The organism is Magnetovibrio blakemorei (genome assembly GCF_001746755.1).
In the GTDB taxonomy this organism is placed as follows: Bacteria; Pseudomonadota; Alphaproteobacteria; order Rhodospirillales; family Magnetovibrionaceae; genus Magnetovibrio; species Magnetovibrio blakemorei.
The window spans coordinates 1-55,307 of the sequence record NZ_MCGG01000007.1 but is presented as its reverse complement, the minus strand read 5'-3'; the positions used below and the strand labels follow the sequence as shown (position 1 = coordinate 55,307).

Sequence of the window (55,307 nt, the reverse complement as noted above, 5' to 3'; positions counted from 1 at the left end):
GGGCAACACCGGGGTGCAGATGGGCGGTTGGTTCAACAAGGAAATCAACACCGTCGAAGATTACAAGGGCCTGAAAATGCGGATGCCGGGCCTGGGCGGTGAAGTGATCCGTCAGCTCGGCGGGCAATCCATCACCACGCCCGCCAGCGAAATTTTCTCCGCCCTGCAATCGGGTGCCATCGACGCCACCGAATGGGTCGGACCGTGGAACGATCTGGCCATGGGCTTTTATAAGGTCGCCAAATATTACTACTACCCAGGCTTTCACGAACCGGGCTCGACGCTGAGCTGCGGCATCAACACCACCGTGTGGAATAGCTTCAGCGCCCAAGACCAAGCCATTGTGGCGTTCGCTTGCGCCGCCGAAAACAACCGCATGCTGGCCGAGTTCAACGCCAACAACGGCGGTGCCCTGAAAACTTTGGTCGAAGAACATGGCGTGCAATTGCGCCGCCAGTCGGACGATATCCTCAAAGCCTTGGGCGAAGCGTCGGGCGTCGTGTTGGCGGAGGTCGCGTCTTCGGACCCCATGACCCGGAAAATTTACGACAGTTTCATGAGCTTCCGCAAGCAAGCCCTGGATTGGACGTCCAAGTCCGAAATGGCTTTCACCGCCGCCCGCGCACTCGATTACACGTACGGCGGATAACCGGGACCAGGGATCAATTTGGGACGGCGGCGATTGCGCCGTCCCTTTTTTAACTCAAGACCGAATTTGAATTCAGTCTCCCTCGCGGGGGGCCAAGCAAGCAGGCAATCATGAGGTTCCTCGAACAGCTGTACCTTGCCATAGACCGTTTTAACAACCGGCTTGGGCGCATCGTATCGTGGACCGCCATCATCATGGTGTTGGTGCAGTTCCTGATTGTGGTGATGCGCTATATCTTCAACTTTGGTTCTCAATCGATGCAGGATTCAGTCATCTATCTGCATTCGATCTTGTTTTTGCTGGGGGCGAGTTACACGCTGCTGCACGAAGGTCATGTACGGGTCGATATTTTTTATCGCGAACATTCCCAGTTCGCCAAAGCGATGGTCGATGCCATTGGGGCACTGGTGCTATTGCTGCCGGTGTGCATATTCATTTGGTGGTGGTCCTGGCCCTATGTCGTGCAATCCTGGGCAACTCATGAAACATCGCTCCAAACCAGTGGGCTCCCCTTTGTCTATATTCTGAAAACGCTGATTCTCGCATTCGCCTCATTGATGGCTGTGCAAGGGGTATCTATGTTTTTGCGCTCCCTGCTGACGCTGACCGGGCATAACACCCGGCAGGCTCGCGAAGACGGGGCGCACGTCTGATGGACCTGATTCCACTCAACGAAATCCTCGCCGTGGTGATGTTCTTCACCGTTTGTCTGGTGCTGCTGGGCGGTTTTCCGGTGGCTTTTTCCCTGGCGGGAACGGGCTTGGCGTTTGCCGTCATCGGTTGGTCGTTCGACGTTTTTACCTTTTCAGATTTCGGCGCCATCCCGTCGCGCATTTACGGCACCGCCATGGACAACAGCATTTTGGTCGCCGTACCGATGTTCGTGTTCATGGGCGTGATGCTGGAACGCTCCAAAGTGGCGGAAGAACTGCTTGACGCCATGGGCATGCTGTTCGGCTCGTTGCGCGGCGGGTTGGGCATCTCCGTCGCCGTCGTGGGGGCGCTGTTGGCGGCCAGCACCGGGATTGTCGGGGCCACCGTGGTCACCATGGGCTTATTGAGCCTGCCCACCATGCTCAAGCGGGGCTATTCGCCGTCTTTGTCGTGCGGGTCCATTTGTGCGGCGGGCACCTTGGGACAAATCATCCCGCCCTCCATCGTGTTGGTGCTGTTGGGCGATCAAATCTCAAACGCCTATCAAGATGCCCAACGCGCCATCGGCAACTGGTCGCCGACCCCCGTGTCGGTGGGCGATTTGTTTGCCGGCGCGCTGCTGCCGGGCCTGATGCTGGTCGGCCTGTACATCGGCTATCAAATTCTCATGGCGTGGTTGAAGCCGGAAAGCTCCCCCGCCATTCCCCAAGAAGAACTCAACGTCGACGGGCTGTTAAAGCGCATCCTTCACGCCATGGTGCCGCCGATTGTGCTGATCGTTGCCGTTCTGGGCTCGATCCTGAGTGGTGCTGCGACACCAACGGAGGCGGCCAGTGTGGGCGCAGTCGGTTCACTGATGTTGGCAGGAATACGCTTAAACGAAGGACGAGGCCGCGCCATTATCATCGGCGGCATTGCCCTGATCATCATGCTCATCCTGGCCAACGTTTTCGATCTACGCATGAACCTTGACCACATTGATCCCGTGAATATGGCGGCGATCGTCGTTGCGTTGGGCTGCTCCATTTTGCTTATGTGGGGGCTGGCAACAAGCCTAAAGCGCGTGCTGGAAACCAAGCTGGATGGCAGCAGCGATCCCATTTTGTTCGAAGTCATGCGCACGACCATGGAAATTTCCGCCATGGTGTTTGTCATTTTAATTGGTGCTGGGGTGTTCTCGTTGGTGTTTCGCGGACTGGGCGGCGACGATCTGGTTCATACTATGCTGGCCGATTTACCGGGTGGCAAGTGGGGCGCCATCTTTGTGGTGATGGTGGTGATGTTCTTTTTGGGCTTCATCCTCGATTTTATCGAAATCACCTTTGTCGTGGTGCCCATTGTCGCCCCGGTGTTGTTGCGCATGGACATCGATCCGGTGTGGCTGGGCATCATGATGGCGATGAACCTGCAAACGTCGTTCCTCACCCCGCCGTTTGGTTTTGCGCTGTTTTACCTGCGCGGCGTGGCCCCCGATTCCGTCACCACCGGCGACATCTATCGCGGCGTCATGCCGTATGTCGCCATTCAGGTGATCGGTTTGGGACTTTTGGTGCTGTTCCCGGCCTTGGCGACGTGGTTGCCATCGGTTATTTTCGGCTAAAAGCCCAGCTTAATTGGCGGTAACGCGCAAATAGCGGGTTGTGATGACTTGCGATTTTCTGGGGCCGATGATCCGCCACACCGACAGCCACATCCGCGGTTCCACCACTCGATAGACTCCGTGATAGGTATCGTCGCCGCACTGATGCTCGACCCGCACCATGCCCTTGGTCAAATCAAGGACGTGAAAAAAGCGCCCGTCTGAAAAGCGCACTTCCGCCATAGAAGGCGCGATAAATTTATAAAGATATTTGCGCTCGGTCGAGACCACGATCTCGCCCATGGTCAATTCCCCCTCTTCTTCGTAATTGAGGGTATTGCCGTTGGCGTAAAACTGGGCGACGCCGATGCAGTCACCCTCTTGACCCAACAACGTGTCGTGAACTTTACGCTCAAACTGCCACGTGCCTTCCAGGAAGCCGTAAAGATCTTCAACATTTAAAGGTGCGCCTTGTGTCGAGCGCCCCATATCGATACCGCGGTCTCCCCGGCCCTGATTGTCGCTCATGCGGATGGCCTTTTTTCACCAAGGCTATCTTGGCTGCGCTTGCCCATCACCTGCCACGCCAGCGGCAAAATCACCATGGCAAGACCAAGCTTGATGACATCGCCCAAAATAAACGGCGTAAAGCCCCATTCAAAGATCGGTTTGTCCCAGCCGAACAGTACCCCCAGCCAGATCAGGCCCGGTATATATATGAGGGCATTGCCCACCAGCATCGCCAATGCGGTGCCCAAAAACGTCCGGTCCCAACCTTGTTGCGCCAACCACCCGACCGCCATCGCCGCCAGGGTATAGCCCAACAAATAGCCGCCAGTGCTGCCCATCATATACGCAAGGCCGATGCCTTTTTCCGGCGTGCCGGCAAAAACCGGCAAACCGATGGCGCCTTCGATCATGTACAACATCAACGTCGCCCCGGCCAAGCGCCAGCCATAGGCCATGCCCAAGGTCAAAATCGCCAACGTACCAAAGGTCATAGGCACAGGGAACAAAGGGACCTGAATCTTGGCCGACAAGGCCAGCAACAAAGACCCCACCATCGCCAACGCGGCCCCGCGCAATACGCTATTGGAGCGCCCTGTGGTCGGCCACAAGGTGTCGATCAAGGTCGTGTAGGGAAGCGTTGCGTGTGTCACAGTGGGGTAACTCCAAGAAAAACCTAACGAAGACAGCGCGCAATTATGAAGCAAAGGGCCTTTGGCCTCAAGACGCCATCAAATTACGCAAACTTATTCGACGTTGGAAAACCGCGCGGTGCCAAGGCCCCCGCACCGGCCCGTTTGCCTTGCCAGCGCAACAAATCCGTTTCCGTTCGCCAACCACTTCCAAATGGGAACGAAAGCCCCTCAGTCAAGGTAAATGCCTTGGCATCGCGCAACACCGCCCCGCCGCCTTTTTTGTAACGCTGCAAAATCACCCCTTTGCCGCGGGTTATTTCGGGAAGCTCGGCAATGGGGAAAATGACGATTTTTCGGTTTGAACCGATGACCGCAATGCTGTCGGCCCCTTCGGGCACAATCGTGCACGACGTCGCCTCGGCCCCAGGACTGACGTTCAGCACCACTTTGCCGTTTTTAGTCTGCGCCAAAACGTCGTCTTCGGGCACGATAAAGCCGTGTGCACTGTCTGACGCCACCAACAACTTGCGCCCCGTCACATGGACCAGCATTTCGGTGATGTCGGCGTCATTGGGCAAGTCGATCATCAGGCGCAGGGGCTCGCCATGGCCGCGTCCGCCCGGCAACTTATCGCAGCCGAGCGTGTAAAAGCGTCCGTTGGTGGCGAAAATCAAGATTTTATCGGTGGTTTGGGCGGCAAGGGTGTAACGTTCTTTGTCGCCCTCTTTGTACTTGATGTCCTTGACTTGTTCGTCGCTCAAATGACCCTTGATGGCCCTGATCCAGCCCTTTTGCGAACACACGACCGTAATCGGTTCGCGTTCGATCATGGCTTCCAACGGCACGATCACGGCGGTCGGCGCGTCACCGACCACCGTGCGACGTTTGCCGATTTCAGTTTTCTGGCCAAATTTTTCTTTGATCTCGTTGATTTGCCCCGCAATCGACTTCCAGCGCAGCTCTTCATCGTTCAACAACGTATTCAAGGCGGTTTGCTCCACCACCAAAGCGTCGTTTTCGGTGCGAATTTCCATTTCTTCCAATTTGCGCAATTGCCGCAAGCGCATGTTCAAAATGGCTTCGGCCTGCACGTCGGAAAGCTTGAAGGTCGCCATCATCACCTGTTTGGCGTTGTCTTCTTCGCGGATGATGCGGATCACTTCGTCCAGGTTCAGATACGCAACCAGCATACCGCCGAGAATTTCCAAGCGGCGCTCAATTTGCCCCAAACGGAAATTGGACCCGCGTACCAGGACCACCATGCGGTGTTCCAAGAATGCGGCCAAGACTTCGCGCAAGTTCATCACGCGCGGCGTGTTATAGGCATCCAGCACATTCATGTTCAGCGAAAAACGACTTTCCAACTCGGTCATGCGAAACATCTGTTCCATCAACATGGCCGCTTCGACCTTGCCGGTGCGCGGTTCCAAGACGACGCGAATGTCCTCGGCACTTTCGTCGCGCACGTCGGTCAAAATCGGCAGCCGTTTGTCGTTGATGAGTTCGGCGATCTTTTCGATCAACTTGGACTTTTGCACCTGGTAGGGAATTTCGGTGATGACGATCTGATAGGTGCCGCGCCCTAAGTCTTCGACTTCCCATTTGGCGCGCACGCGAAAGCCACCGCGTCCGGTTTTGTAGGCCTCGACAATGGCGTCACGATTTTCCACCAATTCGCCACCGGTGGGAAAATCGGGGCCGGGCACGAATTCAACCAGCTTGTCGATGGTGGCGTTTGGAAACTTGATCAAGTGTTTGAGCGCATCGCACAGCTCCCCCACATTGTGGGGCGGAATGCTGGTTGCCATACCCACCGCAATCCCTGCCGCGCCATTGGCCAGCAAGTTGGGGAAGTTCGACGGCAACACGATGGGTTCACTTTCTTCGCCGTCGTAGGTGGGGCGAAAATCGACCGTATCCTGGTCGATACCGTCCAACAAAGCCATGGCGACTTCGGTCATGCGCGCTTCGGTGTAGCGCATAGCGGCGGCATTATCGCCGTCAATGTTACCGAAGTTGCCTTGTCCATCTACTAGGGGGTAACGAACCGCGAATTCCTGCGACATTCTAACCATGGCGTCGTAAATCGACGCATCGCCGTGAGGGTGATATTTACCCATAACGTCACCGACCACGCGGGCGCATTTCTTGAAACCGGACTTGGGGTCCAGCTTCAACTGCTGCATGGCAAACAGCAAGCGGCGATGCACCGGCTTCAAGCCATCGCGCACATCGGGCAGCGAGCGCGACATGATGGTCGACATGGCATAGGACAGATAACGCTCTGACAGCGCATCGGCTAAACGGGTATCGCGAATTTCCCCTTCCGGGGCGGGTTCTGACATGGATTTAGGCTCACTTTATCGAATCGGTTCTGAGAACGAATTATACCTGACAATCCCGGTGTCAGCGCACTTCGATCTGGCGTGTGGACAAAAAGGTCTGCTCGCCCCGTATGAGGCGCACATCGCCCCGATAGGTTCCGCTGGGCCAAGCCACCTGTTTGAGGCGCAACCCACTGAAGGCCCAATAATAAGCTTTTTTAGCGTCGATCTTAAGCCTCTGGTCATGAATTCTGGTGCCACTCGGATCAGTGATGGTGAACTCAAGAAGATCCCCGGCCTGGACCCGAAACAGTTCCGCCCACACCACCAGCGCGGGCGCGGTTTTGGGCAGATCAAGGCTGTTCAGCGCCCCAGCCTTGATGGCCGCACGGTCGGGTTTACCCGGCGCAAAGCCCACGTGATAGATGGCTGTAGGCTGGTAAGGCAGCGCGTCCAAGGTCTTTCGGTCCCACAAAGGGGCTTCACCAACGCCGCAGGCGGCTTTGCGTTCCAGACCTGCGAAGGGATCAAGCACGGTTTTGCCCTGCTCCACCTGAAAATGCAGATGGGGGAACTGGGTTTGACCGGACAGCCCCACCAAGCCCAGTTGTTGCCCTTGGACCACGTGCCCCCCCGCAGTCACTTGAACGCTGCCCCTGCGCAGGTGACAGTATTGGGTGGTGATGCCGCCTGCGTGCTCGATGCGCACACCGTTGCCGCATTCTTTGCTTTGAACGGAACTGGCCTGGGTGTGGTCATAAAAAACGTCAACTTCGCCATCGCGAACGCCAAGCACCCGCCCCGCTGCCGCCGCCCGCACCGCCACGCCGGCCTTGACCGCCGCCATATCACGCACCGCGAAGTCCGTACCCTTGTGATGGGCTCCCGGTTCGGCGTCGTAACTGGCATCGCCGCAGGTGTAATCCAAGACCCCTTTGCCGAGTTTTAAGTCCACATAATTGGGAATCCAGCAGCTTTCCCCCAGCACACAGTCCAGCGGCAGGGTTAAGCCCCCCACTTCAAGCGCGCGGGCGCTTTGCGCAAAGAGCACAACCACCATCACCCAAAAGACATAAAAAATGCGCATCATCTAGGCCTTTCCTTATGATTTAACAGGCGTTCTATCAGCCTCGACCGGGCTTGGGGCATTTGCCGTTGATGAGGGGCAAAAACGTGGCGGTCGAGAAAATAACCGCTCAGCTTAAGGCCCTTGAGAACCTCTTCAACGCTCTCTGCCACGCCGCCGTCGCCCTGCACAAAGGCCGGCAATGCCAGCAATTGCGCTTCATAGGGACGGCCAGCTTCGCGCGACACCGCACGGGCCGATTTGGGCGACACCCACACCAAATCGTCGCTGACGCCTGTGGCCGCGCAGTATTTCAAGTCCAAGCGAAAGCCCAGTTCTTGCAGCAAACCCAGTTCCCACTTGACGTAAAGGCTGCCCCAGCTTTTCAAGTCGGGGCCAATGTCGGCGTGCTCCAGCGCGTCCAAAAATGCCCCCAGCACTTCAAACAGCGCCGGATGCGGTTCACGTTCGGGCAACGCCGCCGCGCACATGGACAGGGCCGCCGACAAGCCCGCCAAGCGATCGGGGCTGTTCATCAGCTCTGCGGCGTGCGCGTGCACGGTTTCCAGTTGGAAATTGCCCAAGTGCTCGGTCAGTCTGGCCCGCCAGGTGGCGTGGACGCGGTTGCCGGGCTCCAAGGTGGCGCGTTTGCGTTTGGCGAAACCGCCTTTGATCAAGCCCGCATGGGCGCCGCGCTCACGGGTCAGCAGCGTCACGATGGCCGACGTTTCGCCGTGACGTTTTGCCGTTAACACTATGGCGTCATCTTGCCAATCCATGAAGCGCATTGTACGCACTGGATCGTTGACAGGAAGTCAAGATGTTGAAAAAGAATGCCAGAAGCCTTACTTAAACATTCACCCTCCCCGCCTACCTCTCTTTGGGATCTCAGACACATGACCGTTTCCTCCTTCCATCCCCCGAGCCGTGTGCTCATGGGCCCCGGCCCTTCCGACATCCATTCGCGGGTTTTGCAAGCCCTTGGCCGTCCCGTGATCGGCCACTTGGACCCCGAATTCATTATGATGATGGATGAAATCAAGGGCTTGCTGCATTACGCCTTTCAAACCACCAACCAGATGACCTTGCCCATCAGCGCGCCGGGTTCAGCGGGCATGGAATGCGCTTTTGTCAATCTTGTGGAACCGGGCGACAACGTGATTGTGTGCGTCAACGGCGTGTTCGGCGGGCGCATGGTCGAAAATGTCGAACGCTGTGGGGCGACGGCCATCAAAGTCGTTGACGACTGGGGCACGCCCATTGACTTGAACAAGCTGGAAGACGCGCTGAAAGCCAATCCGGGCGTGAAGGCCGTTGCGTTTGTGCACGCCGAAACCTCGACCGGGGTGCAATCGGACGCCGCTGCGATTTCCGCCTTGGCGCAAAAATTTGATGCACTGACGATCATGGATGCGGTGACATCGTTGGCGGGCACGCCGGTATTGGTGGATGAGTGGAAAATCGATGCCTGTTATTCGGGCACGCAAAAGTGTTTGAGCTGCGTGCCGGGCCTGTCGCCCGTGACCTTCAGCGAGCGCGCCCTGGAAACCATTCGCGGACGCAATCACAAGGTTCAAAGCTGGTTTTTGGACTTAAATCTGATCATGGGGTATTGGAGCAGCGAAGGGGCAACCCGCTCTTACCACCACACCGCGCCTGTGAACACGCTTTATGCGCTGCACGAAAGCTTGGTAATGTTGAAGGAAGAAGGCCTGGAAAACGCCTGGAAACGCCACGCCAAAAACCACTTGGCCTTAAAAGCGGGCTTGGAAGCGTTGGGGCTGACCTTGTTGGTGGAAGAAGGCTACCGCTTGCCGCAGTTGAACGCGGTCAAGATTCCCGGCGGCGTTGACGAAGCCTTGGTGCGACGGCGCATGCTGGCGGATTTCGGCATCGAAATCGGTGCCGGTCTGGGCGCCTTGGCAGGCAAAGTGTGGCGCATCGGCTTGATGGGGCAAAGTTCCAGCCCCCGCCATGTCACCTTGGTGTTGTCGGCGCTGGAAGGCACCTTGACCGACATGGGCGCGAACACCGGAAATGGCGGTGCGGCCCAAGCGGCACAGAAGGTTTTGCTGGCGTAATCTCAGTGGGCAGCCCGAGATGTTTGCATCTCGGGCTGGACCTAAAAAGACCTAACGAAAACGACGGCGAATACCCAACACGACAAGACCAATCAACAGCGCGGCAGGCAACCACCTAGCCAGCCATACGGCTGTATAGCGCACGGCGGTAATGAAGGTGTTCGCCATGTCCGAGAACAAGCCTTTCAAGGGTGCGAAGTTGACGTCCCCAGCCTTTGGCGGCTGGACCGTGTAGGAAATGAAAAAGCTAACATTATCCGTAACTTTTTCGATTCCCTTACGATCTTGGGTGAGGCGTTCAATGTCCGTTTCGACGCGCATCAGTTCGCGTTCCACCTGTAACAAATCCGCCACCTTGTCGGACTTTTGATCGGCCAAGCCGTACAGCCGTTTGCGCATGTATTCCAAACGTTCCAAACGCACTTTGACGTCTTGGTAGTTGTCTTCGCGGTTTTGCGCTGTTTCGTTAAACGACGTTATGACCCGGTTGGGCGCGCCCACCAAGTGGTCGTGAAATTTGGCGGCGTTGGCTTGGGGGACAAAAGCGTTGAGCGAACCATTGGGCGCGTCGAATTGATCAGACGTGTTCACCGCCGTCACCACACAGCCCAACTGCAAACACACATCGCGGTCTGCCTGCAAAGCCTCGCTAACCGTGCCCTCGGTGATTTCGATGGCATAATTGCGCCCAATTTCCATGCGCGGGCCGTCTTGGTAGGCTACCGCCTTATTGCGCGCCATCGGGGCGTCGGCCATCAGCGTCATTTGCGGACGAGGACCTTGGGCATAAGAAGCGGATTCTTGATTTTGCGGTGTGTCGTCACACCCGCTCAACGCCAAACCGGCTGCAAGAACAGCAATATAAACGACATGCTTCATAACCCATCCTCTTCGTGAACCGTTGATTTGAGGTATCTGAACGCATCTTTAAGGCGAAATGATGAAGGCCTTAAGCGTCGAAGTCCAAGCCCCAATCGCGATAGCGTTCGGGATCGTCGCCCCACTTTTCCCGCACTTTGACAAATAAGAACAAGTGCACACGACGATCCAGGATTTCTTCCAAGTCTTTACGTGAATCGGCACCCAGTTGTTTGATCATTTGGCCGTTTTTGCCCAAAATGATGGATTTTTGACTGTCGCGCTCGACAAAGATGACCTGTTCGATTTTGACCGAGCCATTGTCGAATTCTTCCCAGGTTTCCGTTTCCACGGTGGTCGAATACGGCAATTCCTGGCGCAGTTGCAAATAGAGCTTTTCGCGGGTGATTTCCGCCGCCAACAACCGCTCCGTCATGTCTGAGACTTGGTCTTCGGGGAAATGCCATGGGCCTTCGGGGATTTGTCCGGCCAAAAACGTCACCAAATCATCCACGCCGGAACCGTCCAGGGCGGAAATCATAAAAATTTCGTCGAACGGGCCATCTTTGAGCCGAGAGGTCAGCTCCAACAACTTGGGCTTGGCGACCTTATCGACCTTGTTCAACACCAAGTGGGCGCGTTTGTGTTCCACCTTCATGCGCTCGATGATTTTGGCGGTGTTGCTATCGATGCCTTTGTCGGCATCAACCAACAGCAAGGATATATCTGCATCCCCCGCTCCGCCCCAGGCGGCGGCGACCATGGCGCGGTCCAACCGGCGGCGCGGCTCAAAAATACCCGGCGTATCGATGAACACCAACTGGGCGCGCCCTTGAAGGGCAATCCCCATGACCCGTGCGCGGGTGGTTTGCACCTTGGGCGAAACGATCGACACCTTGGTGCCGACGATGCGGTTCACCAAAGTGGATTTGCCCGCGTTGGGCGCGCCGAGCACGGCGATGAAGCCGCAACGGTCCTCGGAACCCGTTTTTGTGGCGTCTTCGCTCATTGTGTCTTCTCCAATTGGGCCAGCAGTTCGGCTGCGGCCTCTTGTTCTGCATTGCGTCGGCTTGAGCCCTCGCCATCGGCAACGCCAAAATCCTTGACCATCACCCGGATGGTGAAGGTCGGCGCATGGTCGGGGCCGGTGCGGTTCACGATGGTGTATTGCGGCAAACCCAATGCGCGGGCCTGGGCCCATTCCTGCAAGGCTGTTTTGGCATCTTTGGGCGGTTCGATGTCTTCACCGATCAGCGCATCCCAGTGTTTTTGCACAAACGCCCCGGCAATGTCGAGCCCGCCATCCAGGTACAAGGCCCCCAAAACCGCCTCCATGGTATCAGAAGCCACCGACGCATGGCTGCGCGCCAGGGTTTCGGCATCGACCGTTTGAGTCTGGGCAAAATCGACCAAATTGATGTCATCGGCGATGCGGGTCAAGGCCTCACGGGAAGTCAGACCGGCAAAGCGACGCGCCAATTCGCCCTCTTCTTCGCTGGGAAACTGCGCATACAAAGTCTCGGCGATCACCAGCCCCAGCACCCGGTCGCCCAAAAACTCCAACCGTTCGTTGGATTTGGTGCGCTGTTCGGTGGTGGACGCGTGGCGCAAGGCCTGCTCAAGCAAATCTTCGTCGGTAAAGCTGTGGCCCAAGATGTCTTGCAAGGCCTCAAGGGTCGATTTGGCTGTGGCTGCCATTCGGTCAGTTCACCCCCGTAAAGAAACGCTCAAAGCGCACCGACCACGGCCACGTCCAAACTTTCCAAAACGATCCATCGATGGAAAAGAACAACATTTCGGCGCGACCGACCAGGTTTTCCTTCGGAATGAAGCCAACGTCCATCAAAAAGCGTGAATCCCGTGAATTGTCCCGGTTGTCGCCCATGGCGAAAAAGTGATCTTCCGGCACCGTATAAACTTGGGTGTTGTCTTGCGGGAAGCTGTCCGAAATTTCAATGACGGGATGGGTGATCCCATTGGGCAGGGTTTCGGTGTAAAGAACCGTATTGATGAAATTGCCTTGGGTGGTTTGGTAGACGTAATTGTCGACCCGTTCGCGTTTCACCGCGACGCCGTTAATGTGCAATATTCCGCCGCGCACCTGGATGGTGTCACCGGGCAGGCCAATGATGCGCTTGATGTAATCGGTTTTGCCGTCGGTGGGCAGCTTGAACACCATCACGTCGCCGCGCTTGGGCGCTTCATACAAAATTCGACCCGGAATCAATGGCAGACTGAACGGCAACGCATGTTTGGAATAGCCATACGACGACTTGGACACGAACAAATAATCGCCCACCAACAGCGTGGGGATCATGGACCCCGATGGAATGGAAAACGGCTCAAAGGCAAAGGTACGCACCAAAAGGGCAATGGCGACGGCAAAACCGATGGTTTTCATCGTGTCCCACAAGCCTTCGCCCTCAACGGGTTTGCCACTGAGCAGGTCTTCTACGTCTAAAGGGTTATCGGTCATAAAAAGTCCGTTGTTTCTTGATTAGGCCCGTTTAGGCTGGGCTGAAATGACGACCATGGCGTGGGCCATGGGATACTCATCCGTCAAAGAAATGTCAATTTTCGCCTCAAAATCATCCGGCGTAAGGGTTTGTAGCCTTTCCAGGGCCCCGTTGGAAAGGGCCATGATGGGCTGACCGCTGGGCAAATTGTCGACTTTCAAGTCGCGCCAGAACACGCCATCCCTAAATCCGGTACCCAAAGCCTTGGCGCAGGCCTCTTTTGCGGCATAAAACATAGCATAACGATTGGCAGCCGATGCCCCGCGTTTTTGCGCTTTTTGAATTTCCAAGGGCGTGTAGATGCGATCCGTAAAGCGATCGCCAAAGCGCGTCAGGGTCTGCTCAATGCGTCGAATGTCGCAAAGATCGGTGCCAACGCCCAAAATCATCCACGCCCCCTCGCCTCATCCATCAAGCGACGCATTTCCCGGATCGAGGCCTCAAAGCCGACAAAAATAGCTTCGCCGACCAAAAAATGGCCGATGTTGAGTTCTTTGATGGACGCAATGGCGGCAATCGGCTTGACCGTATCATAATTGAGGCCGTGACCCGCATGGCATTCCAGCCCCAAGTCCTGAGCGTGTTGAGCGGCACGCCGGATGCGCGCCAGCTCTACGTCTTGCGCACTCCCTAACAAGTCGCAGTACGCCCCCGTGTGAAGCTCCACCACGGGCGCCCCCAGCGCCTTGGCGGCGTCCAGGGCCGCCACGTCAGGTTCGATGAACAACGAGACCCGGACGCCCACGTTGGTGAGCTTGGTGATAAAGGGTTTGAGCTTGTCAAAGCCGCCCATCACATCCAAACCGCCTTCGGTGGTGCGTTCTTCACGTTTTTCCGGAACGATGCACGCCGCGTGCGGTTTATGACGCAGCGCAATGGCCAGCATTTCTTCGGTGGCCGCCATTTCCAGGTTCAACGGCAAATCGATTTCGTCGCACAGGCGCAAAATGTCGGTGTCGGTGATGTGGCGACGGTCTTCGCGCAAATGCGCGGTGATGCCGTCTGCCCCCGCCGCCGCCGCCATATGGGCTGCGCGCAAAGGGTCAGGATAAACGCCGCCACGGGCATTGCGAATGGTGGCGACGTGATCGATGTTAATGCCCAATCTGAGATCAGGCTGCAAATCTGGGGAGGTCATGTCAGCTTTTGTCCTGTGTCACGGGAGGAATTTTGATGTGCTTGCGTGTTCGCCTGTGGTGACGGATGGCTTGATACTTGGAAATCATGGGGCGCAACGTCACATAAAACAAGATCCACACCAAAATCGACACCGGCACCGCGCCCACCAACATCGGCACCAAAATGGGGCCAGAGGTTTCGGCTAAGAATTCAAAGTCCAAGCGGTGAAAGGCCTGCATGCTTTCGGTGAGCACGTCGAGAAAATCGACATGCTTCGCGTCTGCGTCGTCAATGCGCATAATCCAACTGCCGACGTTAAACACGCCGATCCAAATGAACGGAAACGTCCATGGATTGCCCACCGCCGTACCGATGGCGCTGGCCAACACATTGGCGCGCAGCAACAGCGCCAACAGCGCCGATAAAATAAAATGAAGGCCGATAAACGGGGTGAACGAAATCGCCGCGCCGCACGCAAAACCGGCGGCCAACGAATAGGCCGAACCGGGAATGCGCGCCACCCGGTGAAATACATAACGGGTCGAACGATGCCATCCTGCGCTCGGCCAGAAAAACTGGCGAACCCGGCTCAACACAGAAAGCTTTTGACGACGCAAGAACATTCTAGGCTTTTCCCATATCTGAACCGCACTGGAAAGCATTTTTGTGGGAAAAATAACACGTTACAGTTTGATGTCGCTCTTGGTAAACAGGCCAAATAGTATGTGGTAACTGTCGGTGAAATCCGCACCCAAGTGCGCGGACATGCGACGGAAGTCTTTTGCTCCAAGCGGCTGATGGTCCGGGCTCGGTGTGTGGGCCCCAATGTCTTTAAGCGCGCGGGCAAACGCCAAGGCATCTTCATAGCGCTTGGGCAGCATCCATTCGGTGACTTCGCCACGTCCCGTTTTGGGCCACATCCGGGCCAAATCGGTGGGCGCAACAAAACCACTGATGCCCGCACGCAGGCCCAATTCGGTATGGGTTGCCCGCCAATTGGCAAAGGTTTTGTCCCCCAAAGTGGAAAACACCAATCGGCCCCCAGGGCTTAAGTGCAAGGCGAGCCGCTCCAGGGCCGCCTGCAAATCGCCAAACCATTGTACCGCCAGACTGCTGACGATCAAATCAAACGTTTCACCTTGCAAGTCCAAATGCTCGCCATCGAGGCAGGCAAACCGAGCGCGTGGATCATCGTGGGCACTTTGACACATCGCCAGCATATCGGGGGCAATGTCGGTGATGAAAAACGTCCCGCCCTCAATTCCAGCCAGCAATCGACGCGTCAGCGCCCCTGTACCACAGCCAATTTCAAGCACCTGTATATTTTTATTAATGTTATTGTTTAGAACAATAGCGGCAACATGCGAGGCCACATGATCTTGGGTCTGGGCGCTCTGATCATACGTTTGGGCGGAGCGGGAAAAGGCCTCGGCAATGCGCGCCTTATGGGCTTTGCTCATGCGCGGTGGTCTTTCAAAAAGACATCAATGTGATCCGCACACCACTGGGTATCGGTGTGCGCCAGCACATGCCCGCCGCCCGCCTTCATCACCAACTGATGATCGGCGAACGTCTGCTGGCTCATGGGGGCGGACACCAGCGCATCCGCATCACCCGCCAAGGCCAGCACAGGGACGTCACAAGCCGCCAAGGCGGCACGCTCGTCTATGTCCATCAAATCAGCCAAGCTGGCGCCCAAGGGCTCAATTTCGAGCCCTTGGGCTTGGGGATCGGAGACACCGCACAGCGTCATAAAATCCCGATAAACGGTTTTGGGGTTCTTTTCGAAACCAACCTGCATGCGGCGCAAAATGCGCGGGTCCTGGCCAAAGGGAAAGTCTGCGGCTTTGGTAAAACGGGCAAAACCGTTGATCGACACCAATGCCGACAAGGGCCCAAGTCTACTATGGCGCAGCAACCACGCGACACCCAAGGAATGACCAATGGCAACGGTGGGACGGTCGTCTGCGGGTATATCCAAATTGGCATGGCCGAAAAAGCCCAGATCGACGCAAAAACTGTCGACATCCCCACTTAAGGCATCTTTTAGCGGCGTCCAAAAGGACGCATCAAAGCCCCAGCCGTGAACAAAGACAATGCGCAAAGTCATCCAGGTTTGGTCCGTTATCCGCGCGCACGTTCGATGGAATTGATTTCCGGCGTGGCGCGCAAAGCCGCGATGATCTCGCTCAAATGTTTGACGTCGCGGACTTCGACATCCACCAGCATGTCATAAAAATCCGTCGACCGAGATACGATCTTCAAGTTGGAAATATTGGCTTTGCCCCGCGCCACCACGGTGGACAGTGCCCCCAAGGCACCCGGCACGTTCAACAGCGTCAAATGCAAGCGGCTGACATGGTTGTCGTTCTCTTGCTCTTCCGATTGTTCCCACGACACGTCGATCCAGCGCTCGGTCTGGTCTTCGTACTGGTGCAGGCCTTCACAGTCGATGGTGTGGATGGTGACGCCCTTGCCGGTGGTGATGATTCCAACAATCCGATCACCCGGCAAAGGATGGCAACAGCCCGCGTAGTGCACAGCCATACCGGGGATGAGGCCCCGAATGGGAATGCCGGCGTAGCCGCCTTTTTTCTTGGCCCGATTGGCCCGTGCTCTGCCGATGGGCACGATTTTACTGAGCTTGTGGGCCATGCTTTCTTTTTTGGTGCCGGGGTATACGGCGCCCAAAACATCGCGCGCGGTGATATGGCCCATGCCGACCTGGGCGATCAAGTCATCCACGGTGTCCTTTTGGAAGATCTTCAAGACCCCTTTGAGGGCCTTTTCCGTCATCGGGTATTCGGCTTCCAGGAACGCGCGTTCCAGCATGGCACTGCCCAGCGCGACGTATTGATCGCGTTCTTTCGCGCGCACATAGCGCCGAATGCGGGCGCGCGCCTTGCCGGTGACCACAAAATTTTCCCACGTCGGCGACGGCGTGTGGGTCTTTGACGTCACGATATCGACTTGATCGCCGTTTTTCAGCCGCGTGCGCAACGGCATCATGCGGCCATTGATTTTGACCCCCACGGTGCGGTCGCCCACTTCGGTGTGCACGGCGTAGGCGAAATCCACCGGGGTGGCGTCTTGGGGCAAGTTGATCAGATCGCCCTTGGGCGTAAAGCAAAACACTTGGTCTTGGAACATCTCCAACTTGGTGTGTTCCAAGAACTCTTCGGGTTCCGCAGCCGTTTCCAGAATTTCCAACAATTCGCGCAGCCAACGGTATTGCTTGCCATCGGTGGGTTTGCCGCTGACACCATTTTCAGATTTATAGCGCCAATGCGCCGCGACACCGTTTTCCGCCACATCGTGCATACTGCGGGTGCGAATTTGGATTTCAATGCGGTGCTTTTCCGGGCCGATGATGCCCGTGTGCAAAGATTGATAGCCATTGGGCTTGGGCACGGAGATGTAATCTTTAAAGCGCCCCGGAACCACCCGATAGGCGTTGTGGATGACGCCCAAGGCCTTGTAACAGTCTTCGATGTTATCGACGCCAATGCGAAACGCCATGATGTCGGACATGGCTTCAAACGGCACGTCTTTGTGCTGCATCTTGCGCCAAATGGAATACGGGGTTTTTTCCCGCCCCGTAACTTCGGCGTTGAGGCCATTTTCCTGCAGGGTTTTGGACAGCTCTTCAATGATGCTGGGGACCAGGGTTTTGCCTTCGTCGCGCAAATAATCCAGGCGCTTCAACACACTGTCGCGCGCTTCTGCATTGATTTCGCCGAACGCCAAGTCGTCCAGTTCGTTTTTCATTTCCTGCATGCCGATGCGTTCGGCCAGAGGCGAAAAAATCTCCATGGTCTCGGTGGCGATGCGCTTGCGTTTCTCGGGGTTTTTGATGAAATGCAGCGTGCGCATGTTGTGCAGACGATCCGCCAGCTTGACCAGCAAAACCCGAATGTCTTCGGACATGGCCAACAACAGCTTGCGGAAGTTTTCCGCTTGCTTGGAATGATCCGATTGCAATTCGATCTGGGTCAACTTGGTGACGCCGTCCACCAGCTTGGCGATTTCCACGCCAAACATTTTTTCCAGCTCTTCGTTGGTGGCGAAGGTGTCTTCGACCACATCGTGCAAAAGCGCCGTGGCGATGGTGGCGGTATCGAGCCGGTAGCCCGTTAAGATGCCCGCAACCTCAAGGGGGTGCGAGAAATACGGGTCCCCAGAGGCCCTGAGCTGCGAGCCATGCGCTTTCATGGCATAGACGTAGGCGCGGTTGATCAAGTCCTCGTTGGCGGACGGATCGTATGATTTGATAATTTCGACAAGTTCGAACTGACGAATCACGCAAAAGCCCTCCACTCACCAAGAGCAAAGGGCTTTGCAGGTATGTCTTTTAAGGCCGTATACCCAAGAGGACGGCACGCTTTAAGGTTACGTTGAGCGTGCCGGATCATATTAATCCTCCTCGATTTCAGCCCCTTCCATCATGGCTTCAGCTTCAGCCATGGCGCTTTCGACGTCTTCGGCGGCGACGTCGTGAACGGTCAGTTCATCTTCCAGAACTTCGTCGTCTTCGTTGGCCGTAAAGATTTCACCGGACACGTCTTGCTGCAACGCGCGCATGTCCATTTCTTCTTCCATGGGCTCATCGCTTTCAACATAACGCTGCAAGCTTTTCACCAAGGTTTCTTGAAGAACGTCGTAATCAACCGTTTCATCGGCGATTTCACGCAGGGCAACGACAGGATTTTTATCGTTGTCGCGATCCATCGTCAGTTCCGCACCGGCGGAAATGTCGCGCGCACGCTGCGCGGCGGTCATCACCAGTTCAAAGCGGTTGGGAATTTTTGTAACGCAATCTTCGACCGTAACGCGGGCCATGAGGCAAGCACTCCAATGCAAGGGTGTGAATCACAAGGGTGTGAATCTGGCGATTATATATGGGGTTGGCCGGGAAATGGCAACATTTAACGAAATAATATTACCCGATTTTTCAAACTTTTTCAGGCATTGGGGCTAAACCTAGTCCCAATCCTCATCAAAATCGCTGTCTTCGGGGGTATGAGGATCTTCGAGAGGGCGGGCAATCTGTTCGCTGGACAAGGCCGCGATCAACGCGTCCAGGGACTGTAAAGTCGTCGGATGCGACCAGCCCGGCACCAAATCACGCAACGGCAACAACACAAACGCGCGTTCATGCAGGCGTGGATGAGGCACGCAAAACGGGTCAGAGTCGGTGCTGACGAAGTCGTCATAAGCCAGCAAATCCAAGTCCAGCACCCGCGGAGCATTTTTTTCACCGCGCACCCGACCGAAATCGGCTTCAATGGCATGCAACACGGCCAACAGCGCGGGCGCGTCCAGACGCGTTTCGACAATGCACGCCCCGTTGACGTACCAAGGCTGATCGCTCATCGGCACCGGGGCGCTTTCAAACCAGCGTGAACGGCGCAAAACCTTTACCTCAGGCCGCTCCGCCAGGGCCATCACAGCGGCTTCGACGGTCGCAACGGGGCTGCCAAAACGTTCCGATGGCAAGTTTGCCCCGATCCCAATCAAAATCATCCTAAAATGCCTTGCACGCTTACCTCACCAAGCCTACCTATAAGCCATCTTCCATATTTCGGATATATTTCGTTTTTTTGATACCATAAAGGATTGATTCATATGATTTTTTACCCCCAGGAACGCATTGGTTTGTTTATTGACGGCTCCAACCTTTACGCCGCCGCGCGGGCTCTTGATTTTGACATCGACTACAAACGCTTGCTGGAACATTTCGCCGCCAAGGGTCATCTGGTGCGGGCCTTTTATTACACCGCGTTGATGGACGACGCCGAATATTCCCCCTTGCGCCCGCTGGTCGATTGGTTGGATTACAACGGCTACACCATGGTCACAAAGCCGACCAAGGAATTCACCGACAGCGCCGGGCGACGCAAAATCAAAGGCAACATGGATATCGAGCTGGCCATTGACGTGATGGAAATGGCGGAAAACCTTGACCATGTGGTGCTGTTTTCCGGTGACGGCGACTTCCGCCGCTTGATCGAAGCCATTCAACGCAAAGGGCTGCGCTGCTCCGTGGTCAGCACGGTCAAATCGCAACCGCCCATGGTGGCCGATGAATTGCGCCGTCAAGCCGATCACTTTATCGAATTGGTCGATTTGCAAAAAAGCATTGGTCGCGGCGGCGACCGCCCGATGCGGGCACCGCGTGAAGACTACGTGCATCCCAACTCAGCGGTGGCTCACGAGCAGCCCGACCTGAACGGCAACATGGCCGACGATCTGGACCGAGACGACGATGCACCGAAAACCCCCGGCGACTTCTCCAAGTTGATCTGATCGCTTTGGCGATGTCCGAGCTTAACGTTCCCGCACCCGATTGTTCCCTATGCCCCCGATTGGTGGAGTTTCGCGCCGCCAATCGGGCGGCTTATGGAGATTTCCACAATGCCCCGGTGCCCAGCTTCGGCCCCCTCTCCGCCGCCTTGCTGATTGTCGGACTGGCCCCCGGACTGAAAGGGGCCAACCGCACGGCGCGGCCTTTTACGGGCGATTATGCCGGTGATCTTTTGTATCCCACGGTGCTGAAGTTCGGGCTTGGTCAAGGGACCTATGGGGCCAGCCGAGACGACGGTCTCGAATTGACAAAGTGCCGCATCACCAATGCGGTGCGCTGCGTGCCACCGCAAAACAAGGTGATCGGCGCAGAAGTCACCACGTGCAATTCTTTTTTGCGGGCCGAAATTCAGGCGATGCCCAACTTAAAGGCGCTCATTGCCTTGGGCAGTGTTGCCCATGACGCGGTGCTCAAGGCTTTGGGGCACAAACTGTCTGCCTTTAAATTCGCCCACTGCGCTCAGCATGATGTGGGCGGCGGTCTGATTTTGACCGACAGCTATCACTGTTCGCGTTACAACACCAACACCGGACGGTTGACCGAAGCCATGTTTCACGATGTGTTTCGCGCTTTATCCATTTGAACCCCATTTGAGCATTGCGCCCGCGCCCGCGTTTGCTACCATCAGCGCTTGTTTTAACCGATTCCGAGTTTTGAGGTTTTTATGCGCGTCATTTGTTTGGATATGGAGGGGGTTTTGGTCCCCGAGATTTGGCTCGGCGTTGCCGACAAAACCGGGATCGAGGATCTGCGTCTCACCACCCGCGACATCAAAGATTATGACCAGTTGATGCGTCACCGCCTCAAAATCTTGGATGAACACGGCATCAAGCTGGACCTGATCCGCGACGTCATCGCCGCCATGGGACCGATGGACGGGGCCAAGGACTTTTTGGATGAACTGCGCGCTCAAGCTCAGGTCATCATCTTGTCAGACACCTTTTACGACTTCGCCAAGCCGTTGATGGAACAATTGGGGCTGCCGACACTGTTTTGTCACTACCTGGACGTGACGGATGACGGGCGCATTTCCGGTTATCGCCTGCGCACCACAGATCACAAAACAAAATCGGTCAATGCCTTGAAAGCACTAAACTTTGTGACCGCCGCCATGGGTGACAGCTACAACGACACGGGGATGATTCAAGCCGCCCACGTCAGCGCCTTTTTCCGCAGCCCGCAAGCCGTTTTGGATGATTTCCCCGCCTACCCGCACTTCACCAATTACGCCGAAGCGGCGGTTTATTTGCTGAACACGGAACCGCGTTCTTAAGGGCTCCTAAGGACATAAATGGCCGATATCGTTAACTTAAACCGGTTTCGCAAAACCAAAGTCCGCGCCTTAAAAGACGAACGCGCACAGCAAAACCGCATCGATTACGGCACGCCAAGGGCCCTCAAGGCCTTAACGGCGGCGCAAAAGGCCCTTGAAGATAAAAAACTGGCGGGTAAAAAACGCAAAACGGATGATGAGCCGCCAAAGCAACACGACCCAGAACTACACGCCCCAGAGCAACACGACCCAGAACAACACGACAAAGAGCCCCACGAGTCATAAACTTCGTGGGGCTGCTTAAAGGGCGTTATTCGTCTTCGTGCTCGGGATCGTCGAGCATACGATGCAGGTGCACCACCACATACTTCACGTTGGCGTCGTCAACGTTGGCGTGGGATTTTGAACGCCATGCGTCCAGGGCTTCAGCATTGTTGGGGTAAATGCCAACGATATCGAGCTTGCTGAGATTGTCAAATTCGACCCCCTGGGGGTCTTTCACATGACCGCCGAAGACCAGGTGAAGAAGTTGTTTTTTAGGCGTGCTCATAAACAGGGAGGTCCTTTTTAGGTAGGGCTTTGATATACACATTTAAAAATTGTGCAACGCAGCAATTTTACGGCGACAACGCGCCCACGGCAAGAGAAACTCCGCCTTATACGAGCGTTTTTTCGCCGCCCCCCCAATTAACTTTTAAGAAATTTGAAGTTGTTCGAACGCTGCCATTAAATCTGCACAGGAAAACGGTTTGCGCAGATTCAGATCCGCGCCAATGACTTCTGCGGCTTTCAGATAATCCGTGTGTCCGACGCCGTAATGGCTGGTCATGGCGATGGTTTTGGTCTTGGGATACATCTTGGAAACTTCACGGATGATATCCAAACCATCACGAAACGGCATAAAGATATCCGTTAAGATAAGATCGAAGGACGATCTCTCACATTCGACCAGACCGCGCTCTCCGTCCAATGCGGTGACCACCTCGTATTCATCTTCATCTTCCAAACACGATTGGATGAAATCCAAGATGCTTTGATCATCGTCTATCACAAGAATTTTAGCCACGAACGGAACCTTATCTAATTATCTCAATGATATGTAATCTAGCTACTCGCTCATGAGATATCAATGGTACGACCTAATGCATAGCTCATTTTACCGTTTTGGCCTTGACCATGGGCAAGGCGCATTTTCCCCTCTAAGATAACACTCTTCATCTGATGGATCTGGCAAATAGTATACGGGACACAACCATGAAAAAAAGCCGCTCTTTATCTCTTTTCAAACTGATCGGCCTTTGTGCATTGATGAGTTTGGGATTTCTTGCAACACCTGCACAGGCGGGCAACTCGTTCCCCGTAACCTGCCCAAGCCTCAGCGCGGCACAAATGCTCGGTGACTGCCCAAGCGAGACGGATATAAAGAACCTGTACCGCGAAACGTGCTCGCCCATGTTGGAAAAACAGGGTGAATGCACCCCGTATGAAAAATTTGCCAAAGGTAAAAACAAAGCGCTGTGGGCCGCCATGAGCGCCGATAAGGAATATCTCTCCTATATCCAATGCACGCAGCCGGTCGACACCATCAAAGCGTCAAAAATCATCAACGTCGAAACCAAGTGTGACCTCAAATCAGGGCGTTGCGTCGCACGGTGCGGCTATGATAACGGCGTAACCTTCAATCTGCGCGTCAAAGGCTCCTGCGAAACCGCCGACCGACAAAAAATCGACTGCCAAAACGACCCCAAATTATGCGTGGCGACATGCGAGATCTATGAATAATTACGGCAACACGGCCTCTACAGCTTTGGCTATTTTGGGGCTGCCCGGTTTTGTGGTGGTGGAAAACCAGTCCACCAAGCGACCGTCGGGAGCGATCAGGTATTTGTGAAAGTTCCATTTGGGCGCGGCCAGCACACCCAGTTCAGCCCGCGCCCATTTATAAAATGGGTGTGCGTCTGAGCCGCTGACCACTTCTTTATCAGCCAGTGGAAACGTCACAAGGTAATTGGTGGCGCAAAAATCTTTGATTTCGCGGCTGGAACCCGGCTCTTGGCCGCCAAAATCATTCGACGGCACCCCCAACACCACCAAGCCCTTATCGCCATAGGTTTCCCACAGCGCTTGCAAGCCTTCGTACTGGGGGGTGAAGCCGCACAAGGACGCGGTATTGACCACCAACACGGCCTTGCCCCGGTATTGGGCCAGCGGTAAGTCTTCGCCCTCAATTGACGTGAAGCTGAAATCAAACGCCGTGGCCGCAACGGCCAACGACGGCGTTCCCACAAACACCGCCAATACGGCGGCGAACAACTTCGTCATGACGTTACCCATAACGCTCTTCCTTCCACGGATCGGCTTCGTTGTGATAGCCGCGCACTTCCCAAAAACCGGGTGCGTCTTTGTCCAAGAAAGTGATGTGCTTCACCCATTTGGCGCTTTTCCACAAATACAGCTTGGGAATGATGGGGCGGATGGGCCCGCCGTGCGCACGACTGATGGGCTCGCCGTTCCAGGTGTGAGCGATGATCACTTCGTCGTCGGCAAAGGCCTCTATGGGCACATTGGTGGTGTAGCCGTCATGCGAATGGAACACCATATGCTTGGCCGCCGCTTGAGGCTTAACGACGGACAAAAAGTGCTTGCCCGACACCCCCTGCCAAGTGTTGTCATAGCGCGACCAGGTGGTCACACAATGGATGTCGGTGATGAAGGTCTCATGGGGTTGGTCTTGAAAATCCTGCCACCCCCAATCGATGGGGTTGTCCACCAGCCCCGACACCGTCAATCGCCAATCTTTGGGATCAATCGGCGGCTGAATGCCGAGATCGAGCACCGGGAAATCTTGGGTCAAGCGTTGGCCGGGGGGCAAGCGGGGTTTTTCGGGTTTCGGTTTGGCATCGGACGGCTGGCTCATGCCGCGCCCGTCACGCGCCCATTGTTCTTTGGTGGCCACCAATTTTTTCTTGATGGAACCCAATAGCGTGCCGTCTCGATCGCCGGTCAGGCCTTTTGGCGGGGTGTCTTGTGTGTCGTCGGGGGTGTTGTCGGGCATGCTTTCCTCTCAGAATAAATTCGGCGCACCCCCGCTTTTGGTTACGTTTCCCGCTGGTTATGGCTCAACAAACGGGCTTTGTCGCGTTTCCAGTCCCGGTCTTTGCTGGACTGACGCTTGTCGCCTTTGTTTTTGCCTTTGCCCAGTCCCAGTTCAACCTTGGCGATGCCGCGCGGGTTGAAAAAGATACTCAAGGGCACAACGGTGTAACCATCGCGCTGAATGCTGGCCATCAAACGGTCAATCTGTCGGCGGTGCAGCAACAGCTTGCGTTCGCGCTTGGGTTCGTGACCGTTGTATTGAGCCGCAGCTGCGTACTCAGGGATATAGGCATTGACGAGGAAGAGTTCTCCCTCTTTTTCAACCGCATACGCTTCGCCGATGGAAGACGAGCCGCGACGCAACGATTTCACCTCTGAGCCCACCAGCATGATGCCGGCCTCATAGGTGTCTTCGATGAAATAATCGTGACGCGCCTTACGGTTTTGCGCGACGATTACACCGTCGATGCCCTTTTTTTTCTTTTTTGTCGCCATGGCGCCCTGCAGTCACCCCTAGTTGATCAGGCCGAGGGTGCGGATCGCATTTTCGACTTGAATCTTGGAGCTGTCGGCAATTTCACACAGCGGCAAGCGCATTTCGGCGCTGCACAGGCCCATCAGTTGAGCCGCGTACTTGACCGGACCGGGGCTGCTTTCGCAGAACATGGATTGGTGTACGGGAATCAGCATTTGCTGGATTTCCATGGCCCGCGCCACATTGCCTGCGGCCCAAGCCGCGTGCTGTTCGGCACACAGCGCGGGCGCAATGTTCGCAGTCACCGAAATGCAACCGTGACCGCCCGCCGCCAGGTACGGAATGGCGGTGGCGTCTTCGCCGGACATTTGGCAAAAATCAGGACCTAAGGCTTTGGCGTAGGCAACCGGCCGCGCCACATCACCGGTGGCATCCTTAACCCCCGCAATATTGGGCAACTCAGACAAACGCTTCATGGTCTCAAGCGACATATCCACCACGGAGCGGCCCGGAATGTTGTAGATGAAGATGGGAATGCCCACCGCATCGTTGACGGCTTTAAAGTGTGCATACAAGCCCGCCTGGGTGGGCTTGTTGTAATACGGCGTCACCACCAATACGGAATTGGCCCCAGCCTGTTCGGCATGGACTGCCAGAGCCACCGCTTCGGCGGTTGAGTTTGACCCCGCCCCCGCCATCACCGGAATCCGGCCAGCCGTGACTTCGATGCACATTTCCGTCACGCGGCGATGCTCGGCGTGCGTCAAGGTTGGCGATTCGCCCGTGGTGCCACACGGAATCACGCCATCAGTCCCCTGTTTAACCTGCCAATCGACAAACGATTGGTAAGCTTTTTCATCCACGATTCCATCTTGGAACGGGGTGAGGAGGGCAACGAAAGATCCCTTGTACATGTGAAGGACTCCTGAGGGCGCATAGGGTTGGTCAAAATAAGTCGGCGAACTTAACGCCTCTGATGATGAGGGGCAAGCGTCACTTGCAAAAGGATTTTGGTAGGTCCTCAGCGCCCCCCTTGAGCAACCTCTACATTGCGCGTACCCTGCGCCACGTTTCACGTTTGTTAAGATCATGAACGGATCAAGTGTGCACGTCCAGGGATCATCTATGAGGTCGTTCGCGTTCCCCCGCAAACTGGGGGGGTGGGCGGTGCTTTGTCTTGTGGGGCTGCTGTTCGCGGCCGCACCGCAGTCGGCATTTGCCGAGAAAGCCATCAGCGCAGACGCCAAAACCGTTCAAGCGGTCTTCACCGCCATCGATCGCAACCGTTTCAAGGACGCGCTGAAGCTCATTCGTCTGCTTAAAAACCCTGATCTGGTGCGGGCCTTGGTGTGGAGCTATTTAACGGCGGCCAATACGCCCGCGACGTTTAAGGATCTCAAACCCTTTTTGGTGCAATACCAAGGCTGGCCACAGCGCGACGCCATGCTCAAACGCGCCGAAGAAACCATGCCGTCCAGTCTGAGCGCGACAGAAACCCTGGACTGGTTCAAGACCATGGGCGGTCCGGTATCGACCTTGGGCAAATTGCGCAAGGCCGAAGCCCAGCTGAGCTTGGCGGGCAAAAATAAAGTGGCAAAGCCTCAGGCCATCAAAGACATCCGCGCCATCTGGGTTGCTGGAAACTTCACCAAAAGCGAAGAAGACCACGTTTATCGCCAGTATAGAGAATTCATCACCGACCAAGACGATTTGGACCGTCTGGATCGTCTCATTTGGGAAGAGCGCGCTTGGCCCGCCCAACGCCAAATGTGGAAGGTCGACAAAAAAACCCGAAAGTTGGCCGTCGCCCGCTTGTCGCTGCAACAAAGAAAAGGCAACGTCGACAAAGCCATCGCCGATGTGATCAAATCAGCCCCTGAATTGGCCAATGATCCGGGGTTGGTCTATGAACGATTGCGCTGGCGGCGACGCAAAGGCCGTTCCGACGAAGCGGCGGAGATGTTCAAGGATATCCACGGCGACCCTATTCGGCCCGACAAATGGTGGAAAGAGCGCGCCATCGTCGCCCGGAACATGTTGCAAGACAACCAGCCGAAAAGCGCTTACGCCATCACCAGCCAGCACGGCCTGAGCCCTGACGATGCCGCCGAGTATTCGGATGCCGAATGGATATCGGGCTGGATTGCGTTGCGTTTTTTGAAAGACCCAACCAGCGCGAAAAAGCATTTCAACAACATGCTGAACGCCGTCAGCTACCCCATCAGCGTCGCCCGTGGGGCCTATTGGTCGGCCCGTGCCGCCAGCGATCTGGGGCAAAAGCAGCAAGCCCAAACCATGTTGAACCGCGCTGCAGAGTTTTCCACCACCTATTACGGGCAGTTGGCGCGGGCGCGCCTGGGTCAGTCCATCACCGGGCCGTTGTCCCTGCCCAGCCCGACCAAAACCGATACCGCCAATTTCACCGCCCACCCCATCAGCAAAGCCGTGGTCGTGTTGTCCCAATTGGGCTTGCAAGATCGCATGCGCACCTTGGTGTTGGGGTTGGCTGACAGCAGCGACACGCCAGGGTGGAAGCATTTGGCCGCCGCGTTCGCCAGCACCCATGGACGTCCCGATCTGGCGGTAAAAATCGCCAAGGAATCGGAACAGGCCGGCGTTCCTTTGGGTGCCTTGGGCTATCCACGCCTGACGCCCCCCCAACCCAAAAGCGGGAACACCGTCGAGACCCCCTTGGTGTTGGCCGTGATTCGTCAAGAAAGCGCCTTTTATGCGGAGGCCCAAAGCCATGCCGGAGCGCGGGGATTGATGCAGGTGATGCCCGCGACCGCCCAAAAAGTCGCCAAAGACAATCGCATCCCCTATTCCCGCGACAAACTGCTCAACGATCCCCACTACAATTTGATCATTGGCCAAGTTTATTTGGCCGACATGGTTGAGCAGTTCAAGGGCTCGTACCCGATGGCGCTGGCCGCCTACAACGCCGGGCCACACCGGGTGAAGACCTGGATGCGTAGCTTTGGCGATCCTCGCAACGCCGAGGTCGATATCATCGATTGGGTGGAAATGATTCCGTATTCGGAAACGCGCAACTATGTGCAACGGGTTCTGGAAAACTTAGGCGTCTACCGCGCAACCCAGACGGCCCAGGACGCCCCTTCTCAGGATGGCGCTCAACGCTTGGCGCAACAAGACACGCGCTGACGCGCGGTCATGCTCACGCGGAAATGAGCTTTAGAACCAAAAGAGGATGATTTATCCGGCGGTTGCCGCTTTGGCTAGCGGATCTGCGGGTTTGGACTTGTCGTCGCCGTCGGCCGCCGTTGCTTCTACCTTAACAGCCTCAGTTTTCTGGACGTTCTGAGCTTGCGGCTTTTGCTGCGTTGCACTGCCGCCCTTAACCACCAAATTCACCCGGTCTTCAGCAGGTTTTGAGGCATCGATCGGGTGAACGGCTGAATCGCGAACCTGTTGCTCACTCATATGCGTGATGTGACCTTCCAAGAACGCCCCTTCCTGGATCGACAAGTTTTCATGCAAGATGTCACCAACCACGTGCGCGGACTTGGCCAAATTGACATAGGTGGCCTTAATTTGGCCGTTCACATGACCGTGCACACGTACCGTTTCTGCGCGGATTTCACCGCGCACAGACGCCGTTTCCCCGACCAGCAAGACCTTGGAACGGATGTCACCGGTCACTTCACCGTCAATTTGAATTTCACCGGTGCTGGACAGATCGCCGACGATCTTTAAATCCGCACTGATGATGGACGGAACCGAACGGGGTTGGGCATTGGAAGCCTGTTGGGTTTTTTTATTCTTTGAAAACATAACGTCCTGCCTTGATAAATTTCATGGGATCGAGGGCCTTGTCGCGGAACAAAATTTCATAATGAACGTGTTTGCCTGTGCTGCGACCGGTGTTACCGATCACGCCGACCTTATCCCCGAAATTGATCATTTGTCCCGTTTTAACTGTGACTTTGCTCATGTGACCATAACGGGTCTTAATCCCCGCCCCGTGGTCAACCTCGACCATTTTGCCGAAACTGCCCTTCCAGCCCGCATACGTGACCTTACCAGGGGCTGTCACATACACCGCCGCATGCGGCGAAGACCCAAAGTCCAAGCCATAATGCATGGACCACTTGTGGTTCACCGGGTCACGACGTTTACCAAATTTTGACGTCATGTAAAAGCCTTGAAGCGGCACCGCAAAAGGCATTTTCTTGACCACGGATTGCAAGCTATCGGAATAGGCCAAGCGGTTTTCAAGGTTCTGCAATTTCGCTTTCAAGCGACCCGCGGGACGACCATCGCCTTGCAAGGCGATAAACGGTCCGCCTTGCCCCGCCACCAAGGCATCATCACCGGCCATCAAATCGTCGACGTCCAGTCCAGCCGTTTCAATCAGAAGCTCCATACTGGTGATGAACATTTCCGCCTGGGTGGTCAAACGCTCGACGGTGGTGTTTTCCTTTTCTTCAAGGTTCACCAGTTTGTTTTCCAGAACCTTGATGTCGCGACGCATCTGCGTGCTTTCCATCAGCGCAGTGTTGCGCTGGGTCAAAGCATCCTGCAAATCCGTTTCGATGGTGGACATGTCGTCTTTAAGAGAGAAATTGCGTTGTGCCAAGGACTGCATCTGGCTTTCAACGCTATCGAGATGTTCGGTCATGGTGATGCGGGTTTGCTCGACTTCGGCACGTTCTTTACGCGACGAGCTTAAAGACTTGAGGTCTTTTTGCAGGCGCGAGTTCTGCCCTGCCAACTCCAACATCATCTCATGATTGGTTTCCAAATTGTTCACAACGCTGGAAAAACGTTTTTGATAATCCGCGACTTCGCCCAGCAAAGAGCGATAGGCCACCCGGACATTGGCGATTTGCGCGTCTTTGGCGGTCAATTCAAGATCATGGTTGAGCATGCTGCCCGATGTAAACGCAACCCAACCTGCAACAATTAACAAAACGCCTGCAATAGAACCTTGCAGGCGGGAGGTCAGATTCAGGCAAGAAGCTTTGCCGTGTGAACGATAGACGATTTGTTTGTAAGGAAAAACCAGAGCAAGGCGGTCATCGGCCCAGCGTTTGGCCGACGCGAACGCAGATGACGCAGAAAAGGAATGCGGCCCCGTCTTAAAGCTTTTCTGACGATCGTCAGTCATTCACTTTTGTTTCCCTTTGCGCACCGAATAGGCACACGCCTTTCTGTTTGACCTAAAAACACAAAAACAACCCTCTCGGCAATGACCGAGTGTTAATATTCTTGTATTCGGGAGGCACCCCCGCTGCTGCATAAATCCATTTCACAAAGCGAAAAACAGCGCTTGTGATGATCAAGTCCTATGACGCAGTAAAAACGTATCTGTCCAGACCAGGAGTGGCAAGCGAATTCGGCTTGTTCAGGTGTTTTTTTTACGCGGCCACAATCTGTGCAGAGTGCGAAAAATAACTTTCATTTCAGAGGGTTGCTCCTTCAATCTGGGCCTGCGGCAATACTTTAAAATCATTGTAAACTTACAACTCTGTCCTTGTGCCTGTCTCCCAAGAGGTTAATCTGTGCTCACGCTCAGCGCCTCCGTTGGCAACAATATTGAGAAACGGATCGAGGTTTTGCGATGATTAAGTTTACCCAAGAACCCACGCCCACGCCCGAATCCCCGTCTGGTCTTGCTCCCAGAGCTCCTCACGTGCGGCCGAGTCTGGAACACCCTGGCGTTTTGCTGGCCACCTGGTTTGGGGCGGGTTATCTGCCCAAGGCACCGGGCACGTGGGGCTCGTTGGGGGCGCTACCGTTTGCCTGGGTGTTGGTGAAAATCGGCGGACTGTACGCGCTGGGCGTTGCCACCTTAGTGATTTTTCTGGTCGGACTATGGGCCAGCAAGGTTTACATGGACAAAAGCGGGGACCACGATCCCGGCGCGATTGTTATCGACGAAGTGGTCGGGATGTGGATTGTGTTGCTGGCAGCCCCCTTGGACCCGGTCGCTTACGCCATCGGGTTTGTTTTGTTTCGCCTCTTCGACGTCTTTAAACCCTGGCCCATATCGTGGGCAGACCGGACCATTGGCGGGGCTTGGGGGGTGATGATCGACGATGTGTTGGCGGGCCTTGTGGGCTTGGCCGTTTTGGCCCTGCTGATGGTGTATGGGGAAACGTATGTTACCGGATGGGGGCTGTGACCATGTTCCCCGAAATTCTCTACGTAATGGCCGAAGACCTGTTGGAAGCCTGCAAAGAAGCCAATCTCAAGCTGACGGTGGCTGAATCGTGCACCGGTGGCCTGATCAGTGGGTGCATCACCTCGGTCGCGGGATCATCAAGTGTGTTTGAACGCGGATTTGTCACCTACACCAATGAAGCCAAAACCCAGATGCTGGGCGTTCCGGCACCTTTGTTCGACACCGTCGGTGCGGTCAGCGAAGAAGTCGCCCGTGACATGGCCGAAGGGGCCCTGGCCCATTCTAACGCTGATTTGAGCCTGTCGGTCACCGGCATCGCCGGCCCCGGCGGCGGCAGCGCGGAAAAGCCCGTCGGTCTGGTGCACATCGCGTGTGCCCGCAAAGGCTTTGCGACCCGCCATGAGCGCCATGTTTTCAAAGGCGACCGAGACCGCGTGCGTATCCAAGCGGTCGAAAGCGGGTTAAAGTTACTTCTGAATTGTTGCGCGGTAGAAGGTTGATATTAAATTAAATATATATCTTTGGCGCGGGTAACGAAGGCCGCCATCATTTTGTGTGCGGCTTCGGTGAAGATGCGCCCCATGACGCTTTCCAAAAGCGCTGATCTGAATTCAAAATCGATGCGGAAATCGATTTCACAGCCACCTTCGGTATCTCGAAACAGCCAATCCGTTTCCAAAAACTTGAACGGTCCGCCCGCGTCTTTGATGTGGATGTGATGAGGTCGGTCCCAATGGACGTGCGAGGTGTATTTTTCCCGCAGCATCTTAAAGCCCACCGCCATGTCGGCGACCATTTCGGTCTCGGACCTAGATTTCACTCGGGTAGCCACACACCAGGGCAGGAATTCCGGGTACTTGGCGACGTCCAGCACCAAATCGAACATCTGCTCGGCGCTCAAGCCCTCGAGGCGTCGTGTTTCACTATAAGACGCCATGCTTAGCCCTTTTGCTTGGCCAAGGCGGCCTCTAACTGGGCGGTTCTGGCGGCTTTAAGCGCCGTGAAGTCTTTGTCGGCGTGATAGCTCGACCGGGTCATGGGCGTGGACGCCACATGCAAAAAGCCCTTGGACAGCGCGACCCGTTTGTATTCGTCAAACTCTTCGGGCGTCACAAAGCGGTCCACGGCGACGTGCTTGGGGGTCGGCTGCAAGTATTGGCCGATGGTCAAAAAATCGATGTTGGCGGAGCGCATGTCGTCCATCACCTGCAAAACCTGTTCGCGGGTTTCGCCCAAGCCCACCATCAGGCCCGACTTGGTGAACACCAGCGGGTCGATTTCCTTGGCCCGGTCCAACAAGCGCAGGGAATGAAAATACCGGGCCCCCGGACGGATTTGCGGATACAGCCCCGGCACGGTTTCCAAATTGTGGTTAAACACGTCGGGACGCGCGGCGATGACGATTTCCAACGCACCATCTTTGTGGCGAAAGTCAGGGGTCAGCACTTCGACGGTGGTGCCCGGCGACAGTTCGTGGACCTTTTGGATCGAACGGGCGAACTGCTCCGCCCCGCCGTCCGCCAAATCATCCCGGTCGACGGACGTGATGACCATGTGCTTCAAGCCCATTTCACGAGCCGCGATGCCGGTGTTTTCCGGCTCCATCACATCCAACGCATTCGGCTTGCCCGTGGTGACGTTGCAAAAGGCGCACGCGCGGGTGCAAATTTCGCCCAAAATCATCACGGTCGCATGCTTGGCGGACCAGCATTCCCCGATGTTGGGGCACGCCGCCTCTTCACACACGGTGTGGAGGTTCTTTTCACGCATCAACCGCCGGGTTTCGCCGTATTCTTTCGACGTCGGGGCCTTCACCCGTATCCACGCTGGTTTGCGCGGGCTGGGCTTGTCCGGAAGATTGCGCTTTTCCGGATGGCGGTGTTTTTGTTTTATTTCTGGTTCCATAAGAACTGACTATAGCCTCATAAGCTTTGCGTCAACAGTCCGCACTCAACACGTTCCCCCGCCGCAGCATCCACCCGGTTTGACGCCCGTAATAATCGCCGACACCACGTAGTTTTCGACGCCTCGCCCCGGCGCCCAGTCTGCGATACCTTCGCGGCTTTCTTCCTTGATATCAATCAACACTTTTGTGAAGCCCGCAGCCTCCAGCCACGTTTGCATCTCACTCACCAGACTGGCCCCGGTGACGCAGCCCGACAGCAGATGGTCGTCATCTTTAAAATCGTCGGGGAACGGCGCGGTGGCGACCACATCGGAAATCGCCAAACGGCCGCCTGGCTTCAGCACGCGGAAGGCCTCAGAAAGCACCTGGGGCTTGTTGGGCGATAAATTGATGACGCAGTTGGAAATAATGACGTCGGCCGTATTGTCAGCTATGGGCAGGTATTCGATTTCGCCAAGGCGGAACTCAACGTTGTTATAACCACCCTTTTCGGCATTGCTGCGGGCTTTATTGAGCATTTCGTGGGTCATATCGATGCCGATAACGCGCCCGCCTGAACCCACTTTACCCGCCGCCAAAAACGCATCAAATCCGGCACCTGAACCCAAATCGATCACCACCTCGCCCGCTTTCATGGCGGCGATGGCTTGGGGGTTGCCGCAACCGAGACCCAAATTTGCGCCTTCGGGCACCAAAGCCATTTCCTGAGCGCTGTAGCCGAAAAAGGCACTCATCTGTTCGGCGCTGGGGATTTCCGCATCATCCGCCGGGCCGCAGCAACTGCTGCCGCCGCCCGTCGTCGGTCCACAACAGCCAGAATTGCCACCGCTTTCGGCGATTTTGGCGTAGTTTTCCCGCACGGTTGTGCGCACGGTATGGTCTTGAGAAGTGTGTTCGCTCATGTCAGGCCTCGTTTGAGTGAGAAGTTGGGGCGCAAGCACTGCCCGTGCAGCAATTTTCCATCAGATAACTCATCATCCCCTCCATCCGCGCGTAGTCCGCACGGTGGATCAATTTGCGCCCGTCGCGCACGCACAGCACCAGCCCCGCTTGCTTGAGCTGCGCCAGATGGTGATTGAGCGTGGCGGGCGGTACGTTCAAGGCGTCCCCGATGCGCCCGACCGCCAAACCGTCTGGTCCGGCTTTGATCAGCAAACGAAACACGTCCAAACGGGTGTCGTGCGCCAAGGCCGCGAGGGCCGCGATGGTTTCTGATTTATCCATATTTCTAGATATATAGAAATGATACGATGAGTCAAGCGCTTTAAACGGTCTGCACACCCAGTTTTCGCACATAGGTCACAAAGTCGATAACTTCGCCAACTTGATCGTACAACACCCGCGCCGGGTTGTTGGTGGCCGTGCGCCAATAAACTTGGCCCCAACCCTCTTGCTCGGCCCGCGCAACAACGCCCTCAATCAACGCCCGCCCGGCCCCCTGCCCGCGCACGTCGGGAGAAACAAACAAGTCCTCCAAATAACAAATCGGCTTATCGATCAAAGTGTTGGCGTGCACGATGCTGTTGACAATGCCAACGACCCGACCGTCCAACTCCGCCACCAAGCCAAACACATCTCCGCGCTCCCCAGCCAGCATCGCCCAGGTGTTGTCCGTGATTTTAGGATCCAAATCCGGGTTCTCATAAAAGTCCAAATACCCAGCCCACAACGCCCGCCACGCGGATTCGTCGGTGGTTTTGAGGGGGCGGATGGTTGGGGTCATTTTCGTATTCTTTTAAAGCAGCCTGGATCGTTTCGTCGCGTTGCTCCTCGCAATGACGCTCTTTTCCCTCGTCATCGCAATCCAAAAAGACGGCGTTACGCAGGATGCTCATCCAGCACTGACAGCGCCTTCTCCAGCTCTGTAAAAGCTCCGACGAAAAACATGCAACCGTGACTAAAAAACATATTCTTCTGCAATTTTTCTTTTTCCAGTTCAGTATCAGCCATAATCAGCATCGCTGTTGGATGGGCAAATTTCGAAAACAGTTTGTAAAAGACATTAAAACCATCCTCAAAACCACACTCTGACGCTGCACTACGAACCTGTTTGTATGAGCCATCTAAAGATTCAATTCCCTCTGAAGCGAACCGCGTAGAGATATCCTGCTTTACGCTTTCAATGTGCTTCAGCCAATCATCATCCTTCGAGGTGATCTTTCCCCACTTTATAAACTCATTAGGTATACCGATGATATCCCGCCCAGAATCTTCAAAAAAAATCCGAGTATTTTCTCTATTCCGGGCGCAATAAAGTGACCAAACGGATATTTCGAGAAGATTTCTGGCGCGCCACGCAAGCAGCGATGGCTCCGATCCAAAATCCTCATATGCCTTTTTGAGAGCAAGGTATTCAGAGAAGTTTCTGAAGCACAACGAGCGAAGCACTTTAATCTGCCACGTTTCATGCCCGTTATGATTATCAGCCAACTGGCAAATTTTTTGATCGAGCTCAGCCCATCTACCAGATGTTTTGATTTCAACGGCCTTGCGGATATGTTTTTTTAATTCGTCTTCCATTATGCCCCCAACAACCGCGCTTTGTCATCAGCCGTACCCTATGGTGGTCCGGCAACAGCAGTTACGGTGCGGTTACGCTGGCAGTTTACTTAACTCCACAACCAGACCTCAGCAGTTGTTGCGCGCACCCGTTTAATGCCGTGACGATCCAGCGGTGTGGACGCACTCTTTAGCCGTTAGAAATGCACCGCCCGGCCGTACGCATCCAGCACGCTTTCGTGCATCATTTCCGAAAGCGTGGGGTGGGCGAAGACCGTGTGCATCAGTTCCGCTTCGGTGGTTTCCAGCTCCATGGCGATGCCGTAGCCTTGGATCAGTTCGGTGACCTCGGCGCCGATCATGTGGGCGCCCAGCAGTTCGCCGGTTTTGTCGTCGAACAGCACTTTGATCAGGCCATCGGGTTCGCCCAAGGCGATGGCTTTGCCGTTGCCTTGGAAGGGGAAGCGGCCGACTTTGACTTTGAGGCCGCGCTCTTTGGCTTGGGCTTCGGTCAGGCCGACCGAGGCGATTTGCGGACGGCAGTAGGTGCAGCCCGGAATGCGGTCCGGGTTGATGGGGTGCAGGCCTTTGGTGCCTGCGATCTTTTCCACGCACAGCACGCCTTCGTGAGAGGCCTTGTGGGCCAGCCACGGTGCGCCCGCGACGTCGCCAATGGCGTAGACGCCGGGCTCACCCGTTTCCAACCATTCATTAACGACGATGTGGGTGCGGTCCACTTTGACCTTGGTGCCTTCCAGGCCCAATTTTTCGACGTTGCCGACGATGCCCGCCGCCACGATGACGCGGTCAAATTCGCGGGTCTCCGTTTTACCGCCAAATTCCAAGGTCGCGGTGACGCTGTCTTTGCCCTTTTTCAGCGCTTTTACGCCCGCAGAGGTCAAAATCTCCATGCCGTCTTTGACCAAGGACTTTTGCAAAAACGCCGAGATTTCCGCGTCTTCCGCCGGAACCACCCGGTCAACCATTTCCACCACCGTGGTTTTTGAGCCCATGGTGTGAAAGAAGCTGGCGAATTCGATGCCGATGGCGCCGGAGCCGATCACCAACAAACGTTTGGGCACAACGTTGGGCACCAAAGCGTCTTTGTAATACCAGATCAACTGGCCGTCCGGTTCCATGCCCGGCAAGATGCGCGCCCGCGCTCCGGTGGCGAGGATGATGTGTTTAGACGTTAAATCGGCAACCGTTTTGCCGTCTTTTTCCACGTGCAGTTTGCCCGCACCGTTCAGCGTGCCATAGCCGTCAAACACGGTGACTTTGTTTTTTTTGAGCAAATGGCCGACGCCGTTGTTGAGTTGCTTGGAGATTTTGCGCGACCGCTGCACGATGGCGTCCAGATCAAAACCGATGCCGTCCGCACTCAGGCCATAGTTTTTGGCGTGCTGCATGTTGTGATAAATTTCACTTGAGCGCAGCAGCGCCTTGGTCGGAATACAGCCCCAGTTCAGGCAAATGCCGCCCAAATGGTTGGCTTCCACCAGCGCCACCTTCATCTTCAATTGCGCGGCGCGAATGGCGGCCACGTAGCCGCCCGGTCCGCCACCGACGACGATGATGTCGAAGTTTGTATCGGCCATGCTCTTGATCCCTACACCATCATCGTGATCGGATCTTCGATCAGCGATTTGAGTTCTTTGATAAACGCCGCCCCGGTTGCGCCGTCGATGCAGCGATGATCGACCGCCAAGGTCAGCGTCACCACCGTGGCGATGGCCAGCTCGCCGTTTTTCACCACGGCCCGCTGTTCGCCCGCGCCCACCGACAAAATGCCGCCTTGGGGGGGATTGATGATGGAATTAAACGCCTTCACCCCGAACATGCCCAAGTTGGACACCGTAAAGGTGCCGCCCTGGAATTCTTCGGGGGCCAGCTTGCCGTCGCGCGCTTTGCCCGCCAGCACTTTGACTTCGTTTGAGAGTGCTGCCAAGCCTTTGGATGCGGCATCCTTAACGATGGGTGTGATCAGCCCGCCGTCGATGGCCACCGCGATGGCGATGTCGACCTTTTTAAAGTGCAAAATGGCATCGTCGGTGAAGGCGACGTTGCAGTCGGGCACATGCACCAAGGCCACCGCACAGGCCTTAACGATAAAGTCGTTAACGGAGATTTTATAAGGCGAGCCTTCGCGACCGTTGATGTCTTTACGAATAGCCAGCAATTTATCGATTTCCACATCCACCGTCAGATTGAAGTGCGGAATGTCGCGGGCCGACGCAGTCAGACGCTTGGCGATGATTTTGCGCATGTTGGAATTGGGCACAGCTTCGAATTCCGGCATGTTGGCAAACACCGGATCATTGACGCTGATGGCCGGAGACGTGGCAGGTGTCGAGGCCGCCGCTGGTGCGGACTTAGCACCGGGTTTCGCTTGGTCGACGTCACGTTTGACGATGCGCCCATGGGGGCCGGAGCCCGCAACTTGGGCCATGTCCAAACCTTTGTCAGCCGCAATGCGCCGCGCCAACGGTGAGGCAAACACCCGCGTTCCTGCTGGTGCCTGGGCCACTGGAGCTGGTGCAACCGAAGCCGCAGGTGCCTGAGCCGGAGCCGGTGCCGCCGCCGGAGCCGCTGCAGCAGGTGCCGCCGCAGACGGGCTAAAGCCCTCCAACGCCGAGGCGTCTTCGCCCTCTTCCAACAACAGCGCAATGGGCGCGTTCACGGCCACCGCTTCGGTGCCGCCGGGGACCAGGATTTTGCCGATAACGCCTTCGTCAACCGCTTCCACTTCCATGGTCGCTTTGTCGGTTTCGATTTCGCAAAGGACGTCGCCCGCAGCGACTTTGTCGCCCTCAGCAACGGTCCATTTCGCCAAATTGCCTTCCGTCATGGTCGGTGACAAGGCAGGCATCAAGATTTCGATGGGCATGCTCTTTCTCCCGCTCAGGCGTAGCAAACCGCTTTCGCGGCCGCTTTGATTTTTTCAGGGGTCGGCAAGGTCAACGCTTCAAGATTGGCGGCATAGGGCATCGGCACGTCTTCGCCATGCACGCGCACGACTGGCGCGTCCAAATAATCGAACGCGTTTTCCATCACCTGGGCGACGATTTCCGCACCCACGCCCGATTGCGGCCAGCCTTCTTCGACCGACACGATGCGGTTGGTCTTTTTCACCGAATTGATGATGGTCCCTGTATCCAACGGGCGAATGGTGCGCAGGTTGATGACTTCGGCGGAAATGCCCTCGGCAGCCAACAGCTCAGCGGCTTCCAGGGCCAAGCCGACCATGCGCGAAAATGCCGTAATGGTGACGTCGGTGCCAGTCCGTTCAATCTTGGCCTTGCCGATGGGCAAAACAAAGTCTTCGCTTGCGGGGACTTCGAAAGAGGTGCCGTAAAGCAGTTCATTTTCCAAAAACACCACCGGGTTGGGGTCGCGAATCGCGGCTTTCAGCAAGCCCTTTGCGTCCGCACCCGACCAAGGGGCCACAACTTTCAAGCCCGGCACTTGGCTGTACCACGCGGCAAAACACTGGGAATGCTGCGCACCGACGCGGGACGCCGCACCGTTGGCACCACGAAACACGATGGAGCTGCCCATCTGGCCGCCCGACATATAGAGCGTCTTGGCCGCCGAGTTGACAATGTGGTCGATGGCCTGCATGGAAAAGTTAAAGGTCATGAACTCCACAATCGGTTTCAAGCCCGCAAACGATGCGCCCACCGCAAGACCTGAAAAACCGTATTCGGTGATCGGCGTGTCGATGATGCGGTCTTCGCCAAATTCATCCAGCAAGCCCTGAGACACCTTGTATGCGCCTTGATACTGGGCGACCTCTTCGCCCATCAAAAACACGCTGTCGTCGCGGCGCATTTCTTCGGCCATGGCGTCACGCAAGGATTCCCGCAAGGTCTGGGTGATCATTGGGCCGTCGTATTCGGGCTCCAGAATTTCCGCTGCGGCGGCTGGAGCCGACACAGGTGCCGGGTCCGCATGGGCGGCCATGGCGGGTGAATCGGTGGCAACGGGTGCCGGGTTGGATTTTGGCGTTTGTCCGGCCATCTCCACCATGTCCAGGGCGCTTTTGTCTTCGCCCTCTTCCAGCAACAAAGCGATGACCGCATTCACGGCCACGGCCTCGGTCCCGCCGGGAATGAGGATTTTGCCCATCACACCTTCGTCGACGGCTTCCACTTCCATGGTGGCCTTGTCGGTTTCGATTTCGCAGATCACGTCACCTGCGGAAATGGTATCGCCTTCCGCAACGTTCCACTTGGCGAGATTGCCCTCGGTCATGGTTGGCGACAGGGCGGGCATCAAAATTTGAATGGGCATGTGTAAGTCCTCCCTGCGCTCAAGCTTCGACCAAGATGTCGGTGTAGAGTTCCGACAACTGGGGCTCGGGGCTGGCTTTGGCAAAATCGGCGGCGTGGGTGACGATGGCTTTGATGTCCCCGTCGATGGCCTTCAAGGTGGCTTCATCGGCGGCGTTGGTGGACAAAATCATCTGCCGTAGATTGTCGATGGGATCTTGTTCGGAGCGGACCTTGGACACCTCGTCTTTGGATCTGTATTTCGCCGGATCGGACATGGAATGGCCGCGATAACGGTACGTCAGCATTTCCAATATGTACGGGCCTTTTCCGCCGCGCACGTGTTCCAAGGCTTCGGCGGTGGCGTCGCGCACTTTGATGACGTCCATGCCATCGACCTGGGTGCCGGGAATGCCGTGGGCGGAGCCGCGCTGATACAATTCCGTCGTCGAAGAAGAACGCTGAATAGACGTGCCCATGCCGTATTTGTTGTTTTCAATGATGTACAACACCGGCAGCTTCCACAGCTGCGCCATGTTGAAGCTTTCATAAACCTGGCCCTGGTTGACGGAGCCGTCACCGAAGTAGGTGTAACAAACCCCGCCGTCCTTTTTGTACTTGTGCGCGAACGCCAAGCCGGTGCCCAGCGGCACCTGCGCGCCGACGATGCCGTGGCCGCCATAAAAATTCTTTTCCCGGCTGAACATGTGCATGGAGCCGCCTTTGCCCTTGGACAGCCCACCTTCGCGCCCCGTCAGTTCCGCCATCACACCATCCGGCGGCATGCCGCACGCCAGCATGTGGCCGTGATCGCGGTACGAGGTGATGACACTGTCTTGGGGCAACGCGTTGGCGTGCACGCCAGCGACGACAGCCTCTTGGCCGATGTACAAATGGCAGAACCCGCCGATCAAACCCATACCGTACAATTGCCCGGCTTTTTCTTCAAAGCGCCGGATCAACAGCATGTCCCGATAAAAGCCCAGCAAGTCTTCGGCAGAAGCTGGGGGTTGGGCCTTGCCGGGACGACGACGGGCCGTTTTTTTGGCCGAACCATCGGTCGATTTATTTTGCTTTGCCGTGGAATTCGCCGGGGCGGCTTTCGCCTGAGTTGCTTTCGCCATATGAGGTCACCTCCATAACCAAAAAGAACGCCACTACACATCAAGGGTATGCAGTCTGGGTTCTTTAAGAGGCACTGGCGTTTGAACACCAGCCTCGGAACCTTCTTATGTGGCGAAGTGATGTAACCTTACCCGTGCCCAGGCTGACATGCAAGGGATATTAACAAAGCTAAAATATTGATTTAAAAGGATTATTAGCGATTAACTTGAAATTGATTAACGGCGCAATTTGTATTGCACAAAACACCCAAAAAAGTGACATTCATTACGATTTCATCACCCTTCATGAAATAATAATGCGCAGCCCTCATTACAAGCTCAAGTTTGAAGGGCTATGGCTTGGGAGGCTCAGGTTTGCGAGAACGAATGACTGTGTTCGATCTTGGCAATGTGCAGATCGTAATGAGCATACCATTTGTTGCGCCCATCCGCCTGGGCCTGCATGTGCTCGGGGTGATGACGCCAGGCTTTAATGGCTTCCAAGCTTTCCCAATACGAAACCGTAATGCCGAAACCGCGGGCATCGCGGGCGCTGTCAAAGCCCAAACAGCCCGGCTGTTGGGCCACCAACTCGACCATGCGATCCGCCATCTTGGCGTATCCCTTGGGATCGGTTTTGGTGCGTTGGTTGGCGAAGATCACGCTGTAGGTGGCTTTGGCGGGAATGGTGGATTGGGTCATGACGGCTCCGTTTACTTAAACGATCAGTGGGCAGGAGCCTACGGTGCCTGATGGCACGCGAATGAACAACAGATGATTAGCGTTTGTATGCGGCCAGCGCAGTGGCAGAGGTGTCATTGGGGCGCAAGATCACGACCAACTCGTCGTCATGGCCGTACCCCAGCAACAAGCGGGCGCGTTCTTCCAAGAGATCCGGGTCTAAGGTGGCCACCCGCAGCATGGTGACTTTGGCGTCCAGCTCAAAACGCGCATTGCGCACATCGAGAACTTCGGCCTGCAAGGTGTCAACTTCGCCGCGCAATTTTCCAAGCGCCAACAAGCCGCGATCACCTTGAACGGCGTGATAGGCGAAATACACGACCACCGACATGCCGATAACCGGCCATGCGATCTGGCCTGCGCGGACTTTGACTTCTCGAAAAATCCCCATGACCAAGCCTTCTTCTGGTCGATTGGTGAAAAAACTGCGACGCTTCTCGCCGATTCGCTTCACTATGAGTCACAACAAGTTAAAAAATGATGAAGTTTTTGACCTTTCTTCCATCTGCCTGAATCAACACAGTCATCAAACCGAAACAGGTCTGTGGTGGGATGGGGGGATAATGGATAACCTGACCTCACCCTCCCCCTTCTCAACACCCAGCGGCACTGTCGAGGCCGTCGCGTTGGACCCTGGTCACGCGTTCTCCAAGGTCGTACAGACGCACATTCATCTGCTTGCGGGCTTGGGGGTTGAAGGGGACGCGCACGCAGGACTAACGGTCAAGCACCGCTCACGCGTTAAAAAAGACCCGACGCAGCCGAACCTGCGCCAAGTTCATCTTGTGCACGCAGAACTCTTCGAGGAGCTGGCAGCCAAAGGTTTCGATCTCCAGGCCGGTGATATCGGCGAAAACATTTTGACGCGCAGCCTAAACTTGCTGGGCATGCCAACGGGAACCCGACTTCACATCGGGACTGACGCCTTAGTTGAGCTGACGGGGTTGCGCAACCCCTGTACCCAGTTGGACGCGTTCCAACCGGGTCTGAGACAAGCCCTATTGGACAAAGACATCGATGGCAATTTGATCCGCAAAGCAGGCGTCATGGCCGTCGTCATAAAAGGCGGCTGGGTCAATACCGGTGACGACGTCCAGGTGTTGCTGCCGCCCCCGCCCCACAGAAAGATGGAGAAGGTGTAATTAAAGCTCCGCCTCCAAGCGTTTGCACAGGGTTTTCAAGACCTTGATGCGGGCATAGTACTTGGAATTGGCTTCAACCACCGTCCACGGTGCGATTTCGGTAGAGGTGCGTTCGACCATGTCGCACACCGCACTCGAATACGCGTCCCACTTATCGCGGTTGCGCCAATCTTCGTCGGTGAGTTTAAAGCGCTTATAGCCGGTGGCTTCGCGTTCTTTAAACCGCGCCAACTGCTCTTCATCGGTGATCGACAGCCAGAATTTCACGACGATGATGCCGTGACGGGCCATTTCTTCTTCAAAGTCGTTGATCTCACTATAGGCGCGCATCCAATCGGCTTGGGAACAATAGCCCTCAACCCGCTCCACCAACACGCGGCCATACCAAGAACGGTCAAAAATAACCGCCTTACCCCGCCCCGGCAGATGACGCCAGAACCGCCACAGGTACGGCTGGGCCTTTTCCTCATCCGTCGGCGCGGCAATGGGAATGATGTTGTACATGCGACTGTCCATCGCCCCGATGACGCGGCGAATGGAACCGCCTTTGCCTGCGGCGTCATTGCCTTCGAACACGGCAACAATCGAATGGTTGCGGAATTTTTTGGAGCGACACAGCTTGTTCAAGCGCCCTTGATAATGCTCAAGCTGCTCTTTGTAGATCTTTTTATCTAAAGACTTGGAGTAATCCAGTGTGTTCAAAAGATTGATGCCATCGCCGTGATCCAAGGCTTGCACCGGCACGGAAGCCGCAATGGGCTTGGCACCTGTTTCCAGGCGCGCCTTTACAGCTTTGAGCAAGGTTTTGGCAACGGTCAAGTTTCTGTATTTTTCGTCCGCACTTTCGACCACGATCCAGGGCGCATGTCCGGTCGAGGTGCGACGCAGAACGTGCTCGGCCACCGGGCGCAAATCATCATAGCGATCATAGCGATCCCATTCTTTTTTCCCGACCCGCCATGTGGTGGCTTTGTCTTTGTCCAATTGGCTCAAACGCTTTTTCAGATCATCCTTGGACAAGTGCAGCCAAAACTTAAGAATCAGTGCCCCTTCGTCCGCCAACATACGTTCAAAGCGCAGAAAGTCGTCCAGATAACTGTCCAGATAATCGATGCTTTTGCCACCGTCGATGTGCATGCGCATGGGATGGCTGTACCAAGAGCCAAAAAACACCCCAATTGAGCCGCGCGGCGGCAATTTGCGCCAATAGCGCCACATGGCCGGGCGCTCAAGCTCTTCATCACTGGGATCGGCCATGGCGTGCGCATGGATGTTGCGCGGGTCCATCCAAAAATTGAGCGTGTTGACGGTTTCGCCTTTGCCCGCGCCATCCACGCCGGAAATGATCAAAATCACCGGAAATGGCTTTTTGTCACCCAGTTCAAACTGAATGTCCAACAGCTGCTCCCGTAACTTGGGTACCTCAGCATTGTAATCGGCTTTGCTGACGGCGTGGCCCAACTCAACGGCTTCAAACATGGATGGTCTCCCCTATCCCTTTGGCGCAAAAGGACTCTAGCACGCTTACAAGCATTGGGAAATGATTCTCACAGAAAGCTGTGAAAACACCATTATTTGATGGAGTCAAGAACGTCACGCACGGCGCCATGCTCAACGGGAACGAATTCACGAATGTCGATATCCACCGATACGATGTGACCGATCCACCATTCACGCAGAAAATTTCGAAGATCAAGAAGCAATTCAGGATCGTGATTTTTCCGCCATTTTTTGGCTAAGGCGTTCACATGCGTGATCAAATCGCGGTGTTGAGCGCGATGCTCTTTCAAACCCGGATACTGAAAGCTTTGCATCAGCGCTTCTTCACGTTTGAAGTGATAATGGGTGTATTCGACCAGTTCCTTAACCACAAGATCAAGCTCTTGCTGATCCAGCGACGTATGAGCGGTTCTGTTCATCAAGGCGATAATCACCTGATGATCTTTATCCAAGGCATCGACACCAACGCGCAATTCATCATCCCAAATCACCACATCCGAATTGGACGCCAAGGGCAGTTCAAACCAAAATGTACTCCCCTCGCCCACGATGCTTTCGACACCGATGCGTCCCGCCATGCGTTCAACCAAGAACTTTGTCACCGCCAGGCCAATGCCAGTGCCTTCGCTGGAAATCAACGGATTGGCGCCAAGACGGTGAAACATCAAAAATAGCCCCGGATAGTCTTCTTCTGAAATGCCGACCCCCGTGTCGGTCACCGAAATACGATAAAAACCATCTTCCGTTATGTCTCCGCGCACCTTCACGGAACCGCCAATTTTGTTGTATTTGATGGCATTGGACAGCAGGTTCAGAAAAACTTGCTTAAACCGGATCGGGTCCGTGCGCAGCACAATGGGCGCTTCATCGACAATTGTGTTTTCGATTTCAATCTTTCGCGCCAAGCCCAACGGCACACTCAAAGCAACGCAGCTTTCAACCGCGTCAAAGACCTTCATATCGGTCAAGTACAATTCGGTTTGATACGCTTCGACCTTGGACAAGTCCAAAATATCATTGATCAGACGCAGCAAGTGGGTGCCGCCTTCTTCAATGTGATCAAGGTATTCAATCTGACGCGCTTTGAGATCACTTTTCGGATCGAACTTGATCATCTGGGCAAAACCGATCACCGCATTCAGCGGCGTGCGCAGTTCATGGCTCATAGAAGCCAAAAACTCCGATTTGGCTCGGTTGGCCATTTCGGCGTCTTCTTTGGCAATGCGCAATTGGGTCTCAGCCTGTTTGCGTTCCGTAATATCGCGCCACACCACATGCAGCAAATCACGACCTTCAAAATCTAAGGCCGTCAACAGAACTTCAACGGGGAAGACCTCCCCGTTTGCGCGCTTATGAAGCCATTCATAACGCTTGCTGCCCTTTTCTCTCGCCTCTTCAATATACTCGGCCGCCTTTTCTACAGAAGGACGACCATCCGCTTGGAAGGGTGGGGAAAGGTCGGCGGGGCGCGCATTGTATATGTCGATGGGTCTTTTGAAGCCGATCATCGACAGCGACGCCGGATTGCAATCGATATAGTGCTCCCCTTCTTGAAGCAGCATCGCATCGGGTGAGCCATTGACCACCCCATACATCAAGCTATTCGCCCGCATCAATTCACGCGCCCCTTGGCGAATTTTGAGATAAACAAACGTCGCCACAAAAATGCCGATGACCACAACGGACACCATCAAAATGGTGATGAAGCGTTGAGAGTTGGCGCGTTCTTCTTCGCTGTGGGCAATGAATTCGGTGGCCTTGGCTTGCACCTGCAAAAGCAGGTTGTCCATAATCAACGACATGCCGGAAACGTACGCGGCCCCACGTTCTTTGGTCAGCGCGGCGGCGGTTCCCGAATAGCCTGCTATCACCAAATTGATGGTCTCGTTGCGCACGCCTTTCCAGTTTTCAAAAACACGCCGCGCCTCAATGATCAGCACGGGGTCGCCCAAGAACCGCTCTTCGGCGATATCGAACTGTTTGAGAACGTCTTTTTCATTGCGATCCACGTTCGCGACGGCGTTACTCAAGTCAAATGGCGTTTGCGCTAACGTCACATCTTTCATGTAACCCTGCATCGCAATAATGCCGGCATTGGCTTTGAGCAACGCTGTGCTGACGGTATAGGGGTGATTGTAGAGATCTGACGTGACTTCACTGAGGGTTCGGGCCGCACGCTGCGCCCCCACGCCCAAAACCACCATCAAGACGACCATCAACAAAAAACCACCAGCCAAAAGCCGTTGGTTGATCGATTGTCGTGTTAATCGGCTCACGGTCTCGGGTCTCCGGTGTTTTCAGTTTAGTCAACAAAACAACAAACGCCACATCATGCCTGGATCAGGTCTGAATCATAACACCATTTCAGCCTGAGTATACACCTCAGACATCCTCAATGGGCGCCGAAAACCTTGGCCAGAATTTCACTGCTGCGCTTGGCGGGGTTTTCGCGGATGGCAGCTTCTTCTTGGGCCAAATACAAAAACAAACCGTCCAAGGCCAAGCGGGTGGCATGGGCCGTTAGGTCGGCTTTTAAGTCTAGCACAAAAGGCAGCGTGCTGTATTGGCCGACCAATTGGTCGTAGGCTGCAATCGCGCCGACATCTTGAAGGGTCTGGTTGATCACGGGCGCCACCGTTTTCTCCAAGCCCGGGCCAGAGACCCGGCGAAAGTATTGTGTGGCGGCATCTTTGGGGCCATTGAAGATGGCTTTGGCGTCTTCTAAACTCATGGCGGCAATTGCGTCCACGACCAGTTTTTTGGCCTGAGGCATGGCTGCTTCCGCACCGCGATTGAGCTTAATTTCAACCTCATCGGCTAAACTTGCCAAACCAATGCGCGACAAGGTCGAGCGCACGGCTTGAAGTTCTTTGGGCAAAGGAATGTGTACAGTGGGATCAGAGTTAAAACCATCAATGGCCCCCAATTGTTTGGCTACGGTATCAGCCCCCACCCGCAAAGCTTCCTTCAACCCGGCCGTCAACTCTTGGGTCGATAGCCCCAGAGCGGCACCCGTGCCAGCACGCGCACTCGTGCCCGTGCCCGATGCCTTGTCCTGCGTCACCGTATCCAGGGCACCCTTCAGCGCACCGCCCCAATCCAAGGCAACCGTCGGTCCCGCCAGAACGGCCAGCCCGGTGAATGTTATAGCCGCTAACGTCGGACCGACAAGACGCTTCATCATCACAGCAAACTCCATAAGATTTTGGGGCGGTTTGAGAGTGTATTTAAGGATAGGCCTTGCAGATTTCTTGCACCCGTTGCGATTGTTCCGACGCAAACGTGCTGCATTGATCCGCATAAATCGTGCAGTATTTGGTCATCGTGAGGATTTTTTGGCGCTGTCTGTCTTCAAAGGCGGGATGAGTTGGGTCAAGGACTTTACTTTCCTTGTCCAAAATCACGGCCTGGGTATTTGAGCACTTAAACTCACCTGTCGATGATTCGTAGACGTTGAACACAACAAACGACAGCGTGATCAACGCGGCCACCGCAATCAGGTATTTTTTATTCATTTTGGATCATGGCTCTCTAAAATTTTAGCGTCTGCCAACCTAACAAAAAACGGCCCCCAATTACAGGGGGCCGTTTTTTTGTATAAAAAACTCAGCGCGAACGCAAAATGGATCGTCCTGCGTATTTACCGATGGGGTCCAGTTCTTCTTCGATGCGCATGAGCTGGTTATATTTGGCCATGCGATCCGAGCGCGACAGCGAACCGGTTTTGATCTGACCCGAATTGGTCGCAACCGCAATGTCGGCAATGGTGTTGTCTTCGGTTTCGCCGGAACGGTGCGAAATGACTGATGTCCAGCCCGCCCGATGAGCCATGTCCACAGCTTCCAATGTTTCCGACAGGGTGCCGATTTGGTTCACCTTGATCAAGATGGAGTTGGCAACGCCCTGCTTGATGCCTTTGGCCAAACGCACCGGGTTGGTGACGAACAAGTCGTCGCCCACCAGCTGACATTTGGAGCCAAGGGTATCGTTCAACGTCTTCCAACCGTCCCAATCGTCTTCGGCCATGCCGTCTTCGATGGAGAAAATGGGGTATTGACCGACCAAGGCTTCCAAGTAACGAACCATTTCGTCCGAACCCAGCACTTTGCCTTCGCCGGTGATGTGATACTTGCCGTCGCGATAAAATTCCGTCGATGCCGCATCCAGGGCCAACATCACGTCGTCACCCGGCGTATAGCCCGCACTTTCGATGGCTTTCAACACAAAGCCAATGGCTTCATCGGTGCTGGCGACGCCCGGCGCGAACCCGCCTTCATCCCCCACGTTGGTGTTGTGTCCGGCCGCCGACAGGCCCTTTTTGAGCTGATGAAAAACTTCCGAGCCCATGCGCACCGCGTCGGCAAGCGTCTCTGCACCCACGGGCATAATCATAAATTCTTGAAAGTCGATGGGGTTGTCGGCGTGCTGGCCACCGTTGATGATGTTCATCATCGGGGTCGGCAGGATATGCGCGTTGGGACCGCCTAAGTAAGCGTACAGCGGCAAAGCGGCTTCTTCGGCTGCGGCCTTAGCCACGGCCAGGGACACACCCAAAATCGCGTTGGCCCCCAGGCGGCTTTTGTTGTCGGTGCCATCCAATTCGATCATGGTGCGGTCAATGAGCAATTGTTCTTCGGCGTCCATGCCAATGATGGCATCAGACAGTTCGCCGTTGACGCTTTCACACGCCATCAAAACGCCCTTGCCGCCAAATCGCTTGGCGTCTCCATCGCGCAGCTCAACAGCTTCATGCGCACCCGTCGAAGCCCCCGAAGGTACGCCCGCACGACCCGATGCGCCACTTTCCAAAATCACATCCACCTCAACGGTGGGATTGCCGCGACTGTCCAAAATTTCGCGACCGAAAATGTCGACAATGGCCGTCATCTGTTAGCTATCCTCTTCCTATCAATCGTTAGAGCGATACCGGATGCGCTTTTGCCACCCGATCAATCGCAAGCAATGTTTCCAGAACGCCCGATAATTCACGCAGGGGAATCATGTTTGGCCCGTCAGACGGGGCGTTGTCTGGGTCTTGGTGGGTTTCGATAAAGACGCCCGCCACGCCCACCGCAACGGCGGCCCGTGCCAACACGGGCGCAAAGCGGCGATCTCCACCGCTTGATCCGCCCTGCCCGCCCGGCTGTTGCACCGAATGGGTGGCGTCAAAAATAATCGGCATGCCCGTGTCCGCCGCCATCTGCGGCAGACCGCGCATATCGGTGACCAAGGTGTTGTAGCCAAAACTGGTGCCGCGTTCCGTAATCATGACATTGCGATTGCCGCTGTCGGTGATTTTGGCGACCACATTTTTCATGTCCCACGGGGCCAAAAACTGACCCTTTTTGACATTCACGACTTTGCCCGTTTGGGCCGCGGCGACCAACAGGTCGGTTTGGCGGCACAAGAATGCCGGAATTTGCAGCACGTCGACGACTTCTGCGGCGATTTTACAGTGCTCAATTTCATGCACGTCGGTCAGCACCGGGACGTTTAAGGTGGCTTTGATGTCGGCGAACACATCCATGGCCTTGGCCAGCCCCAAACCGCGCACACCGCCCAAGGACGTCCGGTTGGCTTTGTCGTATGAGGTTTTAAAGATAAAGCCAATGCCCAGCTTGGCCGTCAGTTCCTGGCACGCCGCCGCCATTTCCATGGCATGATCCCGGCTTTCCATCTGGCACGGTCCGGCGATCAACGCCAACGGCAAATCATTGCCAAAAGTTACATTTCCAACGTTGACGCGGTTTTGGATCATCTTTTTCCATTCAGACTTAAGAGGCCGAGCCTCTGCGGCATTTTAAGCCGTAACACTACACCAAGCGCGCCTGATGCACGGCGGCTTCGATAAACGACACGAACAGCGGATGCGGTTCAAACGGGCGCGATTTAAGCTCCGGGTGGAACTGCACCGCAACGAACCACGGATGGTTCGGCCATTCGACGATTTCCGGCAACACGCCATCGGGCGACATGCCGGAAAACACCAGTCCTGCCGCTTCCAGGCGTTCCATATAAGCTGTGTTTACTTCATAACGATGACGATGGCGCTCGGAAATGCTGGTCGAGCCATAAATATCATAGGCCTTGGTGCCTTCTTTGAGAACGCAGTCATACGCGCCCAAGCGCATGGTACCGCCCAAATCGCCATCTTTGGCGCGCTTTTCCAAATCGCCCGCCTTGGCCCATTCCGTCATCATGCCGACGACCGGCTCCTTAGGATTGCCCATTTCGGTCGAACCCGCGCCCTTGATCCCCGCCGTATGGCGCGCCGCTTCGATCACGGCGACTTGCATGCCCAAACAGATGCCGAAATACGGGATGTTGTGTTCGCGAGCGAATTGCACCGCCTTGATTTTGCCCTCGGTGCCGCGTTCGCCAAAGCCGCCCGGCACCAAAATGCCGTGCACGCCTTGCAGATGATGAACCACAGACTGTTCATCTTCTTCAAAGATGCCCGCGTCGATCCATTCCATCTTCACCTTAACGGTGTTGACGATGCCGCCATGGGTGAGCGCTTCGGCCAAGGATTTATAGGCGTCCAACAATTCAACATACTTGCCGACGATGGCGATGGTGACTTCGCCTTCGGGGTTGGTGACGCGATCGACAATGTCTTGCCAGCGCGACAAATCCGGTGCGGGCGCGTCGGTGATGCCAAAATGCTTGCACACCTGTTCGTCCAAACCCTGTTCGTGATAGCTGATGGGCACCTGATAAATGCTGGCGACGTCCAGGGCGGGAATAACCGCATCCGCCGCCACGTTGCAAAACAGCGCGATTTTCTTACGTTCGCCTTCGGGAATGTCGCGATCGGCGCGACACATCAGCAAATCGGCCTTGATGCCCACCGACAGCAATTCTTTGACCGAATGCTGGGTCGGTTTGGTTTTCAACTCGCCCGCGGTGGGAATGTAGGGCAGCAGCGTCAGATGGATATACATCGCGCGCGCGCGACCCAGTTCATTGCCCAACTGGCGGATGGCTTCCAAGAATGGCAGGCTTTCGATATCGCCCACCGTGCCGCCGATTTCGATCAGCATAAAGTCTTCATCGCCCTCATGACTGAGCACGAAATTCTTGATGCTGTCGGTGATATGGGGAATGACCTGCACGGTTGCGCCCAGATAGTCGCCACGGCGTTCCTTACTGATGACTTCCGAATACACCCGTCCGGTGGTGACGTTGTCCGATTGGCGCGCGTTCACGCAGGTGAAGCGCTCGTAATGGCCCAAATCCAGGTCCGTTTCGGCACCGTCGTCGGTAACGAAGACTTCGCCGTGCTGATAGGGGCTCATGGTGCCGGGATCGACGTTGATATAGGGGTCAAGCTTGCGCAAACGCACGCTGTAGCCGCGCGCCTGAAGCGCTGCGCCCAAGGCGGCAGAAGCCAACCCTTTTCCGAGTGAGGAAACCACGCCGCCGGTGATGAAAATGTACCTGGTCATGGAAGCTCAATATATCCAAGTTTGAAGGCGTGTAAAACGAAAGAGGCGGCATCTGTTTGCCGCCCCCCTCGAAGTGCTGGGCTCATGGGGTGAGACCCCCGGATTTCTTGACTATTCTGCGACCGGCGCGGTGGGTGCTACAGGCTCTGCGGGAACCTCGGGAGCAACAGGTGCCGGGGCCGATTGAACCGGAGTTGGTGCCGAATCGAGAATTGAGGTCGGTTCTTTGTTCGCGCCGGTGACGATGGCGATGGCCAAACTCAAGGTCATGAACAAGGTCGCCAGGATCGCCGTGGTGCGGGTCAGCAGGTTCGCAGTTTCGCGTCCGGTCATGAAACCACCCATGCCGCCGCCACCGCCGCCGCCACCAATACCCAAGGCGCCGCCTTCACTTTTTTGCACCAAAACGATGCCAATCAAAGCGATGGTAACGAGGACGTGGACGACAAGCAAAACGGTGAGCATATCTTCAATTCCAATGAAAGAGTCATAAGCAAGAGCCTGAGGCGATCCTCAGGCTCTTTTATTGCGTTGCGCCGTATGTAGTCCCAAAAAGCCGCTTTGGCTAGAGAAAACTTACCCTTTCGGCGTCAAACGAGGCACCTAACCTAGGCGCTTTGGGCGACCGCCCAGAAGTCGTCGACCTTCAAACTGGCGCCGCCGATCAAGCCGCCGTCCACGTCGGCCAGGGCCAACAGTTCTTTGGCATTTTTTGGATTCATGGAACCGCCATAGAGAATTCGGGTTTTGTCCGCTTCCGCCTGGCCGATCTTTTTCGCCAATTCGGCGCGGATAAAGGCGTGCACGTCTTGCACTTCAGCGCTGGTCGGCGTGCGTCCGGTGCCAATGGCCCAAACCGGCTCATAAGCGATCACGGTGTTGGCTGAAGTCGAACCATCGGGCACGGAACCGGCAATTTGCGAACCGTTAACGTCCAAGGTCTTGCCCGCGTCGCGCTGGGCTTCAGTTTCGCCGATGCACACCACGGCCACCAAGCCGTTGGCCTGGGCCGCAGCCGCCTTGGCCTTCACCACCTCATCGCTTTCGCCATGATCGGTGCGGCGTTCGGAATGGCCGACGATGGCATAGCCGCAACCCGCGTCTTTCAGCATCGCTGCCGAGGTATCGCCGGTGTGCGCACCCTTTTCGTTCATGTGATTGTCTTGACCACCCAACTGCATGGTCGAACCCGAAATGGCGGCTGCCACAACGGGGATCATGATGGCCGGCGGACACACCAACATTTCAAAATTCACCTCGCCCGCAGCCTTCAACTTCTCCGCCAAGCCCCCCGCCAACGCCTTCGCGTCCGCGCTCAAGCCGTTCATCTTCCAATTGCCAGCGATCAAAGTGCGGCGTGCGGTCATGGTGTCTACCCCCGTAAAGCGATTATTTATGAGAAAATTAAGTTGAGGAGTTCTACCACACCCGCCCCGGACAAGAACATACTCTTTGGGGTGGGGGATAAATGGTTTACCTCTCCTGCCCCCCAGCCCGTCATGGCGCGAAGCAAAGCGCCAAAGCGATCCAGGACGCCACGCTTTGACGCACAGAGCGGTAAATTATCTATGGCGTATTGCGTTTTCAAATACCGAGATTATTTACTGCCTTCACATCATACTCTCCACGCGAAGGACACTCCCATCATGATCGAACGCAATCTCGAACGTCTGATTTTCGCCAGCCGATGGATCATGGCGCCGTTTTATTTGGGGTTGGTGGTGGCTTTGGCGATGCTTTTGGTGAAGTTTTCCCAAGAGTTGATCCACGTTGCGCCAGCCGTGTTCACCATGAGCGAGAACGCGGTCATCCTGGCGGTGCTGACGCTGATCGATCTGTCGCTGGCGGGCAATCTGCTGCTGATGGTGATTTTCGCCGGATATGAGAATTTTGTGTCCAAGATTGACACCGGAGAGCACGAAGACCGGCCCGACTGGATGGGCAAGGTCGACTTCTCCGGCCTCAAGCTCAAATTGCTTGCGTCCATCGTGGCCATTTCCGGCATTCAACTTTTGCGCACCTTCATGGCCATCGAGCAGACGTCAAAAGAAACGCTGTATTCGATGCTGATCATCCACATCACGTTCGTGGTTTCGGGCGTGTTGCTGGCGCTGATGGACCTGCTGGTGGAAAAAGCCCACGCGATCAAAAACAGCACCCATTAAATCGCATCCACCTTCCCCAAACCCGAAAAAGCCGTCCTCATCGTGGAGGGCTTGGTGAGATGATGGGTTACGGTGTCCGGGTTTGGGTGAGCTTGGTAAACTGACGCCGTAACCGAGGACGAGGGCGCTGCCCACCGCTGGATCGCCACGCCCCCTATGGGAGCTCGCGATGACGAAAAAAAGAACGTCATGGCGAGAAGCGCAGCGCCGAAGCCATCCACGGCGCAGCACACTGGCGCGAGTAGAACGTTTGCATTCTGAACACCCTATGGTTACGTTTAAGGGGGGCAAAAGTGACGACGGTTTTAGAGCTCGGAGGTTTGGTAAACTGTTCCCGTAACTCCGAGAGGACCATACTCTTTGAGGTGGGGGGTGAAGGAGTACTGAACCAGAGTCAAAAAACTGCGGCAGCACTCTGTACCTACCGCAGTTATTGATTACTAAAAGGAACTCAAATGAGCTCAGTCTCCCCCATTAGGTTTGAAGGTCATTCCATAATCCTCCACTTAAAGCTTGATCCGGATATTGATGAAAGCTTGGTTCTAATATTGCACGGATAACTGATAAGGCCAATCACAATGTGTTGTTCAGTGCATTGTTGTTTTACTGAAAAGTTGATCAAAACTAAGGCGTTCCCGCTAAACTAGGGTTTAGAATTGCAGCGACACCGTTAACAATGTCATGCAAGTCTTTCCTCAAAAAGGTTTTTAAATTGGAAAAGGTAACTATTTGCTCATTTGCATTACGTTGTGCAAGTTCGTAGACTGCCTTAGCCGTTTTCATTTGCATTTCGTCGCGTTTTTGGACATTCCCCAGAAAACCGTGTGCCCAAGCAAGTGTATCTAGGGCAAAAACATCAACCACACCCCCATCCATTGGTTTCATGATGTCTTCCAGGGCCGTGATATATTTCTTAAGGATTACCTTGGAGGCAAGCTTAGGTATCCCTTTTTCTTGTTGCTCCATAACACGCATCACAAAATATGTTATGTTGTTTAACCCCTTACGTTGCTCGTTCTTACGCTCTCGAACAGGCTCAGCACGACTAATAGCTTCCTTGGTTAACAAAATTGCCTCTTTCATGTGTGAAACAAATTCTGAAGGCTGCTGTTTTTTCAATGCACTTTCAGCCAAGCACCAATGCGTATAGCCAATGTTCCTAGGAACTGCTGAATTTATCCAGTCATTTGC

General features: G+C 55.4%; 61 protein-coding genes (1 of these 61 running past the window's edge). 14 read left to right on the top strand and 47 right to left on the bottom strand.

The features are described 5' to 3' along the window. From BEN30_RS01590 to BEN30_RS01580, 3 genes are all read left to right on the top strand, one after another. Window positions 1–649, top strand: the 3' portion of a protein-coding gene (locus tag BEN30_RS01590) for a TRAP transporter substrate-binding protein (RefSeq protein ID WP_069956584.1). The gene continues 491 nt to the left of window position 1, outside the view; 649 of the gene's 1,140 nt are visible here — the last part of the coding sequence; its start codon lies beyond the left edge, outside the window; it ends in the stop codon at window positions 647–649. A 110-nt stretch (window positions 650–759) separates the two neighbouring features. Continuing rightward, the gene (locus BEN30_RS01585) at window positions 760–1,302 is read left to right on the top strand and encodes a TRAP transporter small permease subunit (RefSeq protein WP_069956583.1); all 543 of its coding nucleotides are present in this window, start codon (window positions 760–762) and stop codon (window positions 1,300–1,302) included. Further along, the gene (locus BEN30_RS01580; RefSeq protein WP_069956582.1) at window positions 1,302–2,903 is read left to right on the top strand and encodes a TRAP transporter large permease; all 1,602 of its coding nucleotides are present in this window, start codon (window positions 1,302–1,304) and stop codon (window positions 2,901–2,903) included. The genes BEN30_RS01585 and BEN30_RS01580 overlap by 1 nt, the downstream gene beginning before the upstream one ends. 9 nt (window positions 2,904–2,912) lie before the next feature. Here the strand turns inward: BEN30_RS01580 and BEN30_RS01575 are convergent, their stop codons facing one another. The 5 genes from BEN30_RS01575 to recO form a co-directional block, all read right to left on the bottom strand. After that, window positions 2,913–3,410 (bottom strand): DUF6314 family protein, encoded by a 498-nt coding sequence (locus BEN30_RS01575; protein ID WP_084004900.1) that lies wholly within the window; start codon window positions 3,408–3,410, stop codon window positions 2,913–2,915. Beyond that, window positions 3,407–4,042, bottom strand: coding sequence for a biotin transporter BioY (locus BEN30_RS01570; RefSeq protein ID WP_069956581.1), 636 nt, complete (start codon window positions 4,040–4,042; stop codon window positions 3,407–3,409). Before BEN30_RS01570 ends, BEN30_RS01575 begins: the two co-directional genes overlap by 4 nt. Before the next feature lie 83 nt (window positions 4,043–4,125). After that, window positions 4,126–6,369, bottom strand: a complete 2,244-nt coding sequence (gene parC, locus BEN30_RS01565; RefSeq protein WP_069956580.1) for a DNA topoisomerase IV subunit A — start codon at window positions 6,367–6,369, stop codon at window positions 4,126–4,128. A 61-nt stretch (window positions 6,370–6,430) separates the two neighbouring features. After that, entirely contained in the window at window positions 6,431–7,438 is a 1,008-nt protein-coding gene (locus BEN30_RS01560) for a M23 family metallopeptidase (RefSeq protein ID WP_084004899.1), read from the bottom strand. Next, entirely contained in the window at window positions 7,435–8,193 is a 759-nt protein-coding gene (gene recO / locus BEN30_RS01555) for a DNA repair protein RecO (RefSeq protein ID WP_069956595.1), read from the bottom strand. Before recO ends, BEN30_RS01560 begins: the two co-directional genes overlap by 4 nt. A 117-nt stretch (window positions 8,194–8,310) precedes the next feature. On the opposite strand from recO, the gene BEN30_RS01550 reads away from it, so the two are divergent. Continuing rightward, a complete protein-coding gene (locus BEN30_RS01550) occupies window positions 8,311–9,495 on the top strand; it encodes a pyridoxal-phosphate-dependent aminotransferase family protein (RefSeq protein ID WP_069956579.1) in 1,185 nt (394 codons plus the stop codon). 51 nt (window positions 9,496–9,546) lie between these two features. Here the strand turns inward: BEN30_RS01550 and BEN30_RS01545 are convergent, their stop codons facing one another. From BEN30_RS01545 to folK, 12 genes are all read right to left on the bottom strand, one after another. After that, on the bottom strand, window positions 9,547–10,374 hold the full coding sequence (locus BEN30_RS01545; RefSeq protein WP_069956578.1) for a DUF4349 domain-containing protein: 828 nt from the start codon (window positions 10,372–10,374) through the stop codon (window positions 9,547–9,549). 70 nt (window positions 10,375–10,444) lie between these two features. Further along, the gene (gene era / locus BEN30_RS01540; protein ID WP_069956577.1) at window positions 10,445–11,362 is read right to left on the bottom strand and encodes a GTPase Era; all 918 of its coding nucleotides are present in this window, start codon (window positions 11,360–11,362) and stop codon (window positions 10,445–10,447) included. Continuing rightward, on the bottom strand, window positions 11,359–12,051 hold the full coding sequence (rnc, locus tag BEN30_RS01535) for a ribonuclease III (RefSeq protein ID WP_069956576.1): 693 nt from the start codon (window positions 12,049–12,051) through the stop codon (window positions 11,359–11,361). Before rnc ends, era begins: the two co-directional genes overlap by 4 nt. A gap of 4 nt (window positions 12,052–12,055) precedes the next feature. After that, complete coding sequence (gene lepB / locus BEN30_RS01530; protein WP_069956575.1) at window positions 12,056–12,829, bottom strand: signal peptidase I; 774 nt, start codon at window positions 12,827–12,829, stop codon at window positions 12,056–12,058. A gap of 21 nt (window positions 12,830–12,850) precedes the next feature. Further along, window positions 12,851–13,258, bottom strand: coding sequence for a holo-ACP synthase (gene acpS / locus BEN30_RS01525; protein WP_069956574.1), 408 nt, complete (start codon window positions 13,256–13,258; stop codon window positions 12,851–12,853). Continuing rightward, window positions 13,255–14,007: a pyridoxine 5'-phosphate synthase gene (locus BEN30_RS01520; protein ID WP_069956573.1), complete on the bottom strand. Its 753-nt coding sequence runs from the start codon at window positions 14,005–14,007 to the stop codon at window positions 13,255–13,257. The genes acpS and BEN30_RS01520 overlap by 4 nt, the downstream gene beginning before the upstream one ends. 1 nt (window position 14,008) lies before the next feature. Then, a complete protein-coding gene (locus BEN30_RS01515; RefSeq protein WP_069956572.1) occupies window positions 14,009–14,611 on the bottom strand; it encodes a DUF2062 domain-containing protein in 603 nt (200 codons plus the stop codon). A 60-nt stretch (window positions 14,612–14,671) separates the two neighbouring features. After that, window positions 14,672–15,448, bottom strand: coding sequence for a methyltransferase (locus BEN30_RS01510; RefSeq protein WP_069956571.1), 777 nt, complete (start codon window positions 15,446–15,448; stop codon window positions 14,672–14,674). Further along, on the bottom strand, window positions 15,445–16,098 hold the full coding sequence (locus tag BEN30_RS01505) for an alpha/beta fold hydrolase (protein WP_069956570.1): 654 nt from the start codon (window positions 16,096–16,098) through the stop codon (window positions 15,445–15,447). The genes BEN30_RS01510 and BEN30_RS01505 overlap by 4 nt, the downstream gene beginning before the upstream one ends. Before the next feature lie 14 nt (window positions 16,099–16,112). Beyond that, the gene (locus tag BEN30_RS01500; protein ID WP_069956594.1) at window positions 16,113–18,290 is read right to left on the bottom strand and encodes a RelA/SpoT family protein; all 2,178 of its coding nucleotides are present in this window, start codon (window positions 18,288–18,290) and stop codon (window positions 16,113–16,115) included. Between the two features lie 111 nt (window positions 18,291–18,401). Further along, complete coding sequence (gene rpoZ, locus BEN30_RS01495) at window positions 18,402–18,827, bottom strand: DNA-directed RNA polymerase subunit omega (protein WP_069956569.1); 426 nt, start codon at window positions 18,825–18,827, stop codon at window positions 18,402–18,404. A 141-nt stretch (window positions 18,828–18,968) separates the two neighbouring features. Next, window positions 18,969–19,511 (bottom strand): 2-amino-4-hydroxy-6-hydroxymethyldihydropteridine diphosphokinase, encoded by a 543-nt coding sequence (gene folK / locus BEN30_RS01490; protein WP_069956568.1) that lies wholly within the window; start codon window positions 19,509–19,511, stop codon window positions 18,969–18,971. A gap of 102 nt (window positions 19,512–19,613) precedes the next feature. Here folK and BEN30_RS01485 point away from each other — a divergent pair, with 102 nt between their 5' ends. The 4 genes from BEN30_RS01485 to BEN30_RS01470 all read left to right on the top strand — a co-directional run bounded on the left by BEN30_RS01485 (window position 19,614) and on the right by BEN30_RS01470 (window position 21,910). Then, window positions 19,614–20,294 (top strand): LabA-like NYN domain-containing protein, encoded by a 681-nt coding sequence (locus tag BEN30_RS01485; RefSeq protein ID WP_084004897.1) that lies wholly within the window; start codon window positions 19,614–19,616, stop codon window positions 20,292–20,294. A gap of 11 nt (window positions 20,295–20,305) precedes the next feature. Beyond that, the gene (locus BEN30_RS01480) at window positions 20,306–20,935 is read left to right on the top strand and encodes a uracil-DNA glycosylase (protein WP_069956567.1); all 630 of its coding nucleotides are present in this window, start codon (window positions 20,306–20,308) and stop codon (window positions 20,933–20,935) included. A gap of 81 nt (window positions 20,936–21,016) precedes the next feature. After that, entirely contained in the window at window positions 21,017–21,625 is a 609-nt protein-coding gene (gene thrH / locus BEN30_RS01475) for a bifunctional phosphoserine phosphatase/homoserine phosphotransferase ThrH (RefSeq protein ID WP_069956566.1), read from the top strand. A gap of 18 nt (window positions 21,626–21,643) precedes the next feature. Next, a complete protein-coding gene (locus tag BEN30_RS01470) occupies window positions 21,644–21,910 on the top strand; it encodes a DUF4169 family protein (protein ID WP_069956565.1) in 267 nt (88 codons plus the stop codon). A 25-nt stretch (window positions 21,911–21,935) separates the two neighbouring features. On the opposite strand, the gene BEN30_RS01465 is transcribed toward BEN30_RS01470, so the two are convergent. Together BEN30_RS01465 and BEN30_RS01460 are read right to left on the bottom strand one after the other, a co-directional pair. Further along, on the bottom strand, window positions 21,936–22,175 hold the full coding sequence (locus BEN30_RS01465) for a DUF4170 domain-containing protein (RefSeq protein ID WP_069956564.1): 240 nt from the start codon (window positions 22,173–22,175) through the stop codon (window positions 21,936–21,938). A gap of 144 nt (window positions 22,176–22,319) precedes the next feature. Further along, the gene (locus BEN30_RS01460) at window positions 22,320–22,691 is read right to left on the bottom strand and encodes a response regulator (protein ID WP_069956563.1); all 372 of its coding nucleotides are present in this window, start codon (window positions 22,689–22,691) and stop codon (window positions 22,320–22,322) included. A gap of 188 nt (window positions 22,692–22,879) precedes the next feature. Between BEN30_RS01460 and BEN30_RS18220 the strand changes: the two genes are divergently transcribed. Then, window positions 22,880–23,407, top strand: a complete 528-nt coding sequence (locus BEN30_RS18220) for a hypothetical protein (RefSeq protein ID WP_139134792.1) — start codon at window positions 22,880–22,882, stop codon at window positions 23,405–23,407. On the opposite strand, the gene BEN30_RS01445 is transcribed toward BEN30_RS18220, so the two are convergent. The 4 genes from BEN30_RS01445 to dapA are packed head-to-tail and all read right to left on the bottom strand — an operon-like array spanning window position 23,408 to window position 26,110. Beyond that, complete coding sequence (locus BEN30_RS01445) at window positions 23,408–23,959, bottom strand: glutathione peroxidase (RefSeq protein ID WP_069956560.1); 552 nt, start codon at window positions 23,957–23,959, stop codon at window positions 23,408–23,410. It lies immediately after the preceding gene. Beyond that, window positions 23,952–24,680: a sulfite oxidase-like oxidoreductase gene (locus tag BEN30_RS01440; protein WP_084004896.1), complete on the bottom strand. Its 729-nt coding sequence runs from the start codon at window positions 24,678–24,680 to the stop codon at window positions 23,952–23,954. The genes BEN30_RS01445 and BEN30_RS01440 overlap by 8 nt, the downstream gene beginning before the upstream one ends. A 41-nt stretch (window positions 24,681–24,721) precedes the next feature. Then, window positions 24,722–25,216 (bottom strand): SsrA-binding protein SmpB, encoded by a 495-nt coding sequence (gene smpB / locus BEN30_RS01435; protein WP_069956559.1) that lies wholly within the window; start codon window positions 25,214–25,216, stop codon window positions 24,722–24,724. A gap of 18 nt (window positions 25,217–25,234) precedes the next feature. Continuing rightward, a complete protein-coding gene (dapA, locus tag BEN30_RS01430) occupies window positions 25,235–26,110 on the bottom strand; it encodes a 4-hydroxy-tetrahydrodipicolinate synthase (RefSeq protein WP_069956558.1) in 876 nt (291 codons plus the stop codon). Between the two features lie 211 nt (window positions 26,111–26,321). On the opposite strand from dapA, the gene BEN30_RS01425 reads away from it, so the two are divergent. Then, window positions 26,322–28,358 carry a lytic transglycosylase domain-containing protein gene (locus BEN30_RS01425; RefSeq protein WP_069956557.1) on the top strand — a complete coding sequence of 679 codons (2,037 nt, stop codon included), beginning with the start codon at window positions 26,322–26,324 and terminating at the stop codon, window positions 28,356–28,358. A gap of 51 nt (window positions 28,359–28,409) precedes the next feature. On the opposite strand, the gene BEN30_RS01420 is transcribed toward BEN30_RS01425, so the two are convergent. Next, on the bottom strand, window positions 28,410–28,988 hold the full coding sequence (locus tag BEN30_RS01420; RefSeq protein ID WP_069956556.1) for a bactofilin family protein: 579 nt from the start codon (window positions 28,986–28,988) through the stop codon (window positions 28,410–28,412). After that, the gene (locus BEN30_RS18920) at window positions 28,972–30,324 is read right to left on the bottom strand and encodes a M23 family metallopeptidase (protein ID WP_069956555.1); all 1,353 of its coding nucleotides are present in this window, start codon (window positions 30,322–30,324) and stop codon (window positions 28,972–28,974) included. Before BEN30_RS18920 ends, BEN30_RS01420 begins: the two co-directional genes overlap by 17 nt. A 453-nt stretch (window positions 30,325–30,777) precedes the next feature. On the opposite strand from BEN30_RS18920, the gene BEN30_RS01410 reads away from it, so the two are divergent. Together BEN30_RS01410 and BEN30_RS01405 are read left to right on the top strand one after the other, a co-directional pair. Next, the gene (locus tag BEN30_RS01410) at window positions 30,778–31,341 is read left to right on the top strand and encodes a phosphatidylglycerophosphatase A family protein (RefSeq protein ID WP_084004894.1); all 564 of its coding nucleotides are present in this window, start codon (window positions 30,778–30,780) and stop codon (window positions 31,339–31,341) included. A gap of 2 nt (window positions 31,342–31,343) precedes the next feature. Then, entirely contained in the window at window positions 31,344–31,841 is a 498-nt protein-coding gene (locus BEN30_RS01405; protein WP_069956591.1) for a CinA family protein, read from the top strand. A gap of 2 nt (window positions 31,842–31,843) precedes the next feature. Here BEN30_RS01405 and BEN30_RS01400 read toward each other — a convergent pair whose 3' ends face one another. The 12 genes from BEN30_RS01400 to BEN30_RS01345 all read right to left on the bottom strand — a co-directional run bounded on the left by BEN30_RS01400 (window position 31,844) and on the right by BEN30_RS01345 (window position 42,252). Continuing rightward, on the bottom strand, window positions 31,844–32,278 hold the full coding sequence (locus BEN30_RS01400) for a type II toxin-antitoxin system RatA family toxin (RefSeq protein ID WP_069956554.1): 435 nt from the start codon (window positions 32,276–32,278) through the stop codon (window positions 31,844–31,846). A gap of 2 nt (window positions 32,279–32,280) precedes the next feature. Continuing rightward, on the bottom strand, window positions 32,281–33,246 hold the full coding sequence (gene lipA / locus BEN30_RS01395) for a lipoyl synthase (RefSeq protein ID WP_069956553.1): 966 nt from the start codon (window positions 33,244–33,246) through the stop codon (window positions 32,281–32,283). 45 nt (window positions 33,247–33,291) lie between these two features. Further along, on the bottom strand, window positions 33,292–34,149 hold the full coding sequence (gene arsM, locus BEN30_RS01390) for an arsenite methyltransferase (RefSeq protein ID WP_069956552.1): 858 nt from the start codon (window positions 34,147–34,149) through the stop codon (window positions 33,292–33,294). Window position 34,150: 1 nt separating this feature from the next. Beyond that, window positions 34,151–34,471: an ArsR/SmtB family transcription factor gene (locus tag BEN30_RS01385; protein WP_069956551.1), complete on the bottom strand. Its 321-nt coding sequence runs from the start codon at window positions 34,469–34,471 to the stop codon at window positions 34,151–34,153. 40 nt (window positions 34,472–34,511) lie between these two features. Next, complete coding sequence (locus BEN30_RS01380) at window positions 34,512–34,970, bottom strand: GNAT family N-acetyltransferase (RefSeq protein WP_069956550.1); 459 nt, start codon at window positions 34,968–34,970, stop codon at window positions 34,512–34,514. Window positions 34,971–35,065: 95 nt separating this feature from the next. Continuing rightward, a complete protein-coding gene (locus tag BEN30_RS01375; RefSeq protein ID WP_069956549.1) occupies window positions 35,066–35,767 on the bottom strand; it encodes a DUF5677 domain-containing protein in 702 nt (233 codons plus the stop codon). A gap of 176 nt (window positions 35,768–35,943) precedes the next feature. Further along, on the bottom strand, window positions 35,944–37,344 hold the full coding sequence (gene lpdA, locus BEN30_RS01370; protein ID WP_069956548.1) for a dihydrolipoyl dehydrogenase: 1,401 nt from the start codon (window positions 37,342–37,344) through the stop codon (window positions 35,944–35,946). Window positions 37,345–37,355: 11 nt separating this feature from the next. Further along, entirely contained in the window at window positions 37,356–38,633 is a 1,278-nt protein-coding gene (locus BEN30_RS01365) for a pyruvate dehydrogenase complex dihydrolipoamide acetyltransferase (RefSeq protein WP_069956547.1), read from the bottom strand. 14 nt (window positions 38,634–38,647) lie between these two features. Then, window positions 38,648–40,039, bottom strand: a complete 1,392-nt coding sequence (locus tag BEN30_RS01360; protein ID WP_069956546.1) for a pyruvate dehydrogenase complex E1 component subunit beta — start codon at window positions 40,037–40,039, stop codon at window positions 38,648–38,650. Window positions 40,040–40,058: 19 nt separating this feature from the next. Then, on the bottom strand, window positions 40,059–41,141 hold the full coding sequence (gene pdhA, locus BEN30_RS01355; protein ID WP_084004893.1) for a pyruvate dehydrogenase (acetyl-transferring) E1 component subunit alpha: 1,083 nt from the start codon (window positions 41,139–41,141) through the stop codon (window positions 40,059–40,061). 348 nt (window positions 41,142–41,489) lie between these two features. After that, entirely contained in the window at window positions 41,490–41,822 is a 333-nt protein-coding gene (locus BEN30_RS01350; RefSeq protein ID WP_069956545.1) for an antibiotic biosynthesis monooxygenase family protein, read from the bottom strand. A 76-nt stretch (window positions 41,823–41,898) separates the two neighbouring features. Then, a complete protein-coding gene (locus BEN30_RS01345; protein WP_069956589.1) occupies window positions 41,899–42,252 on the bottom strand; it encodes an FtsB family cell division protein in 354 nt (117 codons plus the stop codon). Window positions 42,253–42,424: 172 nt separating this feature from the next. Between BEN30_RS01345 and BEN30_RS01340 the strand changes: the two genes are divergently transcribed. Beyond that, on the top strand, window positions 42,425–43,003 hold the full coding sequence (locus BEN30_RS01340; protein WP_069956588.1) for an MOSC domain-containing protein: 579 nt from the start codon (window positions 42,425–42,427) through the stop codon (window positions 43,001–43,003). Here the strand turns inward: BEN30_RS01340 and pap are convergent, their stop codons facing one another. The 9 genes from pap to tpiA form a co-directional block, all read right to left on the bottom strand. Next, complete coding sequence (gene pap, locus BEN30_RS01335; RefSeq protein WP_069956544.1) at window positions 43,004–44,482, bottom strand: polyphosphate:AMP phosphotransferase; 1,479 nt, start codon at window positions 44,480–44,482, stop codon at window positions 43,004–43,006. It lies immediately after the preceding gene. Between the two features lie 92 nt (window positions 44,483–44,574). Further along, window positions 44,575–46,779 (bottom strand): bacteriohemerythrin, encoded by a 2,205-nt coding sequence (locus tag BEN30_RS01330; protein WP_139134791.1) that lies wholly within the window; start codon window positions 46,777–46,779, stop codon window positions 44,575–44,577. A gap of 116 nt (window positions 46,780–46,895) precedes the next feature. Further along, window positions 46,896–47,687 (bottom strand): DUF4197 domain-containing protein, encoded by a 792-nt coding sequence (locus tag BEN30_RS01325; protein WP_170826926.1) that lies wholly within the window; start codon window positions 47,685–47,687, stop codon window positions 46,896–46,898. A gap of 43 nt (window positions 47,688–47,730) precedes the next feature. Beyond that, window positions 47,731–48,018 carry a hypothetical protein gene (locus tag BEN30_RS01320; RefSeq protein WP_069956541.1) on the bottom strand — a complete coding sequence of 96 codons (288 nt, stop codon included), beginning with the start codon at window positions 48,016–48,018 and terminating at the stop codon, window positions 47,731–47,733. A gap of 91 nt (window positions 48,019–48,109) precedes the next feature. Next, a complete protein-coding gene (eno, locus tag BEN30_RS01315; RefSeq protein ID WP_069956540.1) occupies window positions 48,110–49,390 on the bottom strand; it encodes a phosphopyruvate hydratase in 1,281 nt (426 codons plus the stop codon). A gap of 28 nt (window positions 49,391–49,418) precedes the next feature. Continuing rightward, complete coding sequence (gene kdsA / locus BEN30_RS01310; RefSeq protein ID WP_069956539.1) at window positions 49,419–50,261, bottom strand: 3-deoxy-8-phosphooctulonate synthase; 843 nt, start codon at window positions 50,259–50,261, stop codon at window positions 49,419–49,421. A gap of 55 nt (window positions 50,262–50,316) precedes the next feature. Beyond that, a complete protein-coding gene (locus tag BEN30_RS01305; RefSeq protein WP_069956538.1) occupies window positions 50,317–51,951 on the bottom strand; it encodes a CTP synthase in 1,635 nt (544 codons plus the stop codon). 111 nt (window positions 51,952–52,062) lie between these two features. Continuing rightward, a complete protein-coding gene (gene secG / locus BEN30_RS01300; protein ID WP_069956537.1) occupies window positions 52,063–52,416 on the bottom strand; it encodes a preprotein translocase subunit SecG in 354 nt (117 codons plus the stop codon). 143 nt (window positions 52,417–52,559) lie between these two features. Further along, window positions 52,560–53,318, bottom strand: coding sequence for a triose-phosphate isomerase (tpiA, locus tag BEN30_RS01295; RefSeq protein ID WP_069956536.1), 759 nt, complete (start codon window positions 53,316–53,318; stop codon window positions 52,560–52,562). A gap of 279 nt (window positions 53,319–53,597) precedes the next feature. Between tpiA and BEN30_RS01290 the strand changes: the two genes are divergently transcribed. Next, window positions 53,598–54,116 carry a TIGR00645 family protein gene (locus BEN30_RS01290; RefSeq protein ID WP_069956535.1) on the top strand — a complete coding sequence of 173 codons (519 nt, stop codon included), beginning with the start codon at window positions 53,598–53,600 and terminating at the stop codon, window positions 54,114–54,116. Between the two features lie 624 nt (window positions 54,117–54,740). Here BEN30_RS01290 and BEN30_RS18515 read toward each other — a convergent pair. Then, window positions 54,741–55,307, bottom strand: a 567-nt coding sequence (locus BEN30_RS18515) for a hypothetical protein (protein ID WP_170826925.1), incomplete at its 5' end; no start/stop codon positions are given.

Excerpts from the sequence above, each read along its gene's own strand:
- BEN30_RS01515 (WP_069956572.1), bottom strand. The coding sequence starts at position 14,611 with ATGTTCTTGCGTCGTCAAAAGCTTTCTGTGTTGAGCCGGGTTCGCCAG.
- BEN30_RS01520 (WP_069956573.1), bottom strand. The coding sequence starts at position 14,007 with ATGACCTCCCCAGATTTGCAGCCTGATCTCAGATTGGGCATTAACATC.
- BEN30_RS01385 (WP_069956551.1), bottom strand. The coding sequence starts at position 34,471 with ATGGATAAATCAGAAACCATCGCGGCCCTCGCGGCCTTGGCGCACGAC.
- BEN30_RS01465 (WP_069956564.1), bottom strand. The coding sequence starts at position 22,175 with ATGAGCACGCCTAAAAAACAACTTCTTCACCTGGTCTTCGGCGGTCAT.
- pdhA (WP_084004893.1), bottom strand. The coding sequence starts at position 41,141 with ATGGCGAAAGCAACTCAGGCGAAAGCCGCCCCGGCGAATTCCACGGCA.
- lpdA (WP_069956548.1), bottom strand. The coding sequence starts at position 37,344 with ATGGCCGATACAAACTTCGACATCATCGTCGTCGGTGGCGGACCGGGC.
- lepB (WP_069956575.1), bottom strand. The coding sequence starts at position 12,829 with ATGACCGATAACCCTTTAGACGTAGAAGACCTGCTCAGTGGCAAACCC.
- BEN30_RS01545 (WP_069956578.1), bottom strand. The coding sequence starts at position 10,374 with ATGAAGCATGTCGTTTATATTGCTGTTCTTGCAGCCGGTTTGGCGTTG.
- BEN30_RS01410 (WP_084004894.1), top strand. The coding sequence starts at position 30,778 with ATGATTAAGTTTACCCAAGAACCCACGCCCACGCCCGAATCCCCGTCT.
- BEN30_RS01420 (WP_069956556.1), bottom strand. The coding sequence starts at position 28,988 with ATGTTTTCAAAGAATAAAAAAACCCAACAGGCTTCCAATGCCCAACCC.
- BEN30_RS18920 (WP_069956555.1), bottom strand. The coding sequence starts at position 30,324 with ATGACTGACGATCGTCAGAAAAGCTTTAAGACGGGGCCGCATTCCTTT.
- BEN30_RS01320 (WP_069956541.1), bottom strand. The coding sequence starts at position 48,018 with ATGAATAAAAAATACCTGATTGCGGTGGCCGCGTTGATCACGCTGTCG.
- parC (WP_069956580.1), bottom strand. The coding sequence starts at position 6,369 with ATGTCAGAACCCGCCCCGGAAGGGGAAATTCGCGATACCCGTTTAGCC.
- BEN30_RS01400 (WP_069956554.1), bottom strand. The coding sequence starts at position 32,278 with ATGGCGTCTTATAGTGAAACACGACGCCTCGAGGGCTTGAGCGCCGAG.
- BEN30_RS01445 (WP_069956560.1), bottom strand. The coding sequence starts at position 23,959 with ATGGGTAACGTCATGACGAAGTTGTTCGCCGCCGTATTGGCGGTGTTT.
- era (WP_069956577.1), bottom strand. The coding sequence starts at position 11,362 with ATGAGCGAAGACGCCACAAAAACGGGTTCCGAGGACCGTTGCGGCTTC.
- kdsA (WP_069956539.1), bottom strand. The coding sequence starts at position 50,261 with ATGATCCAAAACCGCGTCAACGTTGGAAATGTAACTTTTGGCAATGAT.
- folK (WP_069956568.1), bottom strand. The coding sequence starts at position 19,511 with ATGATTTTGATTGGGATCGGGGCAAACTTGCCATCGGAACGTTTTGGC.
- recO (WP_069956595.1), bottom strand. The coding sequence starts at position 8,193 with ATGGATTGGCAAGATGACGCCATAGTGTTAACGGCAAAACGTCACGGC.
- pap (WP_069956544.1), bottom strand. The coding sequence starts at position 44,482 with ATGTTTGAAGCCGTTGAGTTGGGCCACGCCGTCAGCAAAGCCGATTAC.
- BEN30_RS01360 (WP_069956546.1), bottom strand. The coding sequence starts at position 40,039 with ATGCCCATTCAAATTTTGATGCCCGCCCTGTCGCCAACCATGACCGAG.
- rnc (WP_069956576.1), bottom strand. The coding sequence starts at position 12,051 with ATGGCAGCCACAGCCAAATCGACCCTTGAGGCCTTGCAAGACATCTTG.
- BEN30_RS01380 (WP_069956550.1), bottom strand. The coding sequence starts at position 34,970 with ATGACCCCAACCATCCGCCCCCTCAAAACCACCGACGAATCCGCGTGG.
- BEN30_RS01340 (WP_069956588.1), top strand. The coding sequence starts at position 42,425 with ATGGATAACCTGACCTCACCCTCCCCCTTCTCAACACCCAGCGGCACT.
- BEN30_RS01350 (WP_069956545.1), bottom strand. The coding sequence starts at position 41,822 with ATGACCCAATCCACCATTCCCGCCAAAGCCACCTACAGCGTGATCTTC.
- BEN30_RS01480 (WP_069956567.1), top strand. The coding sequence starts at position 20,306 with ATGTCCGAGCTTAACGTTCCCGCACCCGATTGTTCCCTATGCCCCCGA.
- BEN30_RS01585 (WP_069956583.1), top strand. The coding sequence starts at position 760 with ATGAGGTTCCTCGAACAGCTGTACCTTGCCATAGACCGTTTTAACAAC.
- BEN30_RS01550 (WP_069956579.1), top strand. The coding sequence starts at position 8,311 with ATGACCGTTTCCTCCTTCCATCCCCCGAGCCGTGTGCTCATGGGCCCC.
- BEN30_RS01505 (WP_069956570.1), bottom strand. The coding sequence starts at position 16,098 with ATGACTTTGCGCATTGTCTTTGTTCACGGCTGGGGCTTTGATGCGTCC.
- tpiA (WP_069956536.1), bottom strand. The coding sequence starts at position 53,318 with ATGACCGCACGCCGCACTTTGATCGCTGGCAATTGGAAGATGAACGGC.
- lipA (WP_069956553.1), bottom strand. The coding sequence starts at position 33,246 with ATGGAACCAGAAATAAAACAAAAACACCGCCATCCGGAAAAGCGCAAT.
- BEN30_RS01290 (WP_069956535.1), top strand. The coding sequence starts at position 53,598 with ATGATCGAACGCAATCTCGAACGTCTGATTTTCGCCAGCCGATGGATC.
- BEN30_RS01510 (WP_069956571.1), bottom strand. The coding sequence starts at position 15,448 with ATGAGCAAAGCCCATAAGGCGCGCATTGCCGAGGCCTTTTCCCGCTCC.
- arsM (WP_069956552.1), bottom strand. The coding sequence starts at position 34,149 with ATGAGCGAACACACTTCTCAAGACCATACCGTGCGCACAACCGTGCGG.
- acpS (WP_069956574.1), bottom strand. The coding sequence starts at position 13,258 with ATGATTTTGGGCGTTGGCACCGATCTTTGCGACATTCGACGCATTGAG.
- BEN30_RS01405 (WP_069956591.1), top strand. The coding sequence starts at position 31,344 with ATGTTCCCCGAAATTCTCTACGTAATGGCCGAAGACCTGTTGGAAGCC.
- BEN30_RS01440 (WP_084004896.1), bottom strand. The coding sequence starts at position 24,680 with ATGCCCGACAACACCCCCGACGACACACAAGACACCCCGCCAAAAGGC.
- BEN30_RS01575 (WP_084004900.1), bottom strand. The coding sequence starts at position 3,410 with ATGAGCGACAATCAGGGCCGGGGAGACCGCGGTATCGATATGGGGCGC.
- secG (WP_069956537.1), bottom strand. The coding sequence starts at position 52,416 with ATGCTCACCGTTTTGCTTGTCGTCCACGTCCTCGTTACCATCGCTTTG.
- smpB (WP_069956559.1), bottom strand. The coding sequence starts at position 25,216 with ATGGCGACAAAAAAGAAAAAAAAGGGCATCGACGGTGTAATCGTCGCG.
- BEN30_RS01305 (WP_069956538.1), bottom strand. The coding sequence starts at position 51,951 with ATGACCAGGTACATTTTCATCACCGGCGGCGTGGTTTCCTCACTCGGA.
- BEN30_RS01325 (WP_170826926.1), bottom strand. The coding sequence starts at position 47,687 with ATGATGAAGCGTCTTGTCGGTCCGACGTTAGCGGCTATAACATTCACC.
- BEN30_RS01580 (WP_069956582.1), top strand. The coding sequence starts at position 1,302 with ATGGACCTGATTCCACTCAACGAAATCCTCGCCGTGGTGATGTTCTTC.
- BEN30_RS01345 (WP_069956589.1), bottom strand. The coding sequence starts at position 42,252 with ATGGGGATTTTTCGAGAAGTCAAAGTCCGCGCAGGCCAGATCGCATGG.
- eno (WP_069956540.1), bottom strand. The coding sequence starts at position 49,390 with ATGACGGCCATTGTCGACATTTTCGGTCGCGAAATTTTGGACAGTCGC.
- BEN30_RS01470 (WP_069956565.1), top strand. The coding sequence starts at position 21,644 with ATGGCCGATATCGTTAACTTAAACCGGTTTCGCAAAACCAAAGTCCGC.
- rpoZ (WP_069956569.1), bottom strand. The coding sequence starts at position 18,827 with ATGGCCCGCGTTACGGTCGAAGATTGCGTTACAAAAATTCCCAACCGC.
- thrH (WP_069956566.1), top strand. The coding sequence starts at position 21,017 with ATGCGCGTCATTTGTTTGGATATGGAGGGGGTTTTGGTCCCCGAGATT.
- BEN30_RS01375 (WP_069956549.1), bottom strand. The coding sequence starts at position 35,767 with ATGGAAGACGAATTAAAAAAACATATCCGCAAGGCCGTTGAAATCAAA.
- dapA (WP_069956558.1), bottom strand. The coding sequence starts at position 26,110 with ATGTACAAGGGATCTTTCGTTGCCCTCCTCACCCCGTTCCAAGATGGA.
- BEN30_RS01560 (WP_084004899.1), bottom strand. The coding sequence starts at position 7,438 with ATGATGCGCATTTTTTATGTCTTTTGGGTGATGGTGGTTGTGCTCTTT.
- BEN30_RS01485 (WP_084004897.1), top strand. The coding sequence starts at position 19,614 with ATGATTTTTTACCCCCAGGAACGCATTGGTTTGTTTATTGACGGCTCC.
- BEN30_RS01425 (WP_069956557.1), top strand. The coding sequence starts at position 26,322 with ATGAGGTCGTTCGCGTTCCCCCGCAAACTGGGGGGGTGGGCGGTGCTT.
- BEN30_RS01365 (WP_069956547.1), bottom strand. The coding sequence starts at position 38,633 with ATGCCCATCGAAATCTTGATGCCTGCCTTGTCACCGACCATGACGGAA.
- BEN30_RS18220 (WP_139134792.1), top strand. The coding sequence starts at position 22,880 with ATGAAAAAAAGCCGCTCTTTATCTCTTTTCAAACTGATCGGCCTTTGT.